49 protein-coding genes (2 of these 49 running past the window's edge) are annotated in these 57,171 nt (G+C 62.7%); 32 read left to right on the forward strand and 17 right to left on the reverse strand.

Annotation, left to right across the window (positions count from 1 at the left end; translation table 11 throughout):
• Nucleotides 1-901, reverse strand: the 5' portion of a protein-coding gene (locus BMY68_RS00830) for a LysR family transcriptional regulator (RefSeq protein WP_085530172.1). Its footprint begins 17 nt before the window's first position; only the first 901 of its 918 coding nucleotides appear in the window; the start codon lies at nt 899-901; its stop codon lies beyond the left edge, outside the window.
• A 112-nt stretch (nt 902-1,013) separates the two neighbouring features.
• Between BMY68_RS00830 and BMY68_RS00835 the strand changes: the two genes are divergently transcribed.
• The 3 genes from BMY68_RS00835 to BMY68_RS00845 all read left to right on the forward strand — a co-directional run bounded on the left by BMY68_RS00835 (nt 1,014) and on the right by BMY68_RS00845 (nt 4,529).
• Entirely contained in the window at nt 1,014-1,826 is an 813-nt protein-coding gene (locus BMY68_RS00835) for a phytanoyl-CoA dioxygenase family protein (protein ID WP_085530173.1), read from the forward strand.
• Nucleotides 1,827-1,910: 84 nt separating this feature from the next.
• Nucleotides 1,911-3,098, forward strand: a complete 1,188-nt coding sequence (locus tag BMY68_RS00840) for a M20 aminoacylase family protein (protein ID WP_085530174.1) — start codon at nt 1,911-1,913, stop codon at nt 3,096-3,098.
• Nucleotides 3,099-3,185: 87 nt separating this feature from the next.
• Nucleotides 3,186-4,529 (forward strand): MFS transporter, encoded by a 1,344-nt coding sequence (locus BMY68_RS00845; protein WP_085530175.1) that lies wholly within the window; start codon nt 3,186-3,188, stop codon nt 4,527-4,529.
• A gap of 8 nt (nt 4,530-4,537) precedes the next feature.
• Here the strand turns inward: BMY68_RS00845 and BMY68_RS00850 are convergent, their stop codons facing one another.
• A complete protein-coding gene (locus BMY68_RS00850; RefSeq protein ID WP_053260140.1) occupies nt 4,538-5,746 on the reverse strand; it encodes an MFS transporter in 1,209 nt (402 codons plus the stop codon).
• 265 nt (nt 5,747-6,011) lie between these two features.
• Here BMY68_RS00850 and BMY68_RS00855 point away from each other — a divergent pair, with 265 nt between their 5' ends.
• Together BMY68_RS00855 and BMY68_RS00860 are read left to right on the forward strand one after the other, a co-directional pair.
• Nucleotides 6,012-6,641 (forward strand): DUF5666 domain-containing protein, encoded by a 630-nt coding sequence (locus BMY68_RS00855; RefSeq protein ID WP_023968338.1) that lies wholly within the window; start codon nt 6,012-6,014, stop codon nt 6,639-6,641.
• A gap of 105 nt (nt 6,642-6,746) precedes the next feature.
• On the forward strand, nt 6,747-7,196 hold the full coding sequence (locus tag BMY68_RS00860; RefSeq protein WP_085530176.1) for a RidA family protein: 450 nt from the start codon (nt 6,747-6,749) through the stop codon (nt 7,194-7,196).
• 128 nt (nt 7,197-7,324) lie between these two features.
• On the opposite strand, the gene BMY68_RS00865 is transcribed toward BMY68_RS00860, so the two are convergent.
• The 8 genes from BMY68_RS00865 to gcl all read right to left on the reverse strand — a co-directional run bounded on the left by BMY68_RS00865 (nt 7,325) and on the right by gcl (nt 16,988).
• A complete protein-coding gene (locus tag BMY68_RS00865) occupies nt 7,325-8,323 on the reverse strand; it encodes a sulfate ABC transporter substrate-binding protein (RefSeq protein ID WP_085530177.1) in 999 nt (332 codons plus the stop codon).
• A 106-nt stretch (nt 8,324-8,429) separates the two neighbouring features.
• Nucleotides 8,430-9,275 carry an ion transporter gene (locus tag BMY68_RS00870; RefSeq protein WP_085530178.1) on the reverse strand — a complete coding sequence of 282 codons (846 nt, stop codon included), beginning with the start codon at nt 9,273-9,275 and terminating at the stop codon, nt 8,430-8,432.
• 21 nt (nt 9,276-9,296) lie between these two features.
• Nucleotides 9,297-10,220: an urea transporter gene (locus BMY68_RS00875; RefSeq protein WP_085530179.1), complete on the reverse strand. Its 924-nt coding sequence runs from the start codon at nt 10,218-10,220 to the stop codon at nt 9,297-9,299.
• 165 nt (nt 10,221-10,385) lie between these two features.
• Entirely contained in the window at nt 10,386-11,801 is a 1,416-nt protein-coding gene (gene pyk, locus BMY68_RS00880) for a pyruvate kinase (protein WP_085530180.1), read from the reverse strand.
• The gene (locus BMY68_RS00885) at nt 11,791-13,071 is read right to left on the reverse strand and encodes a glycerate kinase type-2 family protein (protein WP_085530181.1); all 1,281 of its coding nucleotides are present in this window, start codon (nt 13,069-13,071) and stop codon (nt 11,791-11,793) included. Before BMY68_RS00885 ends, pyk begins: the two co-directional genes overlap by 11 nt.
• Nucleotides 13,072-13,243: 172 nt before the next feature.
• Entirely contained in the window at nt 13,244-14,134 is an 891-nt protein-coding gene (locus BMY68_RS00890) for a 2-hydroxy-3-oxopropionate reductase (protein ID WP_007922096.1), read from the reverse strand.
• Between the two features lie 162 nt (nt 14,135-14,296).
• Nucleotides 14,297-15,079, reverse strand: coding sequence for a hydroxypyruvate isomerase (gene hyi, locus BMY68_RS00895; RefSeq protein ID WP_085530182.1), 783 nt, complete (start codon nt 15,077-15,079; stop codon nt 14,297-14,299).
• Nucleotides 15,080-15,212: 133 nt separating this feature from the next.
• A complete protein-coding gene (gene gcl / locus BMY68_RS00900; RefSeq protein ID WP_085530183.1) occupies nt 15,213-16,988 on the reverse strand; it encodes a glyoxylate carboligase in 1,776 nt (591 codons plus the stop codon).
• Nucleotides 16,989-17,252: 264 nt separating this feature from the next.
• Between gcl and BMY68_RS00905 the strand changes: the two genes are divergently transcribed.
• Nucleotides 17,253-17,693, forward strand: a complete 441-nt coding sequence (locus BMY68_RS00905) for a GlcG/HbpS family heme-binding protein (protein ID WP_085530184.1) — start codon at nt 17,253-17,255, stop codon at nt 17,691-17,693.
• A gap of 120 nt (nt 17,694-17,813) precedes the next feature.
• Here BMY68_RS00905 and BMY68_RS00910 read toward each other — a convergent pair whose 3' ends face one another.
• A complete protein-coding gene (locus BMY68_RS00910; protein ID WP_007931453.1) occupies nt 17,814-18,422 on the reverse strand; it encodes a TetR/AcrR family transcriptional regulator in 609 nt (202 codons plus the stop codon).
• A gap of 135 nt (nt 18,423-18,557) precedes the next feature.
• Here BMY68_RS00910 and BMY68_RS00915 point away from each other — a divergent pair, with 135 nt between their 5' ends.
• Nucleotides 18,558-19,484: a DUF808 domain-containing protein gene (locus tag BMY68_RS00915; RefSeq protein WP_009042777.1), complete on the forward strand. Its 927-nt coding sequence runs from the start codon at nt 18,558-18,560 to the stop codon at nt 19,482-19,484.
• A gap of 48 nt (nt 19,485-19,532) precedes the next feature.
• Here BMY68_RS00915 and BMY68_RS00920 read toward each other — a convergent pair whose 3' ends face one another.
• Nucleotides 19,533-20,948: an aminotransferase-like domain-containing protein gene (locus tag BMY68_RS00920; protein ID WP_009042778.1), complete on the reverse strand. Its 1,416-nt coding sequence runs from the start codon at nt 20,946-20,948 to the stop codon at nt 19,533-19,535.
• Nucleotides 20,949-21,213: 265 nt separating this feature from the next.
• Here BMY68_RS00920 and BMY68_RS00925 point away from each other — a divergent pair, with 265 nt between their 5' ends.
• The 10 genes from BMY68_RS00925 (at nt 21,214) to BMY68_RS00965 (ending at nt 31,784) form a co-directional block, all read left to right on the forward strand.
• Complete coding sequence (locus BMY68_RS00925) at nt 21,214-22,218, forward strand: SGNH/GDSL hydrolase family protein (RefSeq protein ID WP_085530185.1); 1,005 nt, start codon at nt 21,214-21,216, stop codon at nt 22,216-22,218.
• Between the two features lie 185 nt (nt 22,219-22,403).
• The gene (locus BMY68_RS00930) at nt 22,404-24,581 is read left to right on the forward strand and encodes an iron-containing redox enzyme family protein (RefSeq protein ID WP_085530186.1); all 2,178 of its coding nucleotides are present in this window, start codon (nt 22,404-22,406) and stop codon (nt 24,579-24,581) included.
• A 16-nt stretch (nt 24,582-24,597) separates the two neighbouring features.
• Nucleotides 24,598-25,641: an inosamine-phosphate amidinotransferase gene (locus BMY68_RS00935; RefSeq protein ID WP_007931460.1), complete on the forward strand. Its 1,044-nt coding sequence runs from the start codon at nt 24,598-24,600 to the stop codon at nt 25,639-25,641.
• A gap of 14 nt (nt 25,642-25,655) precedes the next feature.
• On the forward strand, nt 25,656-26,282 hold the full coding sequence (locus BMY68_RS00940) for a LysE family translocator (protein WP_007931461.1): 627 nt from the start codon (nt 25,656-25,658) through the stop codon (nt 26,280-26,282).
• 65 nt (nt 26,283-26,347) lie between these two features.
• Complete coding sequence (locus BMY68_RS00945) at nt 26,348-28,189, forward strand: carbamoyltransferase family protein (RefSeq protein ID WP_085530187.1); 1,842 nt, start codon at nt 26,348-26,350, stop codon at nt 28,187-28,189.
• Nucleotides 28,190-28,223: 34 nt separating this feature from the next.
• Entirely contained in the window at nt 28,224-28,367 is a 144-nt protein-coding gene (locus tag BMY68_RS29785; RefSeq protein WP_007931463.1) for a hypothetical protein, read from the forward strand.
• A gap of 27 nt (nt 28,368-28,394) precedes the next feature.
• Complete coding sequence (locus BMY68_RS00950; protein ID WP_085530188.1) at nt 28,395-29,717, forward strand: aspartate aminotransferase family protein; 1,323 nt, start codon at nt 28,395-28,397, stop codon at nt 29,715-29,717.
• Between the two features lie 59 nt (nt 29,718-29,776).
• A complete protein-coding gene (locus BMY68_RS00955; RefSeq protein WP_007931465.1) occupies nt 29,777-30,379 on the forward strand; it encodes a formyltransferase family protein in 603 nt (200 codons plus the stop codon).
• Between the two features lie 80 nt (nt 30,380-30,459).
• A complete protein-coding gene (locus tag BMY68_RS00960) occupies nt 30,460-31,089 on the forward strand; it encodes a LysE family translocator (RefSeq protein WP_007931466.1) in 630 nt (209 codons plus the stop codon).
• Nucleotides 31,090-31,178: 89 nt separating this feature from the next.
• Nucleotides 31,179-31,784 carry a LysE family translocator gene (locus BMY68_RS00965; protein ID WP_009042782.1) on the forward strand — a complete coding sequence of 202 codons (606 nt, stop codon included), beginning with the start codon at nt 31,179-31,181 and terminating at the stop codon, nt 31,782-31,784.
• A 66-nt stretch (nt 31,785-31,850) separates the two neighbouring features.
• On the opposite strand, the gene BMY68_RS00970 is transcribed toward BMY68_RS00965, so the two are convergent.
• The 3 genes from BMY68_RS00970 to BMY68_RS00980 all read right to left on the reverse strand — a co-directional run bounded on the left by BMY68_RS00970 (nt 31,851) and on the right by BMY68_RS00980 (nt 36,118).
• Nucleotides 31,851-33,884, reverse strand: coding sequence for an FUSC family protein (locus tag BMY68_RS00970; protein ID WP_085530189.1), 2,034 nt, complete (start codon nt 33,882-33,884; stop codon nt 31,851-31,853).
• 154 nt (nt 33,885-34,038) lie between these two features.
• Entirely contained in the window at nt 34,039-34,827 is a 789-nt protein-coding gene (locus BMY68_RS00975; protein ID WP_085530190.1) for an MlaA family lipoprotein, read from the reverse strand.
• Complete coding sequence (locus BMY68_RS00980; RefSeq protein ID WP_007931472.1) at nt 34,820-36,118, reverse strand: hypothetical protein; 1,299 nt, start codon at nt 36,116-36,118, stop codon at nt 34,820-34,822. Before BMY68_RS00980 ends, BMY68_RS00975 begins: the two co-directional genes overlap by 8 nt.
• Before the next feature lie 241 nt (nt 36,119-36,359).
• On the opposite strand from BMY68_RS00980, the gene BMY68_RS00985 reads away from it, so the two are divergent.
• Nucleotides 36,360-36,731 carry a hypothetical protein gene (locus tag BMY68_RS00985; RefSeq protein ID WP_009042785.1) on the forward strand — a complete coding sequence of 124 codons (372 nt, stop codon included), beginning with the start codon at nt 36,360-36,362 and terminating at the stop codon, nt 36,729-36,731.
• Between the two features lie 52 nt (nt 36,732-36,783).
• Here the strand turns inward: BMY68_RS00985 and BMY68_RS00990 are convergent, their stop codons facing one another.
• Nucleotides 36,784-38,337: a glycoside hydrolase family 17 protein gene (locus BMY68_RS00990; RefSeq protein ID WP_085530504.1), complete on the reverse strand. Its 1,554-nt coding sequence runs from the start codon at nt 38,335-38,337 to the stop codon at nt 36,784-36,786.
• Nucleotides 38,338-38,678: 341 nt separating this feature from the next.
• Here BMY68_RS00990 and BMY68_RS00995 point away from each other — a divergent pair, with 341 nt between their 5' ends.
• The 3 genes from BMY68_RS00995 to BMY68_RS01005 all read left to right on the forward strand — a co-directional run bounded on the left by BMY68_RS00995 (nt 38,679) and on the right by BMY68_RS01005 (nt 41,688).
• Entirely contained in the window at nt 38,679-39,530 is an 852-nt protein-coding gene (locus tag BMY68_RS00995; protein WP_007931479.1) for a glycine betaine ABC transporter substrate-binding protein, read from the forward strand.
• 191 nt (nt 39,531-39,721) lie between these two features.
• Nucleotides 39,722-40,033, forward strand: coding sequence for a DUF485 domain-containing protein (locus tag BMY68_RS01000; protein WP_009042787.1), 312 nt, complete (start codon nt 39,722-39,724; stop codon nt 40,031-40,033).
• Nucleotides 40,030-41,688 carry a cation acetate symporter gene (locus BMY68_RS01005; protein ID WP_007931491.1) on the forward strand — a complete coding sequence of 553 codons (1,659 nt, stop codon included), beginning with the start codon at nt 40,030-40,032 and terminating at the stop codon, nt 41,686-41,688. The genes BMY68_RS01000 and BMY68_RS01005 overlap by 4 nt, the downstream gene beginning before the upstream one ends.
• Nucleotides 41,689-41,975: 287 nt before the next feature.
• Here the strand turns inward: BMY68_RS01005 and gltA are convergent, their stop codons facing one another.
• Nucleotides 41,976-43,265 carry a citrate synthase gene (gene gltA / locus BMY68_RS01010; protein WP_007931493.1) on the reverse strand — a complete coding sequence of 430 codons (1,290 nt, stop codon included), beginning with the start codon at nt 43,263-43,265 and terminating at the stop codon, nt 41,976-41,978.
• Between the two features lie 351 nt (nt 43,266-43,616).
• On the opposite strand from gltA, the gene sdhC reads away from it, so the two are divergent.
• From sdhC to BMY68_RS01065, 11 genes are all read left to right on the forward strand, one after another.
• The gene (gene sdhC, locus BMY68_RS01015) at nt 43,617-44,003 is read left to right on the forward strand and encodes a succinate dehydrogenase, cytochrome b556 subunit (RefSeq protein WP_169915034.1); all 387 of its coding nucleotides are present in this window, start codon (nt 43,617-43,619) and stop codon (nt 44,001-44,003) included.
• Nucleotides 43,997-44,365 carry a succinate dehydrogenase, hydrophobic membrane anchor protein gene (gene sdhD, locus BMY68_RS01020; protein WP_007931497.1) on the forward strand — a complete coding sequence of 123 codons (369 nt, stop codon included), beginning with the start codon at nt 43,997-43,999 and terminating at the stop codon, nt 44,363-44,365. Before sdhC ends, sdhD begins: the two co-directional genes overlap by 7 nt.
• A gap of 3 nt (nt 44,366-44,368) precedes the next feature.
• On the forward strand, nt 44,369-46,141 hold the full coding sequence (gene sdhA, locus BMY68_RS01025) for a succinate dehydrogenase flavoprotein subunit (protein ID WP_007931499.1): 1,773 nt from the start codon (nt 44,369-44,371) through the stop codon (nt 46,139-46,141).
• Nucleotides 46,142-46,153: 12 nt separating this feature from the next.
• Complete coding sequence (locus tag BMY68_RS01030; protein ID WP_007931501.1) at nt 46,154-46,858, forward strand: succinate dehydrogenase iron-sulfur subunit; 705 nt, start codon at nt 46,154-46,156, stop codon at nt 46,856-46,858.
• A 276-nt stretch (nt 46,859-47,134) separates the two neighbouring features.
• A complete protein-coding gene (locus BMY68_RS01035; RefSeq protein WP_007931503.1) occupies nt 47,135-49,966 on the forward strand; it encodes a 2-oxoglutarate dehydrogenase E1 component in 2,832 nt (943 codons plus the stop codon).
• Nucleotides 49,967-50,008: 42 nt separating this feature from the next.
• Nucleotides 50,009-51,229: a 2-oxoglutarate dehydrogenase complex dihydrolipoyllysine-residue succinyltransferase gene (gene odhB, locus BMY68_RS01040; RefSeq protein ID WP_009042789.1), complete on the forward strand. Its 1,221-nt coding sequence runs from the start codon at nt 50,009-50,011 to the stop codon at nt 51,227-51,229.
• 112 nt (nt 51,230-51,341) lie between these two features.
• A complete protein-coding gene (gene lpdA / locus BMY68_RS01045; protein ID WP_085530191.1) occupies nt 51,342-52,778 on the forward strand; it encodes a dihydrolipoyl dehydrogenase in 1,437 nt (478 codons plus the stop codon).
• Nucleotides 52,779-53,002: 224 nt separating this feature from the next.
• On the forward strand, nt 53,003-54,169 hold the full coding sequence (gene sucC, locus BMY68_RS01050) for an ADP-forming succinate--CoA ligase subunit beta (protein WP_007931510.1): 1,167 nt from the start codon (nt 53,003-53,005) through the stop codon (nt 54,167-54,169).
• Complete coding sequence (gene sucD / locus BMY68_RS01055; protein WP_007931513.1) at nt 54,169-55,050, forward strand: succinate--CoA ligase subunit alpha; 882 nt, start codon at nt 54,169-54,171, stop codon at nt 55,048-55,050. The genes sucC and sucD overlap by 1 nt, the downstream gene beginning before the upstream one ends.
• 324 nt (nt 55,051-55,374) lie before the next feature.
• Nucleotides 55,375-56,688: a branched-chain amino acid transport system II carrier protein gene (gene brnQ, locus BMY68_RS01060; protein WP_085530192.1), complete on the forward strand. Its 1,314-nt coding sequence runs from the start codon at nt 55,375-55,377 to the stop codon at nt 56,686-56,688.
• A 174-nt stretch (nt 56,689-56,862) separates the two neighbouring features.
• Nucleotides 56,863-57,171 carry the start of a DUF599 domain-containing protein gene (locus BMY68_RS01065; protein WP_007931525.1) on the forward strand. 429 nt of this gene lie beyond the right edge of the window, so only the first 309 of its 738 coding nucleotides appear in the window; it begins with the start codon at nt 56,863-56,865; its stop codon lies beyond the right edge, outside the window.

A 57,171-nucleotide genomic window follows, 5' to 3' on the forward strand; every position in this document is an offset into this window, starting at 1 on the left:
ACCCCGGGCTTTCGCCGAACCATTGCAGGGCCTGTTCCCGCAGGGCGTTGACCAGCGGCGAGTGGCTGCGGGCCCGGGACTGGGCGAGCACGATGCGTTGCAGCGGCAGCGGTTCGGCAATCGGCCGGATCGCCAGCGGCCGCCCGTCATAGCTGTGGTCACCGAAGGGCCGGGTATAGGCCACGGCCACGCCAAAGCCGTTGGCCACCAGCCCGCGCTGCAGTTCGAAAGAATAGGTCTTGCTGAAGTTTTTCGGCTGCAAGCCATGGAAGCGGAACAGGTCGAGGAAATGCTGCCAGCTGTAGGCCTGTTCGGTCAGCACCAGGGGGTAATCGCAGAGCTGGCGCAGGCTGACCTCGCGGTGACCGGCCAGGGGATGCTCGGCCGGCAATAGCGCATGGGCCGACAGTTCGCACAGCACCGTGCTCTGTACCCCATCCGGCAAGCCCAGGTCATAGCTGAGGGCGGCGTCCAGGCTGCCGTTGCTCAGTTGCTTGCCGATCTGGTCGAAGCCGTATTCGCGAATCGTCACCTCGATCGCCGGGTGGCGTTCCTTGAGGCCGCGCAACAGCTGCGGCAGGCAATAGGGTGCCAGGTCCTCGAAGCAGGCCAGCATCAGTTCGCCGGACAAGGTGTCGTCGTGGTCCGCCAGGCGCTCCAGCTCATGCACGCCGGCCACTATCTGCTGGGCCTTGTCCATCGCCAGGCGGCCGAACGACGTCAGCGTCACTCCCTGTCCGCGCTGGCGAATGAACAGCACTTGCCCCAGGTGTCCTTCCAGTTCGCTGAGGGCGGCGGAGACCGCCGGCTGCGATACGTTCAGGTGCTCGGCGGCCTGAGTGATATTGCCGTGGCGAGTGACCGCCAGGGCGCAGCGCAGGTGGCGCAGACTGATCTTCATAAGAAACTCCGAGGAGCCAGATCGGATCATATTATTTTATTTTTGGATGAGCCTGGGGCAATAGTCTGGCCGTGGTCGCCGCGATTATGGCGGCCGTCACGCAGGAGCCCCTATGAACAGGTCAGTCAGCCCTTTGGTATCAGCGGCGGATATCGCAGCTTTTCAACGCGATGGCGCCATTTGTCTACGTGGTGTGTTCAAGGACTGGGTCGGGTCGATCGCCGCAGGTATCGAGCGTAACCAGCGCGAGCCGGGCCCCTATGCCACCAACGTGGTGGCGGCCGGCGAGCCGGGTGGGTTTTTCGACGATTACTGCAACTGGGAGCGCATTCCCGAATTCGTCGCCATGGTCCGTGAGTCGCCCGCGGCGGGGATTGCAGCAGCGGTGATGCAGTCGCCCAGTGCGCAGTTCTTTCACGATCATGTACTGGTCAAGGAGCCGGGCACCCAGAAGCCGACGCCCTGGCATCAGGACATTCCCTATTACTTTCTCGATGGCGAGCAGACCGTCAGCCTGTGGATCCCGGTGGACCCGGTGCGCGAGGCGACCTTGCGCCTGATCGCCGGCTCCCACCTCTGGCCGCAGTGGGTGCTGCCGCTGCGCTGGAAGGACGACAGCAGCTTTTACGAGGATGTCAGCCGCTATCGGCCGGTGCCGGACCCGGATGTCGAACCCGGCATGCAGGTGCTGGAGTGGCAGATGGAGCCGGGGGACGCGGTGCTGTTCGACTTCCGCACCGTGCACAGCGCACGCGGCAATCTCAGTCAGGCCCGCCGACGCGTGCTGTCGCTGCGCTGGCTGGGCGAGGACGTGCGTTATGCCGAGCGCCCTGGCAGGACCTCGCCGCCGTACCCTGACCACGGCATGCAAGCAGGCCAGCGCCTGCGCCAGGACTGGTTCCCAAAGATCTGGCCGCCAGCCTGACGGCGATCTACCTAAAAAACCTACAAGAGCCTGACAGCGTCTCAGCCGGCGATCAGGCCATCTATCACTGCTGAGGAGAAACCCATGCCGAGCCCAACGATCCTGCCTGAGATACGCGAGCTGACGACGCCCATGGTTGCGCTGCGCCAGCATCTGCACGCCCATCCTGAACTGAGCTACGAGGAGTTCGAAACCAGCCGCCTGGTCGCCGACAAGCTGCGCGGCTGGGGTTACGAGGTTCACCACGGGCTGGCCGGCACCGGCGTCGTGGCGTCGTTGCGCAAGGGCCGGGGCAACCGGGTCATCGGCCTGCGCGCGGACATGGACGCCTTGCCGATCCTGGAAACCAGCGGCTTGCCCTATGCCAGCCGGCATGACGGCAAGATGCATGCCTGTGGCCATGACGGGCATACCGCGATGCTGCTGGCCGCCGGCCAGTGCCTGGCCCAAAGCATCGACTTCGATGGCACCGTACGCCTGATCTTCCAGCCCGCCGAGGAAGGGCACGTGGGCGCGCGAAAGATGATCGAGGATGGGCTGTTTCAGCTGTTTCCCTGCGATGCGGTCTTTGCCATGCACAATTGGCCGGGGTTGCCGGTGGGCACGTTCGGTTTTCTCCCCGGGCCATTCATGGCCTCGGCCGACACCGTGACGATTGGCATCAACGGCCGTGGCGGTCACGGCGCCATGCCCCAGGACACGGTCGACCCGATAGTCGCCGCGGCCTCGCTGGTCATGGCGTTGCAGACCGTGGTGGCGCGCAACCTGCCGCCCCTGGAAATGGGCGTGGTCGGGGTCGGGGCGATTCACGGCGGCAGCAGTTCGTCGGTGGTTCCCACCCGTGTCGAGCTGGCGGTGACGGTCAGGGCGTTGAAAGAAACGAGCCGTGAACTGTTGCTACAGCGCATCGAGGCGCTGGCCCACGCCCAGGCCCAGGCATTCGGCGCGACTGCCGAAGTCACGGTCAGCGCCAACGCGTTCCCGGTGCTCTACAACCACCCGCGGGAAACCGCCCTGGCGCGGGCGGTGGCCCTGGAGTGGCTGGGCGAGGAGGGGCTGGTCGCCGATATGCAGCCGATGACCTGCAGCGAGGATTTCTCTTTCATGCTGCAAGCCTGTCCCGGCAGCTACCTGATCATGGGCAACGGCGAAGGGACGGCGGGCGGCTGCCTGCTGCATAACCCGGCCTATGACTTCAATGACGCCGGCCTGCCTTACGGCGCCAGCTACTGGGTGAAGCTGGTGAGCGCCTTTCTCGATCCAGTCGACTGATTCGCAGCCTCTGGTGGTCGCTCCGGCCGGGCCTGTTCGGGCCCGGCCGGTCGTGGGTGCGTAGCCCTTGTCTGCAAGGAGAATGTCATGGCCGTTGTTTCCGAATCCTTCGCGCCGGTTGCAGCGACGAATCTGTGTGTTTCCCGTCGGCGGGTGATTGTCGGTACCACTATCGGTAACGCCCTGGAGTTTTTCGACTTCACGGTGTTCAGCTTTCTGATGCTGTTTATCGGGCCGCTGTTTTTCCCTGCGGCGTCCGGTTACGGGCAGTTGCTGCTGACCACCGCGACCTTTGGCGTGGGTTTCCTGATGCGCCCGGTCGGCGCGCTGCTGATCGGTTCCTACTCCGACCGCTTTGGCCGTCGCTCGGCGATGACCCTGACCCTGTTCCTGATGGGCCTGGGTTGCGGCCTGATGGCCTTGACCCCGACCTATGGCCAGATCGGCATGGCCGCGCCCCTGATCATGGCGCTGGCGCGGCTGATCCAGGGCTTTGCCGCCGGGGGCGAAGTGGGGGCGGCGACCACCCTGCTGGTGGAACACGCCCCCGCATCGCAACGGGGTTTTTATGCCAGTTGGCAGTTCGGCAGCCAGTCGCTGGGGGTCTTCCTCGGTTCGATCATGGTCGCGGCGCTGGTGGCGGGGCTGGATCAACAGGCGATGAGCGAGTGGGGTTGGCGGGTGCCGTTTTTCATCGGCATGCTCACCGCCCCGGTGGGCTGGTACATCCGTCGCCACCTGGAAGACACCCTGGTGGTCGGGCTGTCGACGGCCCACAGCCAGCAGGCCAGGGAACATGCGGCCCGCAGCAGTCCGTTGCGTGAGCTGTTCGGCCAGCACAAGTGGGCATTGGGCAAAAGCGTGCTGCTGATGCTCGGGGCCATGGTCTCGACCCAAATCATCGCCTTTTATATGCCGGCCTATGCCGCCAGGGTGCTGGGCCTGCCGACCACCTCCAGCCTGCTGGCCAGCGTGGTGGTGGGGGCTGTCTGTTTTGTGTTGTCGCCGCTGGTGGGCTGGCTGGCCGATCGCTGTGGGCGCAAGCGGGTGATTTTCTGCTCGCGCCTGCTGACCCTAGTGGTGATAGTGCCGTGTTTCCAGTGGCTGATCGCTGCCCCCAGCCTGTTCAACCTGCTGCTGATCATCAGCCTGCTCTCGGTGTTGCTGGCCCTGCAGACGGTGCCGGGCATCACCATGTTGCCGGAGATGTTTCCCAAGTCGGTGCGCACCACCGGCATGGCGGCGGCCTACGGTATCGGGGTCTCGGTGTTTGGCGGCTTCGCCCAGTTTTTTGTCACCTGGCTGATGCGGGTGACCGAGCAGGCGCTGGCGCCGGCCTGGTACATGATGGCGACGGTCGCCTTGTCCACCCTGGTGTTGCTGTGGATTCGCGACCGCACCGGTGAGGACATCGATCAGGCTGCGGCTTGAGCCCGGGCTCAGGCCGTAACAGGCAGCGCCTTCTGCGAGGTGCCCAGGAAACGCAGCAGGGCCAACAGCGGCAAGGCGCTGCCGACGCCGACTATGCCCAGCCAGCCAGCGTGTTCGTAGACCGCGCTGGCAATCGACGAGCCGACCGCGCCTCCAATGAAAATGCTGGTCATGTACAGCGCGTTCAGGCGGCCGCGGCTATGGGCATCGAGGGCGTAGACCGCGCGCTGGCCGAGGACCATGTTCATCTGCACGCAGAAATCCAGGACCACGCCGGTCACTGCCAGGCCGATGACGCTGTAGGCCGGGTGGACAAAGGCCGGCAGGAAGCTCAAGGCGGCGAACAGCATGGCCAGCAACGAGGCGACGCGGGTGTGGCCGGCATCCGCCAGGCGTCCGCTGATGGGCGCGGCGATGGCGCCGATGGCTCCGACCAGGGCGAACAGGGCGATCTGGCTTTGCGACAGGCCGTGATTGCGCGCCAGCTCCAGCGGCACCGCGGTCCAGAACAGGCTGAAGGTGGCGAACATACAGGCCTGGTAAAACGCTCGCTGGCGCAGCACCGGTTGCTGGCGCAGCAGGGTGCCCAGCGAGCGCAGCAGTTGGCCGTAGGTGGCGCTGTGAGCGGGCTGGCGCTTGGGCACGGTCAGCAGCAGGACCAGGCTGATGGCGGCCATCAGCACGGCGGCGGCGATAAACATCGCGCGCCAGCCGAACAGGTCGGCCACCACGCTGGACACCGGGCGCGCCAGCAGGATGCCCAGCAGCAGGCCGCCCATGATGCCGCCGACCACCCGGCCGCGGGACTCTTCCGGTGTCAGGTGGGCGGCCAGGGGAATCAGGATCTGTACCGACACCGAGCTGAAGCCGATCAGCAGCGAGACCAGCAGAAAGGCGTTGGGCTGCTCGGTGAACCCGGCGCCCAGCAGGCTGGCGATGGCCACCAGGCTGGTGAGGATCATCAGCCGGCGGTTTTCCAGCAGGTCGCCCAGGGGCACCAGGAAGAACAGGCCCAGGGCGTAGCCGATCTGGGTCAGGGATACGATCAGGCTGGCCATGGTGCTGCTCAGGCCGATGTCCGGGGCGATCAGCTCGATGATTGGCTGGGCATAGTAGATGTTGGCGACTATGGCGCCGCAGCAGAAGGCGAACAGCAGCACCATGCCGCGGGTCATGGTCGTGGTGGCGGCGGGCAGCCCCTGGGTCGTGGAAGTCATGGCGATTCTCGTTGCAGCGAAAAGGATGCGGGCGAGGCTAAGGGGCTGGCCCGTGACGCGGTAGAAGCTGACGAGCGATAGCATTCATGCCCGGGAGGAATAAATGCCTGGCGGGGCCGGCCGAGAGCGGCAGACGACGACCGGGATCGCGTTGCGATGATACATTTACTTACATTCAGTTCCATAGCTCGCTCATTGTTCCGCGGACACTGGAGTGCTTTCGTTTAGACCTCTGTGCCACCTTTCATCACAGGAAGCCCGTCCCATGAATCTGTGTCTTCGCCGCCTGCTCGGCGGCGCCCAAGCGATCACCCTCGGTGCACTGCTGCTGGCCGGCCCGGCCCAGGCCCAGGACGCGCCGGGCATGCGCATCGGCGTGCGCGGGGAAATCACCAGCATCGCCGGCGACGCGGTGCGGGTGCACGTCAACAGCGGCGAGAACGTCACCATCAACCTCACGCCACAGACCCAGGTCCGCGCCGTGACCCTGGCCAATATCGAGGACATCAAGCCCGGCAGCTACATAGGTTCGGCCGCCGTGCCGCAGGCCGATGGCAGCCTCAAGGCGCTGGAGGTCCATGTGTTTCCACCGCAGATGGCCGGCACCGGCGACGGCCATCGGCCTTTCGATCTGGTCAAGGGCAGCAGCATGACCAATGGCCGCGTCGGCGACCTGGTGGTGAGCAACGGCCGGACCCTGACCGTCAACTACAAGGGCGGCCAGCAGACAATCCTGGTGCCGGACGACGTGCCCATCGTCAACCTGGTGCCGGGCGACCGCAGCCTGCTCAAGGCCGGGGTCAAGGTGGTGATGTTCGTCTCGCAGAGCGCGGACGGCACGCTCACCGCGCAATCGATCTCCGCCGGCAAGGATGGGGTGACGCCGCCGATGTAGCTGGCTGGCGGTTACGTTGCCAGGTGTTTCAACGACCTGGTTTCGGATGGCCTTGTGCAGGGGCTTGGTTTAGGGTTTGCGGTCGTCTATCGCAGCGGAGGTCCCATGCACGCATCAGTCTTCAATCCGCCCAGTGTCTTCAATTCCCTGCAGTACGGTTTCAGCCAGGCCGTGGAGGTGCGCGGTGGGCGGCGCCTGCTGCTGTCCGGCCAGGTGGGTGTCGATGAGCGCGAGGTCTGCGTCGGCCCGGGGCTGCGCGAGCAGACCGAGCAGAGCTTCGACAATATCGCCCGGGTCCTGGCGGCGGCGGGCGGCGACCTGAGCCACGTGGTCATGCTGCGGATCTACATCGCCGAAGCAGCCCGCGACCAGCAGGAACAGATCAGCCAGGTGCTGTTGCAGCGTTTCCCCCAGCAGCCGCCGGCGTCCTCGTGGATCATCGTCAGCGGCCTGTCCTTGCCCGAGTGGCTGATCGAGATCGAGGCCGAGGCGATGTTGCCTGAGCTGCATCAGGCGGGGAAGGCGGTGCTGTTCGAGGTTGCCGCCGGGCTTTAGATTCCTGCCCCGCAAAATACTGTAGCCGCTGCCGAAGGCTGCGATCGCACACAGCGTGTGCGCAAGATCTGACGATCGCTGAAGGCCTTCGGCCTTATCGCAGCCTGCGGCAGCGGCTACAGGTGTTGTTACTTACCGCCGTAGATCTGGTCGAAGACCCCGCCATCGTTGAAGTGGGTCTTCTGCACGGTACGCCAGTCGCCGAAGGTTTTTTCCACCGACAGGAAGTCGACTTTCGGGAAACGGTCGGTGTACTTGGCCAGGACTTTCGGGTCCCGTGGGCGCAGGTAGTTGTTGGCGGCGATTTCCTGGCCTTCCGGCGACCACAGGTACTTCAGGTATTCCTCGGCCGCGGCGCGCGAGCCTTTCTTGTCGACCACCTTGTCCACCACCGACACCGGCGGCTCGGCTTCGGCGGAGACGCTCGGGTAGATGACTTCGAACTGATCGCGGCCGAATTCGCGGGCGATCATTTCCGCTTCGTTCTCGAAGGTCACCAGCACGTCGCCGATCTGGTTGGTCATGAAGGTGGTGGTGGCGGCGCGACCGCCGGTGTCGAGCACCGGTGCCTGCTTGAACAGCTTGCCGACGAAGTCCTTGGCCTTGTTCTCGTCGCCGCCGTTCTTCAGCACATAACCCCAGGCCGACAGGTAGGTGTAGCGGCCGTTACCCGAGGTCTTCGGGTTCGGCACTATCACCTGTACGCCATCCTTGAGCAGGTCCGGCCAGTCTTTCAGGGCCTTGGGGTTGCCCTTGCGCACGATGAACACGGTGGCCGAGGTGAAGGGAGCGCTGTTGTTCGGCAGGCGGGTCACCCAGTTGTCCGGCACCAGCTTGCCGTTGTCCGCCAGGGCGTTGATGTCGGTGGCCATGTTCATGGTGATGACGTCGGCCGGCAGGCCGTCGATCACCGAGCGCGCCTGTTTGCTGGAGCCGCCGAAGGACATCTGCAGGGTGATGTTCTCGTTGTGCTCGGCCTGCCAGTGCTTCTGGAAGGCGGTGTTGTAGTCCTTGTAGAAGTCTCGCATCACGTCATAGGAAACGTTGAGCAGGGTCGGGGCGGCCTGGGCGACGCTGCCCAGTGCCAGGCCGGCGGCCAGGAGAGAGGCGCTAACGAGTTTTTTCACTGCACATTCCTTTTTGTTGAGAGTGAATTCGAGAGTGAAGGCATTTTGCCGCCGACTATAGCCGGGGCGGTATATCTCTTTAAAGATTAAAAAGTGCTTTGCTTATTCAGTTTTCCTGAACCACTTTCGGGAACAGCGCATTGCCACATCGCGAGCAGAACGCGGCGCCGTGCTCATGGTCGTGCTTCCTGCACACCGGGCAGTCGTGCTTGAGCTGTTCGCCGCGCATGGCATTGGCCAGTTCCGCGGTGAAGATCCCGGTGGGCACGGCGATGATCGAGTAACCGGTAATCATCACCATCGATGAAATCACCTGGCCCAGCGGCGTCTTCGGCACGATGTCGCCAAAACCCACGGTGGTCAGGGTGACGATGGCCCAGTAGATGCCCTTGGGAATACTGGTGAACCCATGCTCGGGCCCCTCGACCACATACATCAGGGTGCCGAACACCGTGACCAGGGTCGATACGCTGAGCAGGAACACGATGATTTTCTGCTTGCTGCCGCGCAGCGCCGACATCAGGTAGTTGGCCTGCTTGAGATACGGGCTGAGCTTGAGCACGCGGAAGATGCGCAGCATGCGGATCACCCGGATGATCAGCAGGTACTGGGCGTCGCTGTAATACAGGGCGAGGATCCCCGGCACGATGGCCAGCAGGTCCACCAGCCCGTAGAAACTGAAGGCGTAGCGCAACGGCTTGGGCGAGCAATACAGGCGCAGGCCGTATTCGATGGCGAAGATCAGGGTAAAACCCCATTCGATATAGGCCAGCACATTGGCGTAGTTCTGATGCACCTCGTCGATGCTGTCGAGGATCACGATCACCAGGCTGGCGAGGATGATCAGCAACAGGGTGCTGTCGAAGCGTCGACCGGCCACGGTGTCGGTCTGGAAAATCATGACGTAGAGACGCTCGCGCCAATGCCGGTTGTTGTCCGTGTTGCTGTCCATGTTGTTCGCCTGAATCGAAGGTCAGCGAAGCCTAGGGGGATTGGCCCCGGTAGCGCAAGGCGTGCTGTCCATGGCGGCCTGGCGCAGCACCCGCAGCGCGGCGCGGACCAGCCAGCAGGCGAGGATAAAGGGCGCGGTGAGAACGGGCAGGCCCAGCGCGGCGAAGCCTGGGGCGAGCAGCAACGCCAGGAGCATGCCCGGCAGGGCCAACCAGGATCGGCGGCGGTCCTGGCTCAGGGCCAGGGCGACCAGGGCACAGTTGTAGCCGCCAAGGCCCGACAGGGCATCGGCATGGTCCTGTTGCAGCAGGGCGAAGCCCAGGCCCGCCGCCGAACCGAACAGCGCCCAGGCGGCCGCCCGGCGATCAGCCAGCAGCAACCCCAGGGCGATCAATACCCCGGCCAGCGGATGCTCGAGGAACATCACCTGGCCGAGCCCCTGGATCAGTGCCTGCAGCAGCGCCAGCGCATCGGGCTCGACCCAGGGCGCGGCGGCACCCGCAGGCAGTGGCGCGGCCAGGCCCAGCAGCAACCAGCCGAGGCCGACGAAGGGCGCGGTGTAGGCCGGCAGGCAGTATGGGTCGCGGGCGCGTTTGAGCCATTGCCGGGTGAGGATCGCACTGAGGCCGCCGCAGGCGATGATCAGCGGTGGCAGCAGCACCGACCAGTCGAAGCGCAGGCTCAGGAGCAGGCCGAGCAAGACCCCGTTGTAGCTGAACAGCCCGGCTTGCCGGTCGGCCTTGGCATAGCCCCGGCGCTGCGCGGTGAGCAGCCCGGCCACGCCGCCCAGCAGCGCGCCACCGAGCACCGCGGGAGCGCTCAGGAGGATGGCCAGCATGCACAGCAGGCCGCACAGCGGATGGCGCTGGAGGAAGATCTGGCTGAAGCCGTTGAGCAGGGCGGTGGCCCAGTCGGGGCAGTGCGCGTTGAAGTGTTCTGAAGGCATGAAGATGGGCTCTTGTAGCCGCTGCCGAGCACAGCGAGGCTGCGATCGGGCGCGTAGCGGCCATCAATCAGGCAATGCCGTGTTCCACAGGCAAGTCCAGTGCTCGGGCCTGGCGAAGACTGCGTTTTCGAGCGCAGCCTCGCAGGGTCGGCAGCGGCTACAGGCTCAGATCAGGGTTTCGATGCGCAGCGAGTTGGTCGAGCCCGGCTGGCCGAACGGCACGCCGGCGGTGATCAATAGCGTGTCGCCACGTTTGGCCATGCCTTGCGCCTGGGCGATCTCCAGGGCGGTGGAGCAGACCTCGTCGACCTGGCGCAGGCGGTCGTTGACCACCGAGTGCACGCCCCAGGCCACTGTCAGGCGGCGCGCGGTGGACAGGTTCGGCGTCAGGTTGAGGATCGGCACCGCCGGCCGCTCCCGGGCCGCGCGCAGGCTGGAGCTGCCGGACTCGCTGTAGTTCACCAGCACCGCCACCGGCAGGATGCTGCTGATACGGCGGATCGCGCAGCTGATGGCATCGGACACCGTGGCTTCGGCCTGGGGTCGGCTGACGTCGAGCTGGGCCTGGTAGTCGGGGCCGCTTTCCACCTGGCGGATGATCTTGCTCATCATCTGCACCGCTTCCAGCGGGTATTCGCCGGAGGCGGTTTCCGCCGAGAGCATCACCGCGTCGGCGCCTTCGGCCACCGCGTTGGCCACGTCCGTGACCTCGGCCCGGGTCGGGGCAGGGGAGAAGCGCATGGATTCGAGCATCTGCGTGGCCACCACCACCGGTTTACCCAGCTGGCGGCAGGTGCCGATGATGTTCTTCTGGATCTGCGGCACGCTTTCGGCCGGCACTTCGACGCCCAGGTCGCCACGGGCCACCATGATCGCGTCGCTCAGTTCGGCGATCTCGCGCAGTTGGGTGACCGCCGAGGGTTTCTCGATCTTGGCCATCAGGAACGCCTTGTCGCCGATCAGCGCGCGGGCTTCGCGAATGTCCTCGGGGCGCTGCACGAACGACAGGGCGACCCAGTCCACCCCCAGCTCCAGGCCGAACTCCAGGTCGCGGCGATCCTTGGCGGTCAGCGGGCTGAGGTCGAGCACCGCCTGCGGGACGTTGACGCCTTTGCGGTCCGACAGCTCGCCGCCGTTGAGCACCGTGGTGTCGATGGCGTCGGCGTGTTTGGCGATGACCCGCAGGCGCAGCTTGCCATCGTCCAGCAGCAGGTCCATGCCCGGCTCCAGGGCTTTGAGGATTTCCGGGTGGGGCAGGTTGACCCGGCGCTGGTCGCCCGGGGTGCTGTCCAGGTCCAGGCGCAGGGCCTGGCCACGGTGCAGCTGGACCTTGCCTTCGGCGAACGTGCCGACCCGCAGTTTCGGGCCTTGCAGGTCCATGAGGATGCCCAGCGGGTAGTTCAGCTGCTTTTCGACTTCGCGGATCCACTGGTAACGCTGGGCGTGATCGGCGTGGTCACCGTGGCTGAAATTGAGGCGAAAGATATTCACCCCGGCCTGCACCAGCTCGCGGATATCGTCGATGCCGTCGATGGCCGGGCCGAGGGTGGCGAGGATTTTGACCTTTTTGTCAGGCGTCATGTTGGGGGCTCTCGAGGATCAGGATGGCGCGGAAGTCGTTGACGTTGGTGCGGGTTGGTTCGGTGACGATCAACCCGTCCAGGGCCGCGAAGTAGCCATAGCCGTTGTTGTTGTCCAGCTCGTCGCTGGCACTCAGGCCCAGGGCGGCGGCGCGGGCATGGCTGTCCGGGGCCATGATGGCGCCGGCGTTGTCTTCGGAGCCGTCGATGCCGTCGGTGTCGCCGGCCAGGGCGTAGACGCCGGGCAGGCCCTTGAGGCTGTCGGTGAGGCTCAGGAGGAACTCGGCATTGCGCCCGCCGCGGCCATTGCCGCGCACGGTGACCGTGGTTTCACCGCCGGAGAGGATCACGCAAGGCGCCGCCAGCGGCTGGCCATGCAGCACCACCTGGCGGGCGATGCCGGCGTGGACCTTGGCCACCTCGCGGGCCTCGCCTTCCAGGTCGCCGAGGATCAGCGGGCTGAAACCGGCCTGGCGGGCTTTCACCGCGGCGGCCTCCAGCGACTGCTGCGGCCGGGCGATCAGCTGGAAGTGACTGCGGGCCAGGTTCGGGTCGCCGGGCTTGACGGTTTCCGACTCCGGGCTTTGCAGCCAGGTGCGCACCGCCGCCGGTACTTCGATGGCATAGCGCTTGAGGATCGCCAGGGCCTCGGCCGAGGTGCTGGGGTCGGCTACGGTGGGGCCGGAAGCGATGACCGTGGCCAGGTCGCCCGGTACATCGGAAATCGCGTAGGTGTAGACGGTGGCCGGCCAGCAGGCCTTGGCCAGGCGGCCGCCCTTGATCGCCGAGAGGTGTTTGCGCACGCAGTTCATCTCGCCGATGGTGGCGCCGGACTTGAGCAGGGCCTTGTTGATCGACTGCTTGTCCGCCAGGCTGATGCCCGCGGCAGGCAGGGCCAGCAGCGCGGAACCGCCGCCGGACAGGAGGAAGATCACCCGGTCCTGTTCCGACAGGTCGCTGACCAGCTCCAGCACGCGCTTGGCCACGGCCAGGCCGGCGGCATCGGGTACCGGATGGGCGGCTTCGACCACTTCGATTTTTTCGCAGGGGGCGCCGTGGCCGTAGCGGGTGACGACCAGCCCGCTGACTTCACCCAACCAGCAGCGTTCGACCACCTGGGCCATGGCTGCGGCGGCCTTGCCGGCACCGATGACGATCACCCGGCCGCTGCGGTCGCTGGGCAAATGGGCTGCGAGGACGTGCTGCGGGTGGGCGGCGTCGATGGCTGTGGCGAACAGCTCACGGAGGAATTGTTGCGGATCGACCGACATGGCGGGCTCCCGGATTTCTTGTTATTCGAGGTGTGGCTGTAACGCAACCTGTAGCCGCTGCCGCAGGCTGCGATAAGGTTCGAAGAACCTTCCTGCGATGTGCAAGTGCACGCCTGCTGCGCAGGCGAGCGCAGCCTTCGGCAGCGGCTACAGGGGATTTCCTGGCGTTCTCTTACTGGTCGCGGATCGAGAAGTTGGCCATGTGTTCCAGGCCCTTGATCAGCGCCGAGTGGTCCCAGTTGCTGCCGCCGATGGCCGCGCAGGTGCTGAACACTTGCTGGGCGTTGGCGGTGTTGGGCAGGTTGATGTTCAGCTCCTTGGCGCCTTGCAGGGCCAGGTTCAGGTCCTTCTGGTGCAGGCTGATACGGAAGCCCGGGTCGAAGGTGCCCTTGATCATGCGCTCGCCGTGCACCTCGAGGATCTTCGAGGAAGCGAAGCCGCCCATCAGCGCCTCGCGCACCTTGGCCGGATCGGCGCCGTTTTTCGCGGCGAACAGCAGGGCCTCGGCCACCGCCTGGATATTTAGGGCGACGATGATCTGGTTCGCCACCTTGGCGGTCTGGCCGTCGCCGTTGCCGCCGACCAGGGTGATGTTCTTGCCCATGGCCTGGAACAGCGGCAGGGCGCGCTCGAAGGCCTGGCTGTCGCCGCCGACCATGATGCTCAGGGTCGCCGCCTTGGCGCCGACTTCACCGCCGGACACCGGGGCGTCCAGGTATTGCGCGCCTTTCTCGTTGATCCTGGCGGCGAAGGCCTTGGTCGCGGTCGGCGAGATCGAACTCATGTCGATCACCACCTTGCCCGGGCCGACGCCCGCCGCTACGCCGTCGGCGCGGAACAGCACGTCGTCGACCTGCGGGGTATCCGGGACCATGACGATGATGAATTCGGCTTCCTGGGCTACCTCCCTGGGGCTGGCCAGGGCGACCGCGCCGGCGGCGACCAGGTCGGCCGGGGCCGCGTCGTGGTGCTGAGACAGGAACAGACTGTGGCCGGCTTTCTGCAGGTTGGAGGCCATTGGGTGGCCCATGATGCCGGTGCCGATGAATCCGATTTTAGCCATGAGAAAATCCTCTTTTTGTTAGGTAGCACGCCCTCTGTAGGAGCGAGCTTGCTCGCGAAAAACGGCTAGGGCGCCGTGTTCATTCAGGATGCCTGCGTCATCGTTGACGATCTTCGCGAGCAAGCTCGCTCCTACAGCGATAAACGATGACGCGTTGCCCGATCAGATTGCGTTGTGGCTCTTGAGCCAGCCCAGGCCGGCCTCGGTGGTGGTCAGCGGCTTGTATTCGCAGCCGACCCAGCCCTGGTAGCCGATCTTGTCCAGGTGCCCGAACAGGAAGTGGTAGTTGATCTCGCCGGTCCCCGGTTCGTGACGCCCCGGGTTGTCCGCCAGCTGGACATGGTTGATCGCGTCCAGGTGCCCGGACAGGGTGCGGGCCAGATCGCCCTCCATGATTTGCATGTGGTAGATGTCGTATTGCAGGTACAGGTTGCTGCTGCCGACCTGTTCGCGAATCGACAGGGCCTGGGCCGTGTTGTTCAGGTAGAAGCCCGGGATGTCGCGGGTGTTGATCGCTTCCATCACCAGCTTGATGCCCGCGGCCTGGAGTTTTTCGGCGGCGTACTTGAGGTTGGCGACGAAGGTCTTTTCCACCGTGGCATCGTCGAAACCTTGCGGGCGAATGCCGGCCAGGCAGTTGATCTGGGTATTACCCAGCACCTGGGCGTAGGCGATGGCCAGGTCGACCCCGGCGCGGAACTCTTCGATCCGGTCCGGCAGGCAGGCGATACCGCGCTCGCCTTTCACCCAATCGCCCGCGGGAAGGTTGAACAGCACTTGGGTCAGGCCGTGGGCGTCGAGTTGCGCCTTGATCTCGGCGGAGCTGAATTCGTAGGGGAACAGGTATTCGACACCACTGAAGCCAGCCTCGGCGGCGGCCTTGAAGCGGGCGAGGAAGTCCTGTTCGGTGAACAGCATGGACAGGTTGGCGGCAAAACGCGGCATGGTGGTCTCCTGTGAAAAGGGGGCTCTGTAGCCGCTGCCGCAGGCTGCGATAAGGCGAAGGCCTTCGACGATCCTGAGATCTTGCGCATCTTGCGGATGCGATCGCAGCCTTCGGCAGCGGCTACATAGGGGGTCAGTCGAGCAGGGAAATCGCGGTCGGGGCGTCGTTGCCGACCAGCGCCAGGTCTTCGAATTCGTTGACCGCGTTGATCTCGGTGCCCATGGAGATGTTGGTGACACGCTCCAGGATGATCTCGACGATCACCGGCACCTTGAACTGCTGGAGCATTTCCTGGGCCTGGCGCAGGGCCGGCTGGATGCCCGACGGCTCGAATACCCGCAGCGCCTTGCAGCCCAGGCCTTCGGCGACCGCGACGTGGTCCACGCCGTAGCCGTTGAGTTCCGGGGCGTTGAGGTTGTCGAAGGACAGTTGCACGCAGTAGTCCATGTCGAAACCGCGCTGTGCCTGGCGGATCAGGCCCAGGTAGGAGTTGTTCACCACCACGTGGATGTACGGCAGCTTGAACTGCGCGCCCACGGCCAGCTCTTCGATCATGAACTGGAAGTCGTAGTCGCCGGACAGCGCCACCACCTTGCGGCTCGGGTCGGCCTTGACCACCCCCAGCGCCGCCGGAATGGTCCAGCCCAGCGGGCCGGCCTGGCCGCAGTTGATCCAGTGGCGTGGCTTGTACACGTGCAGGAACTGCGCGCCGGCAATCTGCGACAGGCCGATGGTGCTGACGTAGCAGGTGTCCTTGCCGAACACCTGGTTCATCTCTTCATACACGCGCTGCGGCTTGACCGGCACGTTGTCGAAGTGGGTCTTGCGTTGCAGGCTCGACTTGCGTTGCTGGCAATCCTGCAGCCAGGCATTGCGGTTCTTCAGCTTGCCGGCGGCCTGCCATTCGCGAGCGACTTCGATGAACACGGTCAGCGCCGAACTGGCGTCGGAGACGATACCCAGGTCCGGGGTGAACACCCGGCCGATCTGGGTCGGCTCGATGTCCACGTGGATGAATTTGCGACCCTCGGTGTAGACGTCCACCGAACCGGTGTGGCGGTTGGCCCAGCGGTTGCCGATACCCAGGACCAGGTCCGACTTGAGCAGGGTGGCGTTGCCGTAGCGGTGGGAGGTCTGCAGGCCGACCATGCCGACCATCTGTGGGTGATCGTCGGGAATGCTGCCCCAGCCCATCAGGGTCGGGATGACCGGGATGCCGGTCAGCTCGGCGAACTCCACCAGCAGTTCGCTGGCATCGGCATTGATGATGCCGCCGCCGGCGACCAGCAACGGACGCTCGGCCTGATCCAGCAGGGCCAGGGCCTTTTCGACCTGGACCCGGGTCGCCGACGGCAAGGCCAGTGGCAATGGCTGGTAGGCGTCGATGTCGAATTCGATCTCGGCCATCTGCACGTCGAACGGCAGGTCGATCAGCACCGGGCCGGGGCGACCTGAGCGCATTTCATAAAAGGCTTTCTGGAAGGCGTAGGGCACCTGGCCCGGTTCCAGGACGGTGGTCGCCCACTTGGTCACCGGCTTGACGATGCTGGTGATGTCGACGGCCTGGAAGTCTTCCTTGTGCAGGCGGGCACGCGGGGCCTGGCCGGTGATGCAGAGAATCGGGATCGAGTCGGCCGAGGCGCTGTACAGGCCGGTGACCATGTCGGTGCCGGCAGGGCCGGAAGTACCGATGCACACGCCGATATTGCCGGCCTTGGTGCGGGTGTAACCCTCGGCCATGTGCGAGGCGCCTTCGACGTGGCGAGCGAGGACGTGATCGATGCCGCCGACCTTTTGCAGGGCGGAATACAGCGGGTTGATGGCGGCACCCGGGATGCCAAAAGCGGTATCGACCCCTTCACGGCGCATCACCAGAACGGCGGCTTCGATTGCTCTCATTTTGCTCATGGTTTTGTGCCTCTTACGTTTTGTAATTGTATACAAGTGGCTTTGCGCAGAGTGTATTCACGGCGAGCGTCGCAGGTCAATCCATTTTCTCTAGCGCTGGGGTGCGTTCGTCCGGTGCCGGTAAACAGGCGGCTTTTCGTCGGAAGCAGGGATTTACGAAGATTATTGTATACAAAAACAAAATTTGTTGTGTTCTATTTGTTGTATCGATCTTTTTATCGGAACACCCAGATTTTTCCCAATAACAAAATAAGGACGGCACCCATGAGCGCTTTAACCTTGAACGTTGCAGTCAGCCTGGCCGGCAAGGCCCTGGCCTTCGGCCGCGAGATCAGCGCGGCACCCTTGACCATCGCGGTACTCGACGCCGGCGGGCATCTGGTGACCTTGCAGCGCGAAGACGGGGCTAGCCTGCTGCGGCCACAGATCGCTATCGGCAAGGCCTGGGGCGCGATCGCCCTGGGCAAGGGCTCGCGCCTGCTGGCGCTGGATGCGCAGCAGCGGCCGGCGTTCATTGCCGCGCTCAACAGCCTGGGGCAGGGCAGCGTGGTGCCGGCACCGGGTGGGGTGTTGATTCGTGATCAGCAGGGGGTGGTGGTGGGGGCGATCGGCATCAGCGGCGACACCTCGGACATTGACGAGCAATGCGCGATCAGCGCCATCGAGGCGCAGGGCTTGCAGGCGGATGCGGGCGTGAGCGCCTGATCTGTAGCCGTGTAGCCGCTGCCGCAGGCTGCGATCGCACACAACGTGTGCGCAAGATCTGAAGATCGCTGAAGGCCTTCGGCCTTATCGCAGCCTGCGGCAGCGGCTACAGGGGCTGGCTTACTTGTCCGTTTCGCAGCCCTTGAGCACCAGGCGGATGATGGTCTGGGCGGCGGCTTCGTAATCGGACTCGTCCAGCTTGGCCTTACCGGTCACCACCGAGATCTGCCAATCGAAGTCGGCGTAGGTCTGGGTCGCGGCCCAGATGCTGAACATCAGATGGTGCGGGTCGATGGGGGCGATCTGGCCACGATCAATCCAGGTCTGGATGCAATCGATATTGTGCTTGGCCTGGGCGTTGAGCTGCTCGACCTGGTCCGGGCTCAGGTGCGGAGCGCCGTGCATGATCTCGCTGGCGAATACCTTGGAGGCGAAGGGCAGGTCGCGGGAGATGCGGATCTTCGAGCGGATGTAGCCGCTCAGCACTTCACTGGGCACGCCGTCGGCGTTGAACGGGGTCGAAGCCTGGAGGATCGGCTCGATGATGCTTTCCAGGACCTCGCGGTAGAGGTTTTCCTTGGATTTGAAGTAGTAGTAGACGTTGGGTTTGGGCAATCCTGCCTTGGCCGCGATATCGCTGGTTTTGGTCGCAGCGAAGCCTTTGTCGGCAAACTCTTCACTGGCGGCACGCAGGATCAGTTCTTTGTTGCGCTCGCGGATGGTGCTCATAAACCAGGTGATTCCTTGCCTGTTCGGGCGGTTGCGCATGGTAGCACCGGCCTTGCGCGAGGCTCAAGAATGCCCCGCGGGCCCTCGTTGCGCGTTATGCTTCGCAACATTTATCACCTCAAGGAACCCTGATCCATGGCCGGAAGCAGTTTGCTGGTGCTGATCGACGATATTGCCGCGGTACTCGACGACGTGGCGCTGATGACCAAGATGGCGGCGAAGAAGACCGCCGGGGTGCTGGGGGACGACCTCGCGCTCAATGCCCAGCAGGTCTCCGGGGTGCGCGCCGAGCGCGAATTGCCGGTGGTCTGGGCGGTGGCCAAGGGCTCGTTTCTGAACAAGCTGATCCTGGTACCCGCGGCACTGGCCATCAGTGCCTTCGCGCCCTGGCTGGTGACGCCGTTGCTGATGCTCGGCGGCGCCTACCTGTGCTTCGAGGGCTTTGAAAAGCTCGCCCACAAGTTTCTCCACAGCAAGGCCGAGGATCAGGCCGAGCACCAGCAACTGATCGAGGCCGTGGCGGACCCGGCCACCGATCTGGTGGCCTTCGAGAAGACCAAGATCAAGGGCGCGATCCGCACCGACTTCATTCTCTCGGCCGAGATCATCGCCATTACCCTGGGCACCGTCGCTGACGCGCCGTTGATGCAGCAGGTGGTGGTGCTTTCGGGTATCGCCATCGTCATGACCGTCGGTGTGTATGGCCTGGTGGGCGGCATCGTCAAGCTCGACGACCTTGGCCTGTGGTTGACGCAGAAGCCGGGCCAGGTGGCGAAAAGCATCGGTGGCGCGATCCTGCGCGCGGCGCCCTACATGATGAAAAGCCTTTCGGTGATCGGCACCGCGGCCATGTTCATGGTCGGCGGCGGCATCCTGACCCATGGCGTGCCGGCGGCGCATCACTGGATCGAGACTGTCACCGCACACACGGCCGAGGCGGTTGGCGGGTTTTCGCTGATCATGCCGACGCTGCTCAATGCCGTGGCCGGCATCATCGCCGGTGCCGCGGTACTGGTCGTGGTGTCGCTGGGCGGCAAGCTGTGGCGCGCGGCCAGGGCCTGATTCGCTGATGCCCCTCGCCACGGCGGCGAGGGGCAGGCGCGAGGGCTGTCAGGCGGGGAGCAGTTGCGCGACCGCTAGGCCGATCTTGATGATCGCCTGTTCGATCTTGCGGTTGGGCACGCCGGCAAAGTTCAGCCTGAGGCAATTGCGGTACTTGCCGGCCGCGGAAAAGATATTGCCGTTGGCGATCTGGATGTCCTCGGCTTCCAGCAGCCGGTTCAGGGTGTAGGTGTCGAACTCGTCCGGCAGCTCCACCCACAAGGTGAACCCGCCCTGGGGTTTGCTGACCCGGGTGCCTTCCGGCAGATAGCGGCTGACCCACTCGGTCATCAGGTCGCGATGGCGCTGGTACTGTTTGCGCATCCGCCGCAGGTGCGGCAGGTAGTGACCCTTGGCAATGAATTCGGCCACCGCCAGCTGCGGCTGGGTCGCGGTGGTGCCGGAGCCGACGTATTTCATGTGCAGCACTTGCGGCAGGTAACGCCCCGGGGCGATCCAGCCGATCCTCAGTCCTGGCGCCAGAGTTTTCGAGAACGAACTGCACAGCAGCACGCGCCCGTCGTCATCGAATGACTTCAGGGTGCGCGGCCGCGGGTAGCGGAACGCCAGGTCGCCATAGATATCGTCTTCGATGATCGGCACGTCATAGCGCTGGGCCAGGCGGATCATCGCGCGCTTGCGGTCGTCCGGCATGATGTAGCCCAGCGGGTTGTTGCAATTGGGCGTGAGCTGGATGGCCTTGATCGGCCATTGTTCCAGGGCCATTTCCATGGCCTCCAGGCTGATGCCGGTGACCGGGTCGGTGGGAATCTCCAGGGCCTTGAGGCCGGCGGCCTTGAGCAGCTGGATGATGCCGTGGAAGCAGGGGGAGGCGATGGCCACGATGTCGCCGGGTTCGCACAGGGCGCGGATGGCGATGGACAGGGCTTCCTGGCAGCCGCTGGTGACGACGATTTCCGCGGGCGTCAGGCGGCAACCGGAGTCGACGCCGAGGCGGGCAATCTGCTCGCGCAGGCTCAGCACACCTTGCAGGTGGTTGTATTGCAGGCTAGGGCTGTCGCTGCGCCGGCTGATCCGCGCCAGGGCGGTCAGCAGCGGCTTGAGGGTTGGCGCCGTGGTGTCGGGCATGCCGCAACCCAGTTGGATGGCATTGGCGTTCTGCTCCTGGCGCATCAGCTCCTGCACCAGGTCCCACTGGGAAATATCCACAGGCCGCAACGACGGCCGTCCCATCTTCGGCAGCTCCGGCAAGCGCCGACCGGCCGGGACGAAATAGCCCGACTTGGGCTTGGGGATAGCCAGTCCCGAGCTTTCCAGAACCCGATAGGCCTGTTGCACGGTGGTGAGGCTGACGCCGTGCTCGAGGCTCAGGGCCCGCACCGAAGGCAGACGCTCCCCCGGCCCGTATAACCCCTGCTCAATGCGGCTGCTGATGTATTCGGCGAGATTCAGGTATCGAGTCATGCGGGGGACTGTAGCGACTCATCTGTCGTATAAAAAGTTACAGATTTCACTTTTTTTGAAAATTTTTCAGGGCGAAAAGGCAATCTGTACTGAGAAAAATCATCCGTCGTGTACCTATAAGACAGTGGTTGCCTTTGGGAAGATGGCCCGCATCGCACTGTACTGGTTGTTCTTAAATACAGTTGCGGCGCAATTCAGAGTCCCCCCGAACGGGCTTCCCCCTCAGGCTACTTTAGACGATGACTTCTCAAGGAAGAGCAGGGTAATGACGGCAAGGATCAAACTGACTCCGCAGATGGCTGAGTACGAGCAGAAATTCACCGACGGTGGTGAGGTTCGCTGGCTGCCTTATTTGATGTACTTCCATCCTACCGACCACCGTTCGGAGGTGGTCAATACAGATGCCTCGGGCTTCCGCTATTCGGAGTTGCTGGGCATACAGTATTCGGTGGCCAACAGCCGTCACGCCAAGAGCGTGCGGGTGCTGGCCGGCAGCTCGACCGTGTTTGGCATCGGTGCCAGCTCGGATGCCTGGACACTGCCTTCGCGCCTGGCCGAGAACGATCCGGACAGCAAACCCTGGATCAACTTCGGCGGACGCAGCTTCAACTCGACCCAGGAACTGACGCTCTTCACCCTTTATCGTCATTTGCTGCCCAAGGTCGACGAGATCGTGCTGTTTTCCGGGTTCAACAACCTGGGGCTGGCCCGCCAGCCACACAGCAGCCGTGGCGAACACGGTGCTTTCTTCAACTGCAATCAGTTCTTCGACGCCATGCGTCCGGAGACTCAGGCCCCCAAGCGCGGCATGTTCCGCGCCTTGCTCGGCAAGGAACAGGAAGAGCCGACGCCCGAGCCGCCACCGACCATGGAAGAGCAGATCGACTACGCCGCCGACCTGACCCTGCGTCACCTGGATACCTGGCGCGCACTGGCGGCCGACATGGGCGCCAAGCTGACCTTCATTCTGCAGCCGCTGGCCGGCTGGGTCCGGGAAAAGGGCTGCGACGAGGAAGAACAGCTGTTCGCCGAGCTGGATCGCGCCGGCAGTTTCAGCGAGGTCTATGGCGACATCCTGCAGCCCAGCGTCTGCGAGGCCTATGCCGCCCGCCTGCGCGAGGGCGCCCAGAAGATGGGCGTGCGCTTCGTGAACATTACACCGCTGCTGTCCGAGGCCCTGCGGCCTGAACAGTGGTTGTTCGTCGACCGTATTCACTTCACCGACCAGGGGAATGATTTCGTCTCGAAAATCATCCTCGATGTTCTTTAAAGGAGTCTGCCATGAGTTACATCAAGAGCTTGTTCCAACGTCTGTTCGGCAAGAAGAAAAAGAAGAAGCCGGACTCGTCGATCTACCCGATGTTTTGATCTCGACACCCGACGTCATTGCTTGCCGATGACTGAGGGCCGGCAATGGATTGCCTTGGTCTCCAACCTGGAAGGGAAGTAAACAGTATGTGGCGCCAGTTTTATCGATCAGTCAGCAATCCCGAGAGCTTTCTGGGGGATGTCAGTATTCGGCGCCTGATGGGCCTGGCCGCACCGGGGGAAACCGGTGCGGAAGGTCTGTCCGGGGTGCGGGTGCAGATCGAGCTCTGGCGTGACGAGCAGGCCCGGGTTTACCGCGAACTGGCCAGCCAGGCCGCGGAACTGGGCAACCAACGGGAATTCGCCGAGGCCCTGCTGGCGCACTCGGCGCCATTGGCCTCGGTGCTGGGCTGCTGGTTGCAAGGCATGAGCGCCCCCGGGGTCTTCGAGGACAGCGCGCAGCTCAAGCTCATGGAGTTGCTGGCCCACGACGTGGGCGTCGGGCGGCCCCTGGCATCGCGCGCCGATCACTTCAAATCGCTGTTGGTACAGTCGGGGCTGACCGCCTATGCGGTTTCGCCGTTCGAACTTTCCACGCTTCCCGACCTGCCTGACGAACTGTTCGAATTACCCGCATTGCTGCAAGCGGTCAGCCGCCGCAGCGATGCCTTTGGCGACACCCTGTGCGGCATCGATTATGCCTGGCGAGCCCTGGGCCTGAGCCCATGGTGGTCCGTGCTGGATGCGCAGCAACTGGACGTCCGCCGGCTCGACCTGAACCAGCTGGATGAAACCGCGGGCGACAGTTCGGCGCTGGAAATCTCCCAGTGGGTCTGCGAGCAGGTCGCCAGCCAGGGCAGCCTTCGCCGCCTGCAACTGGAGGCGGGCGCCCAATGGTTGTTCGCGGCCCTGAAAACCTTCAACGAACGATTGCTGGCGCACTGTCGGGCCGCGGTATCGCCCGAGCGCCTGATGGGCAAGATGATCCAGCGCATGGCCCGGGCCGGCGCGGTCTATCACCAGGATTACAAGATGGAAGGCCGCAGCCTGGCGCAGTGGCTGCGTGAGGCCCAGGTCGACCCCGTGCCGCTGCTGGAAATGCTTTCGCGCAGCCGCCTGATCGTGCCGGGCAATGCCGAGAAGAGCCTGCTGGTCAATACCCTGGTCGCGCCGAACGGGCGCATGTTCCGGATTTTCAGCGAGGCTGACCTGAGCGTCATCCGCAAGTGGATCGATGGCCTGTCCGGTCCGATCCAGCGCGCGGAAGCTGCCGAAGCACCGGCGCCAACCCCTTGCAATGCAGTGGTTCGGCAGGTGCTGGGCGAGGATATTCAAGAGCAGGGCCAGTGGCCCAAGAGCTTGCGCGAGGCCTATTTCGTCTTGCAGGGCAGGGCGCTGGCGCCGCGCACCCAGGCTTTTGCCCAGGCTTATGTGACCCGTTGGCTGGAACAGTCGCGGCGCTCGCTGCAAAGCTCCGAACGCACTTTGCCTGAAGCCTGGAATGTCGGCGTCTTGCGCGAATGGTTGCTGGACAAGCACGACCGCCACGGCCAGGAGTTCGAAGAAAGCGACCCGGCGGCCATGCCGTCGCGCGAAGAAATCGTCGACTCCACCCTGCAACTGGCACCGCTGACCCTGATCGACGGCGCCTGGCTCCAGGGTTTCACCGACCTGACGCTGGCCTCGTCCCATGTCGGTTACGCGCTGTTCCAGACCTATTGGGATGAGCTGGGTAACGGCTCCTATGCGTTGAACCATCCGAAAATCTACCGCGACGGCCTGCGCCAGATGGGCCTGGAGCTGGCGCCCACCGGTGCCCGCGAGTTCGCCGAGGATGAGCGGCTGCGCGAGGCGTCGTTCCGCTTGCCGGTCTACTGGCTGTGCCTGGGCAAGTTGCCGGTGACCTTCATGCCGGAAATCCTCGGCATGAACCTGGCGATGGAGCTGTCAGGGGTGGGCGGCAGCTATCGCTCGGCCCGGCGCTTCCTCAGGCACTACGGCTTCAGCACCGCCTTCGTCGACCTGCACAACACCATCGATAACGTCTCCACCGGGCATTCGGCCTGGGCGGTGGACGCCATCGATGCCTACATGCGCCAGGTCGCCGCCTCGAAGCCGGCGGAACTGGCAGAGCACTGGCAGCGGGTCCGCGTCGGCTACGAGTCCCTGGCACCGCAGCCGGACCGCCTGACGTCCTGGTTGCAACGCCTGGGCATCGGCTCTGCGGGCGCGGTGCTGCCCCGGAGCAAGACGCGGGGCGAGGATCAGGCGCTGCTCCATCACGAACCTATTGTCCCTGCCGCGCCGGTGGGCGTAACGGCCTGAACATCAAGGAGTGTCCATGTCTCTGGTCAATGTGCACAACGAGTGGGATCCGCTGGAAGAGATGATCGTCGGCGTCGCCCAGGGCGCACAGGTGCCGCGACCTGATCGCGGGCTGTTCGCCCTGGATTACAGCGAGCAGCACGATTACATCGAGGAGATTCCATCCGGCCCCTATCCGCAGCAGGTCATCGAGGAGGCCAGCGAGGACCTGGACGCCTTTGCCGCCTTTCTGCGTTCCCACGGGGTCATTGTGCGGCGGCCGGACGTCACTGATCATCGCGCGGTATTCGGCACCCCAGCCTGGAAAACCGACGGCGAATACAACTATTGCCCGCGGGATGTGCTGCTGCCCATCGGCCAGACCATCATCGAGGCGCCGATGGCGCTGCGCAGCCGTTACCTGGAACCGTTCGCCTATCGTCGCCACCTGGCCGAATACTTTGCCAGCGGCTCCAACTGGATCTCCGCGCCCAAGCCGCAGCTGCTGGACAGCACCTACCGGATCAACCCCAAGGACGGCTCGATCATTGCCAATGACGAGCCGATCTTCGACGCCGCCAACGTGATCCGCATCGGCGAGGACATCCTCTATCTGGTTTCCCGCAGCGGCAACGAACTGGGCTGCCAGTGGTTGCAGCGGGTGCTGGGCGAGCGTTACCGGGTGCACCCGGTGAGCGGCGTGTACGACGGTACGCACCTGGATACCACCATCACCGTGGTCCGCCCGGGGTTGGTGGTGCTGTGTCCGGAGCGGATCCGCAAGGACCAGGTGCCGGCGCTGTTCAAGAACTGGGACATCATCTGGGCGCCGGAAATGGTCGACACCGGCTATTGCTGGTCCTACCCGCGCGCATCGATCTGGCAGGGCATGAACTTCATCATGGTCAACCCGGCGCTGGCGGTGATCAACGACCAGCAGGTGCCGCTGATTCGCGCCCTGGAGAAACACGGTATCGATGTGGCGCCGCTGAAAATGCGCCATGCCCGCAGCCTCAGTGGCGGCTTCCATTGCGTGTCGGTCGACATTCGTCGCCGCGGCACCCTTGAAGACTATCGTTGAGCGGAGCCTGGGGCATGCAGAATCTGGACTACTACGCCGTCATCCTGTTCGCGATTTCCACCTGCGTAACGCCGGGGCCGAACAACGTGATGCTGATGTCCTCCGGGGTCAACTTCGGCATCAGCCGCACCCTGCGCCACGTCGCGGGCATCAACATCGGCTTTCCACTGATGCTGATCGCGGTGGGGCTCGGCGCCGGCGCGGTATTCCATCGTTATCCCAGCCTGCACGACATCCTGCAGGTGGTCGGTGCCCTGTACATGCTGTACCTGGCCTATCGGATCGCCACCGCGCCCACGGTCGATCTCGACGACCAGGGCGGGCGCCCGCTGGGCTTCACCGGCGCCGCGCTGTTCCAGTGGGTCAACCCCAAGGCCTGGATCATGGCGGTGGGCGCGGTCCTGGCCTACACCACGCCGGTTGGTTCCTACAGTGCGCAGATCCTGCTGATCGCCTTGATCTTCTTTCTCTTCGGCTCGCCCTGTTCGATGGTCTGGGTGTTGTTCGGACGTTATTTGCGGCGCTTTCTCAGCGAGCCGAACCGGCTGCGGCTGTTCAATATTTCAATGAGTGTGTTGTTGGTGGTGTCGTTGATTCCGGCATTAAAAAGCCTGCCGGTCTCAAGTTGGTTGCACGGATGACGGACTGTGCACAGACACAGGGAATTTCCATGGATTGGCATGAAGCTATGAGGATGAGCGTTTAAATGGCTACTTACGTATTAGGGATTTCGGCGTTCTATCACGACAGCGCAGCAGCGCTGGTGAAGGACGGGGTGCCGGTGGCGGCGGCCCAGGAAGAGCGCTTCACGCGGGTGCGGCACGACGCGGCGTTTCCGGCCAATGCCATCAAGTACTGCCTGGACGCCGAGGGTATCGGCCTCGATGAGCTGACCGCGGTGGTCTACTACGAAGACCCGCAGGAAAAGTTCTCGCGGATGATTTCCTCCTTCGCCAGTGGCGGCATCAGCGGCGCGCGCACCTTCATCAGCACCATGCCGGAATGGATCCGCTGGAAGCTCAATGTGCTCAAGTTCATCGACGAGAAGCTCGAGGAACTGGGACGTGGTACCGGCCCGCTCACCATCGCCTCGCAGCACCACCGTTCCCATGCCGCGGCGGCGTTTTTCCCGTCGCCGTTCGAGCAGGCGGCGGTGCTGTGCATCGACGGCATCGGCGAATGGCATTCGACCACGATCTGGAAGGGCGACGGTTCCAAGCTCGACCTGATGAACTCGATTTCCTATCCGCACTCGGTCGGCCTGTTCTACTCGGCGTTCACCTATTACTGCGGCTTCAAGGTCGACTCCGGCGAGTACAAGCTCATGGGCCTGGCACCCTACGGCCGGCCGATCTATGCCGACAAGATCCGCAAGGAACTGATCAACATCCGCGCCGACGGCTCCTTCACCCTGAACATGAAGTACTTCGAGTACCTGCGTGGCGAGCGCATGGTCGGCGAGGCGTTCGAGGAGCTGTTCGGCGGTCCGGTGCGCAAGCCGGAGAGCCCGATCACCCAGCGCGAATGCGACCTGGCGGCCTCGGTACAGCAGGTGACCGAGGAAGTGGTACTGGGGCTGGCCACCGCGGCCGTGCGGCAGACTGGCTACCGCAACCTGTGCCTGGCCGGTGGCGTGGCGCTCAACTGCGTGGCCAACGGGGTGCTCAGCCGTTCCGGACGTTTCGACGCGATCTGGATCCAGCCCGCGGCCGGCGACGCCGGTTGTGCCCTGGGGGCGGCCATGGACTATTCGGTCAAGCGCACCGGGCGTCCGCACCTGGGCAGCAAGAAGCTCGACGCCATGAGCGGCAGCCTGTTGGGGCCGGGCTTTGGCGATGAAGAGATCCAGGCGTTTCTCGACGCCAACCAGTATCCATACCGGCGCTTCGAGGGTGCCGAGCTGTATGACGAAACCGCGCGGCACCTGGCCGATGGCGCCGTGGTCGGCTGGTTCCAGGGACGCATGGAGTTCGGCCCGCGAGCCCTGGGCGCGCGCTCGATCCTCGGCGATCCACGCAATCCCGAGATGCAGCGCACCATGAACCTGAAGATCAAGTACCGCGAATCCTTCCGGCCCTTTGCCCCGGCGGTGCTGGACGAGGACGCCCAGGTCTACTTCGACATCTGCGAGAAGAGCCCGTACATGTTGATGGTTTCGCAGGTCACCGACTCGATCAAGACCGAGGAATCGCGCAAGCCGGGCGGCCCCGAGCGTGGCCTGGGCAGCATCAATTCGATCCGCTCGCAGTTGCCGGCGGTGACCCACGTCGACCTGTCGGCACGGGTGCAGACGGTGACCGAAGAAAACAACGCGCCGTTCACCCATCTGCTGCGCAGTTTCAAGAAGCGCACCGGCTGCTCGGTGCTGGTCAACACCTCGTTCAACGTGCGCGGCGAGCCGATCGTGTGCAAGCCGGAAGAAGCCTACGCCTGCTTCATGCGCACCGAGATGGATGTGCTGGTACTGGGCAACTTCATTCTCGACCGCACGACCCAGCCGGAGTTCGTCGAAGAGGTCGACTGGCGCAACGAGATCCCGCTGGACTGATCGCTCACTCACTTTTTATTCAGGAGACAAGGCCATGCTCAGGTTGCTTTCGTTGTTGATGTTCGCTGTGGTGTTGCTACCGATCGGCTGGGCGCGCCGGATATTCAATTCCTCGCGCTTCAGCCAGCGTTTCCATCAAGGCTCGACGGCGTGGGACCACCCGGAAAACACCCGTTAGGCCGCATAACTGCAAGGGCTCGGATCCATGTCAACGGTCATCTACAAGAACTTGAATGCCTCACCGATTCTCGCCGTCAATGGCGCTGGGGTCTGGCTTGAGGATGCCTCGGGCAAACGCTACCTCGACACGTGTGGCGGGGTGGCCGTTTCCAGCCTGGGACATGGACACCCACGGATCGCCGCGGCCATCGAGCAGCAGGCGAAAAAGCTCAGTTGGGCCCATGCCGGCAGCTTCACCACAGCCGCTGCCGAGGAATTGGCGGACCTGCTGGTGGGGGCCTCCGGCGGGTTGGCCAAGGCGCAGTTTCTCTCCGGCGGCTCCGAGGTCATGGAGCTGGCGATGAAAATTGCCTACCAGTATCAGTGCGAGCGCGGGCTGCCGGGCAAGTCGATCTTTATCTCGCGGCAGCAGAGCTACCACGGCAGCACCCTGGGGACCCTGTCGATTTCCGGCAACCTGCAGCGTCGCGGAGTATTCGAGCCGTTGCTGGGGGCCGCCGAATTCGTCTCACCCTGTTATGCCTATCGCCATCAGGGCGCCGATGAAAGTGACGAGCAGTACGGGACGCGGCTGGCGCTGGAACTGGACGAAAAAATCCGGGCACTGGGCAGCGACAGGGTCGCGGCGTTTTTCGCCGAGACCGTGGTCGGCTCCACCAACGGCGCGGTGCCGCCGGTGCCGGGTTACTTCCGCAAGATCAAGGCGGTGTGCGAGCGCCACGACGTGCTGCTGATCCTCGACGAGGTGATGGCCGGCATGGGCCGTACCGGCAGGTTCTTCGCCTACGAAGACGACGGCATCGTGCCGGACATGGTCGCGGTCGGCAAAGGCCTGGCGGCCGGTTACCAGCCGATCTCGGCGTTGCTGGTCAGCAGCCAGGTGCATGAGGCCATGGCGGGCAACTCCGGGGTGCTGGGCAACGGCCAGACTCACGTCAACCATCCGCTGGCCTGCGCCGTTGCGCTGGAGGTGCAGCGGGTCATCGAGGACGAGAACCTGCTGCAGGCCGTGCGCCTGCGCGGCGAGCAACTGCGCCACGGCCTGCGCGAGTGCCTGGCGCGCTTCGAGCATGTCGGCGATGTGCGCGGGCGCGGGCTGTTCGTCGGCGTGGAGTTCGTTCAGGACCGCGACACCCGTGAGCCCTATCGCGGTGGTGGCCGTTACGCCGCGAGTCTCAAGACGCAGGCGCTGGAACAGGGGCTGCTGATTTATCCGGGCAGCGGAACCGCCGACGGTGTTCACGGTAACCACGTGCTGTTCGCGCCGCCGTTCATCTCCAGCGAAGCGGAAATCGCCGAAATGGTCGAGCGCTTCACGGCGGTGGTCGAGGCCTGCCAGCAGGGTTAGCGGGAGGGCGGACCGGGGGTGTTTTCGAAATGTACCAACAGCCAATAGTGGAAAAGACTATGCAGACCATCGAACCATGCAAGGACAAAGTTCTATTGTCGGTGTGCACCATGGACTGGTGCGATCACGGCGTTGAATTCGCCAAGACGGTTTTTTCCAACCTGGAAGTGTTCTGTTGGGACCCGGGCGACCCCTATCCGTATCACCTGGAAGATTGGGAAGGCGACTGGATCATTTCCTATCGTGGCGACTTCATCTTTCCGCCGAGCATCTATCAGCGGGCCCGCAAGGGCGCGATCAACCTGCACCCGGCGCCGCCCAAGTACCGCGGCCTGGGCAGCCAGCACTACGCGATCTACTACCAGGACGAAACCTACGGTTCGACCTGCCATCACCTGGCGCCCTCGGTGGACAGCGGCGACATCATCCATGTCGCGCGTTTCAACATCGCCCCGGCGGAAACCGCGTCTTCGCTGCGCCTGCATGTCGGCGCCTATTGCCTGCAGCAGTTCATCCACCTGTTGACCGACTACATCCTGCAAGGCCGTCCGCTGCCGGTGTCGCCCGAGCGCTGGGGCGAGCGGCTGTACAAACAATCTGAACTCAAACCCTGGATGGAAAAGATCCGGGCCGAAGAACCCGATCATCGCTGCTTCAAGTAGCGAGGAGGGATGCCGGCCCGCGCGGGGCGGCATCCCGGTTGGTAAACCCTGCTCCCGCGACTTCTACGAGAGACCGTCAAATGTTTGATTTATCGAGCTTTGGTGCTGCTATGGCCGTTTATGTCATCGGAACCGCCAGCCCTGGCCCGGGTAACCTGGCGATTGCCAACACCTCGCTCAGCTACGGGCGTACCCCGGGGCTGGCGTTGGCGGCCGGGGTCATTTCCGGTTCGTTGTGCTGGGGCGCGATGACGGCCGCGGGCGTCTCGGCCTTGCTGATGTCCAACACCCAGGTCCTGGTCTGGCTGAAGATCCTCGGCGCCTGCTATCTGTTGTGGCTGGCCTACAAATCCATCCGCGGGGCCCTGAGCTCGAGCGCGGTCAACCTCAACCGCGCCCGGGCCAAACAGAGCCGCACGCTGGGGTTCTACCTGCAAGGGCTGGGCATCCACTTGACCAATCCCAAGGCGGCCCTGACCTGGTTCACCGTGACCACCGTCGGCCTCAGCGCCACGGCGCCATCCTGGGCCAGCTTCGTGCTGGTGGGCAGCTGTGCGGTCGCCGGTTTCGTGATTTTCTGCGCCTATGCCCTGGCCTTTTCCGCGCGTTCGGCGGAGCCGTTTTTCGTCCGCACGCGCAAAGCTTTCGGCCTGGTCTGCGGCGCGTTCTACGCGATGGTCGCCGCGGGCTTCATCGGGTCCTTGCTGTAAGCGTGGATAAGCCTCGCCCGTGGGTATCGCCGGGGCGAAAACAATGACTCAGGGCTCTGTTCGGAGCATGTACTTCTCAGGATGACTGTATGCCGTTGTCGATCGACTTGTTGTTGGCTTTCGCCTTGTTTGCCTTTGTCACCTCGGTAACCCCCGGACCGAACAACACCATGCTGCTGGCCTCGGGCGTGAATTTCGGATTCCGCCGCACGGTGCCGCATATCCTCGGGATCAGTTCGGGGTTCCTGGTGCTGGTGCTGGCCGTCGGCCTGGGCCTGGGCGCGGTGTTCGAGGCCTACCCGGTGCTGTACAAGGTGCTGCGCTACGTCGGTGCGGCCTATCTGCTGTACCTGGCCTGGAACATCGCCCGTTCCGGGCCGGTGTCCCAGGAAGTCGACGGCAAGGGCCGGCCGCTGGGGTTCTGGGGCGCCGCAGCGTTCCAGTGGGTCAACCCCAAGGCCTGGGTCATGGCGCTGGGGGCCATCAGCACCTACACGCCGTTGCAGGGTTACTTTTTCAACGTGGTAGTGATCGCCAGCCTGTTTGCCTTGATCAACGCGCCGAGCGTCGGGGTCTGGGCCGGGTTCGGCAGCGTGCTGCGCAATGTCCTGCGCGACCCGCGCTGGCTGCGCCTGTTCAACTACGGCATGGCGTTGCTGCTGGTGATTTCGCTGTTCCCGCTGCTGCAAGCCTGAGGGGCTTTCGCAGGGCGTTATGCCGCCACCCGCCGCCACCGGCGCGTGGCGGTTTTTTTTGCCTGCTTATTGCCCTGGGGCAACCGCCGCCACGCCGGGTTCGTGGCGAGTCAGGCGGCACCATTTGTGCCAGGTGAATTGCAGTTGCAGCAGCGCCGCCCTGGCCATTTCCAGATCCTGTTCCGGCAGTTGCGGCGCCTGTTCCAGGGCCTTGAGCAGGGCGACGGTCGGGGCGTCCAGTCGATCGCTACGGCGTGGCGTCGGTCCGCCTGACTTGAGCAGCGTGGCGATGCTTTGCAGGTAGTGCCCGCGTTCCACGGCCAGGGCGCCGGTCGCCGCGCCCAGGCTGGCGCGCAGTTGCAGCAGTTCGTCGCCCAGGTCGAGCCCGAGCAGGCCGTTGTCCCAGTGCTGGCGGCGTTCCTGGGGCAGGCTTTCGGAGTAGCGCGCCAGGCGGATCAAGCGGTCGGCCATGCGCCCGCCGAACCAGCTCTCGGCTTGCTCCAGCGGGCGCGAGGTGAGTTGCGCCAGGTCGAACAGCGAGGCGCGGAACATCCGCCGATAGTGATGTTCGCCGGGGTTGAGGCTGACCAGGCGGAACACCAGGACCGCGATGCCGACACCAACCAGGGTGGCCATGGCCTTGTTGAGGAAGTTGGCCAGGTCGTAGGTCATCAGGTTGCTGGGGCCGACGTTGTTGATGAAAAAGATGCAGAACGCCGAGGCGATCGGCGCCATCCGCGGCTTGCTCATGCACAGCGAGGCGCAAAACAGCGGCACCCCCAGGCCCATGCACAGCAACGGGAAACCGTCCCAGCCAGGCAGCAATCCCAGGCCGACGAAGCCGGCGACCGGCACCGACAGGGCGATGCCCTTGAGAAAGTTGAGGCTGGAGGCGGAAGGGTTTTCCCGGCCGGCGAACAGGCTCAGCACCACCCCGCAGATCGATACCGCGCCCAGGCCGGAAGGCCAGGCCGAGATTACCCAGAAGCCGGCCACGGCGAGAAATGCCAGGGCGCTGCGCAGGCCGCCAAGGATGCCTTGCTCGATATCGCGGTGCCAGGACAGGGCGCCAGGCGCGCCATGGGGCACTCGGGCTTGCTCGACGGCCTGCAGGGTTTGCGCGCTGCGTTCGAGCAGCACCGGCACTTGTGCCAGTTGCATCAGGCACAGATGCGTGTCCTGCGACAGGCTGCGGTCCTGCAGCGCCTCTTGAAGGCTTGCCGACAGTTGGGCGATGTCTTGCTCGTGGCTGTGCTCCAGGGCCGTGGCCAGCTGTTCGATCAGGGGAGCCACGCTGGCATTCGCCGTGCTGTCGAGCATCAGCCGCTGACGGGCCACGCCACGGGCCGCACGCAGCAGGCTCAGCAAGTCGCGGCTGAGGACGCGCAGAGCTTGGGAACGTCGACGGCCCTGAGGGCCTTCGAACCAGGCGTGATCGCGCTGGGCATCGACCGCCACCAGCTTGCCGAGGGCTTCCAGCAACCCCTTGCGCTGGTCCTGGCCGATCAGTTCGGAGGCCGCGGCGCGCATGCCGGCTTGCCACGCGAGCTTGCCCTGGGTGGCCAGCGCCTGTTCGACCCGGCGCGGCCAGAGCACGGTGCTGGCGATCGCCGCGCAGATGATCCCCAGGCTGATTTCCGAACAGCGGGCCACGGCCTGGTCGAACACCAGCAGCGGATGTGTGGTGGCGGGCAGGGCGACGATCGCCGCGGTGTAGCCGGCCAGCACGAAGCCGTAGGAGGCGTGATTGCGCAGCAGCGAGGCACCGGTGGTGCAGAAGGCCAGCCACAGCGCCATCGCCAGCAGAAACAGCAGGGGCGCCTGGCCGAACAGGCCGATCAGCACGATCGAGGCCACGGCCCCGCTAAAGGTGCCGAGCAGGCGGAAGGCACCCTTGGCCAGGACCATGCCGCTGCTGGGCTGGCTGACGATGAATACCGTGGTCAGGGCCCATTGCGGCTGCTCAAGGTTGAAGCGAAAGGCCAGGTACAAGGCAATGACGCCGGCGATCATGTTCCTGATGGCGAACAGCAGGTCATTGCGGCTGGGAGCCAGGACGGCCAACCAGAAATCGGGGATTCGCAGGGCGAGGCTTTTCATTGGTAAGGCACATAGATAGCTAGCTAATGATTAGCATCGTATCTACTTGCCTGGGAAATTCCAATGAGGATTTTTCCGGGGCCGGAGAAGGTACAGGTGGTGAGAGGAGGGGCGAAGAAAAGGGCCCTGCGCGGATGGCAGGGCCCTGGAGGAATCACTCGGCGATTTGCAGCTTGCGCGATTCGGTGTAGACGTAGCGGACTTTCTCGTATTCGAACGGCGAGTCCAGCTGGCCATAGCGGAAGCTGGTCTGATAGCGCTTGTCGATAGCGCGCAGGACCCAGAGTTCCGGGTGATTCGAGCTGACCTCGGACACGTTGAGGAAGTTGATCGCCGACTCGGTGGTGTAATCCACGGCCAATCCGGCGGTATCGCGAAGGTTCGAGGGCCCGAGTATCGGCAGGACGAAATAGGCGCCGCCCGGCACGCCGTAGAAGCCCAGGGTCTGGCCGAAGTCTTCGCTCTGGCGTGGCAGGCCCATGCGGGTGGCGGGGTCCCAGAGACCGCCGATACCGAGGGTGGTGTTGACCAGCAGGCGGGCGGTGGTGTTCAGCGAGCGCTGGCCCTTGAACTGCAGCAAGCTGTTGACCAGGTTCGGCACGTCGCCCAGGTTGTTGAAGAAGTTGCTCACACCGGTGCGCAGGAAGTTCGGGGTGATGTAGCGGTAACCGTCGACCACCGGCAGGAACACCCACTGATCGAAGCGGTAGTTGAAGTGGTATACCCGGCGGTTCCACGACTCCAGCGGGTCGTAGACGTTCAGCGCGTTGAGGGTCGAGCGCTCGAACTCGCGCTGGTCCAGGCCCGGGTTGAACTTGAGTTGCTTGAGCGGTTGGGTGAAGCCGTCGCCGTCTGCGACCACGGGTGTCGCGGTCTGGCCGTCGTCGGCATTGGCATAGCCTGCGCAGAACAACGCAGCGATGAGCAGGAGATGTTTAGCCACGGAAGAACTCCAGCATGGCGTCGCTGTTGACGCGGTAGTTGAGGTTGCCGCAATGGCCGCCATGGGGGTAGACCGTCAGCCGGTCGCCAAAGGTCTTGCGCAGGAACCCCAGGTCGCCCGGGCCGAGGATCACGTCGTCGGCGTTGTGCATCACGGCGATTTTCGGGCTGTCCTGCAGGTAATCCTTGAGTGCGTACAGGCTCACCTGGTCGATCAGTTGCAGCACGCTGCCACCGTCGGTGCGGGCGCGCCACATCGGAATCACCTGCTCGGTGAGGTAGCAGTCGAAGTCGCATTGCAGGGCACGCTTGAGGAACGGCGTGAGGTTGGTGCCTTCGCTGATCGGGTACTTGGGCGGGGTGATCAGGCCGCGGCGGTTGATCAGGTCCGAGGTGAACGCGATGTCGGCGGCGGAGAAGCGGAACGAGGTGCCGATCAGCATCGCCATCTGCTCGTTGCTCAGGTGCTGCTTGGACTGCTGGAAGTCGTAGAGCAGGGCATCGTTGAGGTCGATGTAGCCCTTCTGCTGGAAGTAGCGGGTCAGCTTGTTCAGTACCAGCTCGTAGAAGGTGGTGGTGTTATTGATACCCTTGACCTCGGTTTGCACCAGCTTGTCGAGGTTGGTGATGGAGGTATAGAGGTTGACCGGCGGGTTGAGCAGCAGGACTTTCTTGAAGTTGAAGCTGCGTCGGGTTTCGTCCAGCTTGCTGACGAAGGCCGCATCCAGGGCGCCGAGGCTGTAGCCGGTGAGGTAGAAGTCGGTGACCGGCAGTTTCGGGTTCTGCGCGCGCACCGCCTGCATCACGCGGTATAGGTCTTCGGCGTCTTCCTTGGTCACACCGGGGGTGGCGAACCGCGAGGCGGCGCTGATGAAGTCGAAGCTGGTGGGCGAGGACAGCTGCACCACGTGGTAGCCGGCCTGGTAATAGAGCTTCTTCAGGTATTCGTTGAGGCTGCTGTCATAGCGCGCGCCGGTGCCGGCGATGAGGAAGATCAGCGGCGCGGCATGGTCCTGCTCGGCGATGCGGTAGGTGAGCTTCTTCACGGCCCAGAAGTTGTCCGGCAGGATGAACTCGCGCTCGGGGCGCAAGGTCAGGCTGCGGTCCGCCTGATTGATGTCGTCGTCACTCGGCAGCTTCGGACGCAGGTCCGGCGGAGTGGTGGCAATGGTCGCCTCGAACGGATTGGTCAAGGGGTAGCCATAGCTGGCGGCATCGATGTCGACCGCGAGCGCGGACGCACTCGAAATAAGGCCGCCAAACAGGGCAGCGAAGCGCAAGGAACGGAGCATGACTAAATCCCTGTAGAGGAAGGTGCCGGGTGAAGTTCGCAGGCTATGACCACCGGGTTGCTGCCGAAGTGCCATGGCACGGCACAAAAAACGATCAAGGCAGGGCAAAGCCGGATCGGCGGTAATAGTTGCCAGACGATACACTTTGCCGCTGTTTGCTCAACAGTTATCTATGTAACAAGCTTGCTTACCGGCCTCGGGCGATTATGCTGGGCGCCGTTTTCGCTTATCGGAGTGCTTCATGTCCCGCCGTCTTCCCCTGATTCTGCTGCTTGTTGTCCTGCCGTTGTGGCTGGCCGCCAGTTATGGCGTGCGCTATGGCTTCATGGAGGATGCTCGATGGGTCGGCGTCTGTGTCGACGAGGCCAGCCGCTGGGAGTGCCAGGCGCGTTCCAGCCTGGGGTTGCTGATCCACTTCAAGGTCATGGGCTGGGCGGCGCTGGCGGCGTCCCTGATCGCCTTTGTGGTGCCGGGCCGTTCCGGCTGGGGCCTGGCGGTGCTGGCGCTGCTGTTCGGCTTCCCGGCGCTGGCGCTCTACAACACCAGCCTGGCGGTGTTTGCCATCGTGATCGGTGCCTTGCGACTGGTAAGGGCGCCTCGCGCGGTGGCGTGAGGCGAATCGCCGGTAATAAAAAAGGGATGACCATGGTCATCCCTTTTTTCTGTCAGGCTTTGCGAGCCCGCAAGCTGCGCCACAGGGCGGCGACCATCAGCACGCTGACCAGGGCCCAGCCCCAGGCCTGTTGGTTTTCCAGGCCTTCGCGATACAGCTGGGGGGCGATGCCGGCGCCGACGATAAAGGTCAGCAGGGCGATTTCGCGACGCGGCACCCGCACCGGGCGGCACAGGTAGACCAGGGCCGGCAGGAGCAGGGCGGCGCTGGGGAAGCTGCGATAACGCGGCTCGAACACCAGCTCCAGCATCATCACCGCGGCGGCGAAACCGGCGGCGGCGAGCAGCCAGCCGGCACGTTTTTCCAGGCCGTTGAAAGCGTGCTGGCGCCAGCCGGCGCGGGTGCTCAGGCTCAGTGCCGCGTGGGCCAGTACCAGCAGGTTCAGGGCCAGTAGCAGGCTCGCCCAGAACCATTCCCCGGCAAAGCGGCTGGTGACCCGTGCCAGCTCGCCCCAGGCGCCGATGGAGCAGGCGGCCAGGGCGCCGAGCAGTGGCAGGGTAAGCGCCGCGCGGGTACCGCGGACCCGGCCACCGAGGATCAGCGTGGCAACGAAGATCGCCCCGCCCACGCCCAGCCACAATGGCCAGTAAGGCAGGTTCGACACCGGCCCGGCGAGTACGCCCTTGTCCTGGCGATCGGCATCGAACAGCCCCCAGTAACCGCCGACCGCACCTTCGCTGGCGCGCTTCCACGGCTGGTCGAAGGCTTCGATCAGGTTGTAATGCCAGCCATTCTGTTCGGCCATGACCACAAAACCACGGATGAACTTGGCCTCGTTGACCCGGCTCGGCAGGGCGGTTTCACGCTGGCGGCCTTCGCTGGGCCAGCCGGTCTCGCCAATCATCACGTCCTTGGGCGCGAACTTGTTGCCGAACACCTGGCGCACCTGCGCCACATGGTTCAGCGCGGCATCGATGTTGGACGGATCGTCTTCCCAGTAGGGCAGCAGGTGGATGGTCAGGAAGTCCACCGCCGGCGCGATTTCCGGGTGCTTGAGCCAGAACTCCCAGACGTCTGCGTAAGTGACCGGCTGCTTGACGTGAGCCTTGACCTTGTTGATCAGCCTGGCCAGTTGCGGGCCGGTGACTTCCTTGCGCAGCAGGGCTTCGTTGCCGACGATCACCGAGCTCACCACGTCCGGATTGGCATTGGCCGAGGCGATCAGCAGGTCGACCTCTTTTTCGGTGTCCACCGGATTGCTGTTGACCCAGGCGCCGATCATCAGCTTCAGGCCGTGCTTGCGCGCCAGGTCCGGCAGGGCTTCGAGGCCGGTCATGGAGTAGGTGCGGATGCACTCGAAGCGGGTCGCCAGCAGCGCCAGGTCGGCGTCCATGCGCTCCGGACGCAACTTGAACGGCTGGTCGAAGGGCGACTGGTCCTTGTCGAACGGGGTGTAGGACGCGCATTGCAGCTTATGGCTGGCGCTGGCGACATCCGGCAGCACCACCGGCTGGCCGAGGCCGTACCAGAAACCGCAGAGCGCGAAGACTCCCAGCAGGCAGGCGAATAGATAGGGCAGGAGCGGGAAGCGGGCAATCGAGGGCATGGTCAGGCCGTCAGGAAACAAAGCCGGGCATCTTACCCGGATTTGCCGCTGCCCAGGTGGCCTGCATGATTTTGACATGCAAAGTTCGGGCGGGATTGGGCGACTGTTTTGGGCATGCCCTGATTACTGGCGAACTGGTGTCGTTGCTGAATGTCTTGAGGTCGCAGTCAGAGCAGGTCGCCTTTGGCGTCAGGTTGATGATCGACGCGTCAGGGCTCTCATAGGGCAATCGCGCTGATGTTCGAGCAAGTTGGTGGGGCGTGATGAGGGCGCTGTGCACCATAACAACAGGTTGACGCGGCTCGGCATCCGTCGGGCGCAGCACTTTCGGGGAAGTAACGATGAAGATGCGACGACTCTTGGGCGCAGGTGCCGGTCTGGTACTTGCGATCAGCTCTACCCTGGCCAGCGCCGACAGCAAAACCCTGAGCATCGGCTATGTCGACGGTTGGTCGGACAGTGTGGCGACCACCTATGTAGCGTCTGAGGTGATCAAGCAGAAACTCGGTTATGACGTGAAGTTGCAGGCGGTGGCGACCGGGATCATGTGGCAGGGCGTGGCCACCGGCAAGCTGGACGCCATGCTGTCGGCCTGGCTGCCGGTGACCCATGGCGAGTACTGGACCAAGAACAAGGACAAGGTGGTCGACTACGGCCCCAACTTCAAGGACGCGAAAATCGGCCTGATCGTGCCGGAGTACGTCAAGGCCAAGAGCATTGCCGATCTGAAGGGTGACACCACCTTCAAGAACAAGATCGTCGGTATCGATGCCGGCTCGGGCGTGATGCTCAAGACCGACCAGGCCATCAAGGACTACGGTCTGGACTACAAACTGCAAGCCAGCTCGGGCGCGGCAATGATTGCCGAGTTGACCCGCGCCGAAGAGAAGAACGAATCCATCGCGGTCACCGGCTGGGTGCCGCACTGGATGTTCGCCAAGTGGAAGCTGCGCTTCCTGGACGATCCGAAAGGTGTTTACGGTGCCGCTGAAACCGTCAACAGCATCGGCAGCAAAGGCCTGGAGAAGAAAGCGCCGGAGGTTGCGGCCTTCCTGAAGAAGTTCCAGTGGGCTTCCAAGGATGAAATCGGTGAGGTGATGCTGGCAATTCAAGAGGGCGCCAAGCCGGAAGCGGCGGCCAAGGACTGGGTGGCCAAGCACCCTGAGCGCGTTGCCGAATGGACCGCTAACTGACTGGGAAGCGTCTAGGTCGCAGGTCTCGAGGCCGCCGGGTGTTCGCACCCGGCGGCCTTTTGTTTTGCCCGGCGCAAAAGCCTGTGTCAGGGGTACTGTCGTTCTAATACTAAGGTCGTCTGGAACCAGCTCCAGAGCTGCATAGAGTGGACTACGTTCCAACTAAAATCTGTGCTGCGAGGATAAAAACAATGAACGACAGCATTTACCTCTCGATTCAAAACAGCTCGCGTTTCAAGGAGCTGGTCAGCAAGCGCGAACGATTCGCCTGGATACTGTCGGCGATCATGCTCGGGCTTTATTCGGGCTTCATCCTGCTGATTGCCTACGGACCCCATGTGCTGGGGGCAAAACTCAGTCCTGAATCATCCATCACCTGGGGCATTCCCATTGGTGTCGGGTTGATTGTCGCGGCCTTTGTCCTGACCGGTATCTACGTGCGACGCGCCAACGGCGAATTCGACGACCTGAACAATGCGATTCTCAAGGAGGCTCAGCAATGATCCGGCGTCTATTGGCTTTTTTTAGCGTCGCGGCCTTTGCTCCAAGTCTCTGGGCGGCCGATGCCCTGACCGGCGAAGTGCATAAACAACCCCTCAATGTCTCTGCGATCATCATGTTCGTGCTGTTCGTCGGGGCCACCCTGTGCATCACCTACTGGGCCTCCAAGCGCAACAAGTCGGCGGCCGACTACTATGCCGCGGGCGGCAAGATCACCGGTTTCCAGAACGGCCTGGCGATTGCCGGCGACTACATGTCGGCGGCGTCCTTCCTGGGGATTTCCGCCCTGGTGTTCACCTCCGGCTACGATGGCTTGATCTATTCGATCGGCTTCCTGGTGGGCTGGCCGATCATTCTGTTCCTGATCGCCGAGCGCCTGCGCAACCTCGGCAAGTACACCTTCGCCGACGTGGCGTCCTATCGCCTCGGGCAAACCCAGATCCGCTCGCTGTCGGCCTGCGGCTCGCTGGTGGTGGTGGCGTTCTACCTGATCGCGCAAATGGTCGGTGCCGGCAAGCTGATCCAGCTGCTGTTCGGCCTCGATTACCATGTGGCGGTGATCCTGGTGGGTATCCTGATGGTGCTGTACGTGCTGTTCGGCGGCATGCTGGCGACCACCTGGGTACAGATCATCAAGGCGGTCCTGCTGCTGTCCGGTGCCTCGTTCATGGCGTTGATGGTCATGAAGCATGTCAACTTCGACTTCAACATGCTGTTCTCCGAAGCCACCAAGGTTCACCCCAAAGGTGAAGCGATCATGAGCCCGGGCGGGCTGGTGAAGGATCCGATCTCGGCGTTCTCCCTGGGCCTGGCGCTGATGTTCGGTACCGCCGGCCTGCCGCACATCCTGATGCGCTTCTTCACCGTGAGCGACGCCAAGGAAGCGCGCAAGAGCGTGCTGTATGCCACCGGCTTCATCGGCTACTTCTACATCCTGACCTTCATCATCGGTTTTGGCGCGATCCTCCTGGTCAGCACCAACCCGGCGTTCAAGGACGCGGCGGGCGCTCTGCTCGGCGGCAACAACATGGCGGCGGTGCACCTGGCCAATGCCGTGGGCGGCAGCGTGTTCCTCGGCTTCATCTCGGCGGTGGCCTTCGCCACTATCCTGGCGGTGGTGGCTGGCCTGACCCTGGCCGGTGCCTCGGCGGTTTCCCATGACCTGTACGCCAGCGTGATCAAGAAGGGCAAGGCCAACGAGAAGGATGAGATCCGCGTCTCGAAGATCACCACCGTGTGCCTGGGTGTGCTGGCGATTGCCCTGGGCATCCTGTTCGAGAGCCAGAACATCGCGTTCATGGTCGGCCTGGCGTTCTCCATCGCGGCGAGCTGCAACTTCCCGGTACTGCTGCTTTCCATGTACTGGAAGAAGCTCACCACGCGCGGCGCCATGATTGGTGGCTGGCTGGGCCTGGTCAGTGCCGTGGGCCTGATGGTCCTCGGCCCGACCATCTGGGTGCAGATCATGGGGCATGAAAAAGCCATCTTCCCTTACGAGTACCCGGCGCTGTTCTCGATGATCATTGCCTTTATCGGGATCTGGTTCTTCTCCATCACCGACAAGTCCACTGCGGCTGACAATGAGCGGGCGCTGTTCTTCCCGCAGTTCGTACGCTCGCAGACCGGCCTGGGAGCCAGCGGGGCGGTATCGCACTAAGGCTTCTATATATAAGCTGCGTTAAACCCCAATGCCCCTGTCGAAAGACAGGGGCATTTTTATTGGCGTCGCCCTTTGTAGCCGCTGGCGCAGCCTGCGATCGAGTGCGTAGCGCTCGCAAGCTCGTTCAGCGTGAGAGTGATGTGGCGTTGGCATTCCACATCCGCTGTGCGGCCGAATGCAGGCAGCTACAGGGAAATGGCGGGGGAGGGGAGCACAAACAAATACGGCCTCTATAAAGAGGCCGTATCCGCTGCAGTCAAGACGTTAGCGCAAGGCAACAGGTCTTACTTGCGGTCTTCCAGCTTGGTGATGTCGCGCGACTCGTAGCCGGTGTACAGCTGGCGAGGACGGCCGATCTTGTAAGGGCTGGAGAGCATTTCTTTCCAGTGCGAGATCCAGCCGACGGTACGCGCCAGGGCGAAGATCACGGTGAACATGCTGGTCGGAATGCCGATGGCCTTGAGGATGATCCCCGAGTAGAAGTCGACGTTCGGGTACAGCGAGCGCTCGATGAAGTACGGGTCGGTCAGGGCGATCTCTTCCAGGCGCATGGCCAGTTCGAGTTGCGGATCGTTGGTGATGCCCAGTTCCTTCAACACTTCGTCGCAGGTCTGCTTCATCACGGTGGCGCGCGGGTCGCGGTTCTTGTAGACGCGGTGACCGAAGCCCATCAGCTTGAACGGATCGTTCTTGTCCTTGGCCTTGGCGATGAACTTGTCGATGTTCGAGACATCGCCAATTTCGTCGAGCATGGTCAGTACCGCTTCGTTGGCGCCGCCGTGAGCCGGGCCCCAGAGTGCGGCGATACCGGCAGCGATACAGGCGAACGGGTTGGCGCCCGAGGAGCCCGCCAGGCGTACGGTGGAGGTCGATGCGTTCTGCTCGTGGTCGGCATGGAGGATGAAGATCCGGTCCATTGCCTTGGCCAGCACCGGGCTGATCGGTTTGATCTCGCACGGGGTGTTGAACATCATGTGCAGGAAGTTTTCCGCGTACGACAGGTCGTTGCGCGGGTACATCATGGGTTGGCCCATGGAGTACTTGTAAACCATCGCGGCCAGGGTCGGCATCTTGGCAACCAGGCGGATCGCGGAGATTTCGCGATGCTGCGGGTTATTGATGTCCAGGGAGTCGTGGTAGAAGGCAGAGAGGGCGCCGACTACGCCGCACATGACCGCCATCGGGTGGGCGTCGCGACGGAAGCCGTTGAAGAAGGTCTTCAACTGCTCGTGAACCATGGTGTGGTTCTTCACGTTGCCGACGAATTGGGCCTTCTGTTCTGCGGTCGGCAATTCGCCGTTGAGCAGCAGGTAGCAGGTTTCCAGGTAGTCCGACTTTTCAGCCAACTGTTCGATCGGGTAGCCGCGGTGCAACAGAATGCCGTTGTCGCCGTCGATATAGGTGATTTTCGACTCGCAGGAGGCGGTCGACATGAAACCCGGGTCAAAGGTGAAGCGGCCCGTGGCCGTCAAGCCCCGAACATCGATTACATCGGGACCAACGGTGCCGGTTAAAATGGGCAGCTCGACGGGGGCTGCGCCCTCGATGATCAACTGCGCTTTTTTGTCAGCCATGTGGCCTCCTATTTATGCTTGAAATCATCAGACAGACCCCCCACGCAGGGCCCGCACCACTATAGTGAGATAAATCCGAATGTCAATTTGCCTAAAGTCTTGCCCCAGAAGGCTTTAACCGGACTTTTTCCTCGAAATTCCCCGCCATTTACGCCTTTTATCCGCCTAACGCAATGAGCTATTAGGGGAAGGTGATTGCGTTGTCATTAGTAGCCTAACTGTCTATACTCGGCCACCGACCGCCATGGGCTTTCGGGCCCGGTTTGATGGGGGTCGTCACTCCCTGGGTGGTGGGTACCTGACCAGTGCACTCCCCAACAACTTTGCCCTGATTGTTAGGGGCTCTTCAGTGTGAAAAAAGCCGTGAATAGCCAACGACCTGTAAACCTAGACCTAAGGACCATCAAACTCCCAGTCACTGCTTACACGTCCATCCTTCACCGTATTTCCGGTGTCATCCTCTTTGTGAGCCTTGCCATCATGCTTTATGCATTGGACAAGTCGCTCAGCTCTGAGGAAGGCTTCGGCGAGGTGAAAGCGTGTCTGACCAGTCCGCTAGCCAAGCTAGTGATTTGGGGCATCCTGTCCGCCTTGCTGTATCACTTGGTTGCCGGTGTGCGCCATTTGATCATGGACATGGGCATCGGTGAGACGCTGGAAGGCGGCAAGCTGGGCTCTAAAATCGTTATCGCCGTATCCGTGGTGGTAATCGTTCTGGCAGGAGTTTGGATATGGTAACTAACGTCACGAACCTGTCGCGTTCGGGCCTCTATGACTGGATGGCACAACGTGTGTCTGCGGTCGTTCTCGCGGCTTATTTCATCTTCCTGATCGGATACCTCGTTGCGAACCCGGGCCTTGGCTACGAGCAATGGCACGCACTGTTCTCCAACAACTGGATGCGTATCTTCAGCCTGCTGGCCATGGTTGCTCTGGGCGCTCACGCCTGGGTCGGCATGTGGACCATTTCGACCGACTACCTGACGCCGATGGCGCTGGGCAAATCGGCGACTGCAGTACGTTTCCTTTTCCAGGCAGTATGCGGCGTTGCAATGTTCGCCTACTTCGTCTGGGGTGTGCAGATTCTCTGGGGTATCTGATTCATGGCTAACATTCCAACGATTTCTTTCGACGCCATCATCATTGGTGGCGGCGGTGCCGGCATGCGTGCCGCATTGCAGCTGGCCCAGGGCGGCCACAAGACTGCAGTGATCACCAAGGTGTTCCCGACCCGCTCGCACACTGTGTCGGCCCAGGGCGGCATCACCTGCGCCATCGCGTCGGCCGACCCGAACGATGACTGGCGCTGGCACATGTACGATACCGTCAAGGGTTCCGACTATATCGGTGACCAGGACGCTATCGAATACATGTGTCAGGAAGGCCCGGCCGCGGTTTTCGAACTGGACCACATGGGTCTGCCGTTCTCCCGCACCGAAACCGGTCGTATCTACCAGCGTCCTTTCGGCGGCCAGTCCAAGGACTACGGTAAAGGCGGCCAGGCTGCCCGTACCTGCGCGGCTTCTGACCGTACCGGTCACGCGCTGCTGCACACCCTTTATCAGGGCAACCTGAAAGCCGGCACCACCTTCCTGAACGAGTACTACGCTGTTGATCTGGTGAAGAACCAGGACGGCGCGTTCGTCGGTGTGATCGCGATCTGCATCGAAACCGGCGAAACCACCTACATCCGCGCGAAAGCCACCGTGTTGGCGACTGGCGGTGCAGGGCGTATCTACGCATCCACCACCAACGCCCTGATCAACACCGGTGACGGTGTCGGCATGGCGCTGCGTGCCGGCGTGCCGGTACAAGACATCGAAATGTGGCAGTTCCACCCGACCGGCATCGCCGGCGCCGGTGTACTGGTTACCGAAGGTTGCCGTGGTGAAGGCGGTTACCTGATCAACAAGCACGGCGAGCGTTTCATGGAGCGTTATGCTCCGAACGCCAAGGACCTTGCCGGTCGTGACGTTGTTGCCCGTTCGATGGTTAAGGAAATCATCGCTGGCAACGGTTGCGGTCCGAATGGCGACCACGTGATGCTCAAGCTCGACCACCTGGGTGAGGAAGTGCTGCACAGCCGTCTGCCAGGCATCTGCGAACTGTCCAAGACTTTCGCTCACGTTGACCCGGTGGTTGCTCCGGTTCCGGTTGTTCCGACTTGCCACTATATGATGGGCGGCGTTGCCACCAACATTCATGGTCAGGCGATCACCCAGAACGCCGAAGGCAACGACGAAATCATCCCTGGCCTGTTCGCGGTGGGTGAAGTGGCTTGCGTATCGGTTCACGGTGCCAACCGTCTGGGCGGCAACTCGCTGCTCGACCTGGTGGTATTCGGCCGCGCTGCCGGCCTGCACCTGGAAAAAGCGCTGACCGACGGTATCGAATACGACGACGCCACCGACGCCGACATCAATGCGGCCCTGGCACGTCTGTCCGCCCTCAACGAGCGTACCGACGGCGAAGACGTGGCTACCCTGCGTCGCGAGCTGCAAAGCTGCATGCAGAACTACTTCGGCGTATTCCGCACCGGCGAATACATGCAGAAGGGCATCGCCCAGCTGGCCGAGCTGCGTACCCGCATCGCCAACGTCAAGATCAACGACAAGTCGCAGGCGTTCAACACCGCACGTATCGAAGCACTGGAACTGCAGAACCTGCTGGAAGTGGCCGAAGCCACTGCCATCGCTGCCGAAGTGCGTAAAGAGTCCCGCGGCGCCCACGCCCGTGAAGACTTCGAAGACCGCGACGACGAAAACTGGCTGTGCCACACCCTGTACTTCCCGGGTGAGAAGCGCGTTGCCAAGCGTGCCGTTAACTTCTCGCCGAAGACTGTTCCGACTTTTGAACCAAAAGTCCGGACTTACTAAAGGGTGATCGATATGTTGCAAGTCGAAGTTTATCGTTACAACCCTGACACCGACTCCGCGCCGAAAACCCAGGTTTTCCAGGTCGACACCGGTGGCAAGGATCTGATGGTGCTGGACGTACTGGCGCTGATCAAAGAGCAGGACGAAGGTTTCTCCTATCGTCGTTCCTGCCGTGAAGGCGTTTGCGGTTCCGATGGCATGAACATCAACGGCAAGAACGGCCTGGCCTGTATCACGCCGCTGTCTGCCGTGGTGAAGAACAACAAGCTGGTTGTTCGTCCGCTGCCAGGTTTGCCGGTTATCCGTGACCTGGTCGTCGATATGAGCATCTTCTACAAGCAATACGAGAAGGTGAAGCCATTCCTGCAGAACGACACGCCGGCTCCGGCCATCGAGCGTCTGCAGTCCCCTGAAGAGCGCGAAAAGCTCGATGGTCTGTACGAGTGCATCCTGTGCGCTTGCTGCTCGACTTCCTGCCCGTCCTTCTGGTGGAACCCGGACAAGTTCCTGGGTCCAGCTGCCCTGCTGCAAGCCTATCGCTTCCTGGCAGACAGCCGCGACACCAAGACGTCCGAGCGCCTGGCTTCGCTGGATGATCCGTTCAGCGTATTCCGCTGCCGCGGCATCATGAACTGCGTCAACGTTTGTCCGAAAGGCCTGAACCCGACTAAGGCCATCGGTCACATACGTAACATGCTGCTCTCGAGCGGCGTGTGATTCAGCTGCTGTAACCCAGTTGTTGTAAAGGCAGGACCGCTGTACCCGTAGAGGCTACGGCGCAGGCTTCAACCGGCGCCGTAGTTTTAAGCTGAGCAGCAGCTCACAAAGTTGCCGCTCGTATTTTGAAGAAATGAGACAAGCAGGGGCATCCGGGCTGGTACCCGGACTATCAGCGTGATCCTAAGTGGCTTGTTTTGGTCGCTGCACTCGGACTTTTGCAAGTTTGCTCGGTGTCTTCGCCGGTGGTGTTCCCCTAACCGAGGGTGACCAAGCATGCAAGAAAGCGTGATGCAGCGCATGTGGAACAGCGCCTACCTATCCGGTAGTAACGCTGCCTATGTGGAAGAGCTCTACGAGCTCTACCTGCACGACCCTAACGCTGTGCCAGAAGAGTGGCGCACTTACTTCCAGAAGTTGCCTACCGACGGCAGCACTGCCATCGATGTTTCGCACTCGACAATCCGCGATCATTTCGTGTTGCTGGCAAAGAACCAGCGCCGCGCCCAGCCGGTATCCGCCGGTAGCGTGAGCAGCGAGCACGAGAAGAAGCAAGTTGAAGTGCTGCGATTGATCCAGGCCTACCGTATGCGTGGCCACCAGGCAGCCCAGCTGGACCCGCTGGGGCTGTGGCAGCGTCCTGCACCTGCAGACCTGTCAATCAATCATTACGGCTTGACCAATGCCGATCTTGATACGACCTTCCGTGCCGGCGACCTGTTCATCGGCAAAGAGGAAGCGAGCCTACGCGAAATTCACGAAGCGTTGCAGCAGACATATTGCCGCACCATCGGCGCTGAATTTACGCATATCACCGATTCCGAGCAGCGCCAGTGGTTCCAGCAGCGTCTGGAAAGCGTACGCGGCCGTCCGACCTACTCCACGGATATCAAGGGTCACCTGCTCGAGCGCGTCACAGCAGCTGAAGGCCTCGAAAAATACCTGGGCACCAAGTACCCGGGCACCAAGCGTTTCGGCCTGGAAGGCGGCGAAAGCCTGATCCCGATGCTCGACGAGCTGATCCAGCGTTCCGGTTCCTACGGCACCAAGGAAGTCGTGATCGGCATGGCCCACCGTGGTCGCCTCAACGTCCTGGTCAACACCTTCGGCAAGAACCCGCGCGAGCTGTTCGACGAGTTCGAAGGCAAGAAGAAGGTCGAGCTGGGCTCCGGTGACGTGAAATACCACCAGGGCTTCTCGTCCAACGTGATGACCACCGGCGGTGAAGTTCACCTGGCCATGGCCTTCAACCCGTCCCATCTGGAAATCGTTTCGCCAGTGGTCGAGGGTTCGGTGCGCGCCCGTCAGGATCGCCGCAACGACCAGACCGGTGACAAGGTTCTGCCAATCTCCATCCACGGTGATGCTGCTTTCGCAGGTCAGGGCGTGGTGATGGAAACCTTCCAGATGTCGCAGACCCGCGGTTTCAAGACCGGCGGCACCGTGCACATCGTGATCAACAACCAGGTCGGTTTCACCATCAGCAACCCGCTGGACTCGCGTTCCACCGAGTACGCCACCGACGTCGCGAAAATGATCCAGGCGCCGATCCTCCATGTGAATGGTGATGATCCGGAAGCCGTACTGTTCGTGACCCAGCTGGCCATCGACTACCGCATGCAGTACAAGCGCGATGTGGTGATCGACCTGGTCTGCTACCGTCGTCGCGGTCACAACGAAGCGGACGAGCCAAGCGGCACCCAGCCTCTGATGTACCAGCAGATCGCCAAGCAGCGCACCACCCGTGAGCTGTATGCCGATCGTCTGGTCCAGGCAAGCGTGCTCGACGCCGAGCGTGTTCAGGCGAAAGTTGACGAATACCGCAACGCGCTGGACAACGGCCTGCACGTCGTGAAGAGCCTGGTCAAAGAGCCGAACAAAGAGCTGTTCGTGGACTGGCGTCCATATCTGGGCCACGCCTGGACTGCACGTCACGACACCACTTTCGATCTGAAGACCCTGCAGGAACTGTCCGCCAAGCTGCTGGAGCTGCCGGAAGGCTTCGTGGTCCAGCGCCAGGTCGCGAAGATCTACGAAGACCGTCAGAAGATGCAAGCCGGCGGCCTGCCGATCAACTGGGGTTATGCCGAAACCATGGCATACGCGACCCTGGCGTTCGAAGGTCACCCGATCCGCATGACCGGCCAGGACATCGGTCGCGGTACGTTCTCGCACCGTCATGCGGTCCTGCACAACCAGAAAGACGCCAGCACCTACATTCCGCTGCAGCACCTGTACGACGGCCAGCCACGTTTCGATCTGTACGATTCGTTCCTGTCCGAAGAAGCCGTACTGGCGTTCGAATACGGTTACTCGACCACCACGCCAAACGCGCTGGTGATCTGGGAAGCCCAGTTCGGCGACTTCGCCAACGGTGCCCAGGTGGTGATCGACCAGTTCATCACCAGTGGCGAGCACAAGTGGGGCCGTCTCTGCGGCCTGACCATGCTGCTGCCGCACGGTTATGAAGGTCAGGGTCCGGAGCACTCTTCGGCTCGTCTGGAGCGTTACCTGCAGCTGTGCGCCGAGCACAACATCCAGGTCTGCATGCCGACCACCCCGGCCCAGATCTACCACCTGCTGCGTCGTCAGGTGATTCGCCCGCTGCGCAAGCCGCTGGTGGTCCTGACTCCGAAGTCGCTGCTGCGTCACAAACTGGCCATCTCGACCCTGGAAGATCTGGCGGAAGGTTCGTTCCAGACCGTTATTCCGGAAATCGATGCCCAGGATCCAAAAGACGTGAATCGTCTGATTCTGTGCAGCGGCAAGGTCTACTACGACCTGCTGGAAAAACGCCGTGCCGAAGGCCGCGACGACATCGCCGTCGTGCGTATCGAGCAACTGTACCCATTCCCTGAGGACGACTTGAACGAAGTCCTGGCTCCGTACACCAACCTCAAGCATGTGGTTTGGTGTCAGGAAGAGCCGATGAACCAGGGTGCCTGGTACTGCAGCCAGCACCACATGCGCCGCATCGTTGGCAATCACGACAAGTCGCTCGTACTCGAGTACGCGGGCCGTGAAGCCTCTGCTGCACCAGCATGCGGTTACGCGTCGATGCACGCCGAGCAGCAGGAAAAACTGCTGCAAGATGCTTTCACCGTTTAACGCCTTCGCGCACCTGAAACCGAATTTAAGGAACCACAGATAATGGCTATCGAGATCAAAGCCCCCACTTTCCCGGAATCGGTTGCCGATGGCACCGTTGCCACCTGGCACAAAAAACCGGGCGACGCCGTCAAGCGCGACGAACTGATCGTCGACATCGAAACCGACAAGGTCGTGCTGGAAGTTCTGGCCACCGCTGACGGCGTGCTGGGCGCTATCGTCAAGAACGAAGGCGACACCGTTCTGTCCGACGAAGTCCTGGGCTCCATCGCCGAAGGCGCTGCCGCCGCTGCTGCTCCAGCCGCTGCCGCACCGGCTGCCGCCCAGGCCGCAGCTCCTGCCGCCGAAGGCGAAGACGATCCAATCGCTGCTCCAGCCGCGCGCAAGCTGGCTGAAGAGAACGGCATCAACATCGCTTCCGTTGCCGGTACCGGCAAAGGCGGCCGCGTGACCAAGGAAGACGTGGTTGCCGCCGTTGCTGCCAAGAAAGCCGCTCCGGCTGCCGCGCCTGCCAAGGCCGCTGCTCCTGCCGCCGCTGCTCCGGTGTTCGCTGCTGGCGACCGCGTCGAGAAGCGCGTTCCGATGACCCGCCTGCGTGCCAAGGTTGCCGAGCGTCTGGTCGAAGCCCAGTCGAACATGGCGATGCTGACCACTTTCAACGAAGTCGACATGACCGAAGTCATGGCCCTGCGTTCGAAGTACAAGGATCTGTTCGAGAAGTCCCACAACGGCGTACGCCTGGGCTTCATGTCGTTCTTCGTCAAGGCTGCTACCGAAGCGCTGAAGCGTTTCCCCGCGGTCAACGCCTCGATCGACGGCTCCGACATCGTTTACCACGGCTACGCCGACATCGGTGTTGCCGTGTCCAGCGACCGCGGCCTGGTGGTTCCGGTTCTGCGTAACGCCGAACTGATGAGCCTGGCTGAAATCGAAGGCGGCATCGCCACCTTCGGCAAGAAAGCCCGTGACGGCAAACTGTCGATGGAAGAGATGACCGGCGGTACTTTCACCATCACCAACGGTGGTACTTTCGGTTCGATGATGTCGACTCCGATCGTCAACCCGCCACAAGCGGCGATCCTGGGCATGCACAACATTCTGCAGCGTCCTATGGCGATCAACGGTCAGGTGGTTATCCGTCCGATGATGTACCTGGCTCTGTCCTACGATCACCGTTTGATCGACGGCAAAGAAGCAGTGACCTTCCTGGTTACCATCAAGAACCTGCTGGAAGACCCGGCTCGTCTGCTGCTGGATATCTGATTTCGTAGCATGGGCCGATCAGCGATGATCGGCCTTTCGCCGAAACGAACAGCTTCGTCCCACGACGGCCTCCACAAGAGGCCGTCCGGTTTGATTCGAGAAGGAATGACACATGACTCAGAAATTCGACGTGGTAGTGATTGGCGCAGGCCCTGGCGGCTATGTAGCTGCCATTAAAGCTGCGCAACTCGGCCTCACGACTGCCTGCATCGAGAAATATACCGACCAGGAGGGCAAGCTGGCCCTCGGCGGTACTTGCCTGAACGTCGGCTGCATCCCTTCCAAGGCGCTGCTGGACAGCTCCTGGAAATTCCACGAAGCCCAAGACGGTTTCGCGATCCACGGTATCAGCCACGCTGGCGTGTCCATGGACGTGCCTGCGATGGTCGGCCGCAAGGCCAACATCGTGAAAAACCTGACCAGCGGTGTTGCCACCCTGTTCAAGGCCAACGGCGTGACCTCCATCCAGGGCCACGGCAAACTGCTGGCCGGCAAGAAAGTCGAAGTCACCAAGCCAGACGGCTCGGTGGAAGTGATCGAAGCCGAGAACGTCATCCTGGCGCCAGGCTCCCGTCCAATCGACATTCCACCGGCTCCGGTCGATCAGAAGGTGATCGTCGACTCCACCGGCGCCCTGGAATTCCAATCCGTACCAAAACGCCTGGGCGTGATCGGCGCTGGCGTGATCGGTCTGGAACTGGGTTCGGTATGGTCCCGTCTGGGCGCTGAAGTGACTGTCCTCGAGGCCCTGGACACCTTCCTGATGGCTGCCGACACCGCCGTCTCCAAGGAAGCGCTGAAAACCCTGACCAAACAGGGTCTGGACATCAAGCTGGGCGCTCGCGTCACCGGCTCCAAGGTCAACGGCGAAGAAGTGGTCGTGACCTACACCGATGCCAACGGCGAACAGAACATCACTTTCGACAAGCTGATCGTAGCCGTTGGTCGCCGTCCAGTGACCACTGATCTGCTGGCTGCCGATTGCGGCGTGACCCTCGACGAGCGCGGTTTCGTGCACGTCGACGATCACTGCGCCACCACCGTACCGGGCGTTTACGCGATCGGCGACGTGGTTCGCGGCATGATGCTGGCTCACAAGGCCTCGGAAGAGGGCGTCATGGTCGTCGAGCGCATCAAGGGCCACAAGGCTCAGATGAACTATGACCTGATCCCTTCGGTTATTTATACTCACCCGGAAATCGCGTGGGTCGGCAAGACCGAGCAGGCCTTGAAAGCTGAAGGCGTTGAAGTTAACGTCGGCACCTTCCCGTTCGCAGCCAGCGGCCGTGCCATGGCAGCCAACGACACCGGCGGTTTCGTAAAAGTCATCGCTGATGCCAAGACTGACCGTGTACTGGGCGTTCACGTGATCGGCCCAAGTGCGGCAGAACTGGTTCAGCAAGGTGCGATCGGCATGGAATTCGGCACCAGCGCCGAAGACCTGGGCATGATGGTTTTCTCCCATCCAACCCTGTCCGAAGCCCTGCATGAAGCAGCACTGGCAGTGAATGGCGGCGCCATCCACATCGCCAACCGCAAAAAGCGTTAAGACAATAAGAAACCACGGCGGATTGCCCGTCGTGAGCCTTGCGAGCAAGACTCACCGCGGAACGTCCGCTGGACTCGACCTCACGGGAATCTTCATGCGCTGTGCCGCAGCCCAGGCTGCGGAGGCGGGGCAGGGGAGTCCGGTGAGGAGCGGTCACAGGTGGCGCGGCACTCATCAAGAGCGCAGCGCCGAATGCGCAGTACCTAACGAAGACGGTAAAAAGCATGAATCTTCACGAGTATCAGGGTAAGCAGCTGTTCGCTGAATACGGCCTGCCAGTATCCAAAGGCTACGCGGTAGACACCCCGGAAGAAGCAGCAGAAGCTTGCGACAAGATCGGCGGCTCCGAGTGGGTTGTTAAAGCCCAGGTTCACGCCGGTGGTCGCGGTAAAGCGGGCGGCGTAAAGCTGGTTCGCAGCAAAGAAGACGCTAAAGCATTCGCTCAACAGTGGTTGGGCAAGCGTCTGGTGACTTACCAGACTGACGCCAATGGCCAGCCAGTCACCAAGATCCTGGTTGAATCGTGCACTGATATCGCTAAAGAGCTGTACCTGGGCGCTGTCGTCGACCGTTCGAGCCGTCGCATCGTGTTCATGGCTTCCACCGAAGGTGGCGTGGACATCGAGAAAATCGCTCACGACACCCCTGAGAAAATCCTCAAGGCTACTATCGATCCGCTGGTTGGCGCTCAGCCATTCCAGGGTCGCGAGCTGGCTTTCCAGCTGGGCCTGGAAGGCAAGCAAGTCACTCAGTTCGCCAAGATCTTCGTCGGCCTGGCCAAGCTGTTCCAGGACCACGATCTGGCACTGCTGGAAGTGAACCCGCTGGTGATCAAGGCTGATGGCGATCTGCACTGCCTGGACGCGAAGATCAACATCGACGCCAACGCCATGTACCGCCAGCCTAAGCTGAAGACTTTCCACGATCCGTCGCAGGACGATCCGCGCGAAGCGCACGCTGCCAAGTTCGAACTGAACTACGTAGCGCTGGAAGGCAACATCGGCTGCATGGTCAACGGTGCCGGCCTGGCCATGGGTACCATGGACATCGTCAACCTGCACGGCGGCAAGCCAGCCAACTTCCTCGACGTAGGTGGTGGTGCTACCAAAGAGCGCGTGACCGAAGCCTTCAAGATCATCCTGTCCGACACCAACGTCGCTGCAGTACTGGTCAACATCTTCGGCGGCATCGTTCGTTGCGACATGATTGCCGAAGGCATCATCGGTGCAGTGAAAGAAGTCGGCGTGAAAATCCCGGTTGTTGTTCGCCTTGAAGGCAACAACGCTGAACTGGGCGCTAAAGTACTGGCAGAAAGCGGCTTGAACATCATCGCTGCTACCAGCCTGACCGACGCTGCTCAACAAGTTGTCAAAGCTGCGGAGGGCAAATAATGAGCGTCCTGATCAATAAAGACACCAAAGTTATCTGCCAGGGTATTACCGGTTCGCAAGGTAGTTTCCACACCCAGCAAGCCATCGAATACGGCACCAAGATGGTTGGCGGCGTAACTCCGGGCAAAGGCGGCACCGAGCACCTGGGCCTGCCTGTCTTCAACACCGTGAAAGACGCTGTAGCTGCCACTGGCGCCACCGCCAGCGTGATCTACGTTCCAGCTCCTTTCTGCAAGGACTCCATCCTGGAAGCGGCTTTCGGCGGCATCAAGCTGATCGTCTGCATCACCGAAGGCATTCCTACCCTGGACATGCTGGACGCTAAAGTTAAGTGCGACGAGCTGGGTGTTACCCTGATCGGCCCTAACTGCCCAGGCGTGATCACTCCAGGCGAATGCAAGATCGGCATCATGCCAGGTCACATTCACTTGCCAGGCAAGGTCGGTATCGTTTCCCGTTCCGGCACCCTGACTTACGAAGCCGTGAAGCAGACCACTGACGCCGGTTTCGGTCAGTCCACCTGCGTCGGCATCGGTGGTGACCCGATCCCAGGCTCCAACTTCATCGACATCCTGAAGCTGTTCCAGGAAGACCCGAAGACCGAAGCGATCGTGATGATCGGTGAGATCGGCGGTTCGGCTGAAGAAGAAGCGGCTGCCTACATCAAGGCTAACGTGACCAAGCCGGTTGTTTCCTACATCGCTGGTGTGACTGCTCCTCCGGGCAAGCGCATGGGCCATGCTGGCGCAATCATCTCTGGCGGCAAAGGCACTGCAGACGAGAAATTCGCTGCTCTGCAAGACGCAGGCGTGAAAACCGTGCGTTCGCTGGCAGACATCGGCAAGGCCCTGGCCGAGCTGACTGGCTGGGCTGTCAAGTAAGCCTCGCGCTTAGCTGACGCTCCACCAACAAAGGCCACCTTCGGGTGGCCTTTGTGCTTTCTGGCTGTCGGGAAGGGGCGTGATCATGGCAAACGGCTATTTATCTACATAAACGCGACACGCAAATGTCGCTGATCGGACAGTTCGCCCTCTAACAGTGCGTTTGTCTTACAAATTCGGTAGTCTAGCCGCCTCTTTTGCGTCTGCGTCCCACAAGGAAGCCGCGCGCTAAACGGGTCAGTCCTATACGGACCGACAGCATTTCCCTCACCCATAAGGGAAATCCCTCTCTAAATTCCGATTCAGTAGTGTGGTATTTCCTTAATGAAAGTGTTGAAAGGCCAGGACATTCTGGCACTGGGTTTTATGACCTTTGCCCTGTTCGTTGGGGCCGGCAATATCATCTTCCCGCCTATCGTTGGCTTGCAGTCCGGACCTAACGTCTGGATCGCGGCGCTGGGTTTTCTGATCACCGCCGTGGGCCTTCCAGTGGTGACCGTCGTTGCGCTGGCCAAGGTCGGCGGGGCGATGGACGCGCTGAGCAGCCCGATCGGCAAGATCGCCGGTGGCCTGCTGGCGGCGGTCTGCTACTTGGCGGTCGGCCCGTTGTTCGCGACGCCGCGTACCGCGACCGTGTCCTTCGAAGTAGGCCTGGCGCCCCTGACCGGCGAAAGCCCGCTGGCGCTGTTCCTCTATAGCTCGGTGTATTTCCTGCTGGTGTTTTTCATCTCCCTTTACCCAGGACGCCTGCTGGACACCGTTGGGCGTTTCCTCGCGCCGCTGAAGATCATCGCCCTGGCCGTACTGGGCATCGCCGCGTTCGCCTTGCCGGCCGGTGATATCGGTACCGCGACGCCCGAATACGTTGCGGCGCCGTTCTCCCAGGGCTTCATCAATGGTTACCTGACCATGGATACCCTGGGCGCGCTGGTGTTCGGCATCGTCATCGTCAACGCCATCCGTTCCCGCGGTGTCGAGTCGCCACGCCTGATCACCCGTTACGCGATCATCGCCGGGCTGATTGCCGGTGTCGGCCTGGCGCTGGTGTATGTCAGCCTGTTCCGCCTGGGTTCGGGCAGTCACGAAGTCGCGGCCGGTGCCACCAATGGCGCGGCGGTGCTGCACGCTTATGTGCAACACACCTTCGGTTCCCTGGGCAGCGGCTTCCTCGCTGTGCTGATTTCCCTGGCCTGCCTGGTGACTGCTGTCGGTTTGACCTGCGCTTGCGCCGAGTACTTCAGCCGCGTACTGCCGCTGTCGTACAAGACCCTGGTGATCATCCTGGCGGCGTTCTCGCTGCTGGTGTCCAACCTGGGCCTGACCAAGCTGATCGCCTTCTCCATCCCGGTGCTGACCGCCATCTACCCGCCGTGCATCGCCCTGGTGGCCCTGAGCTTCTGCAAGGACTTCTGGCATGAGCAAGGCCGCATCGTCGGTCCGGTGATGCTGGTGTCCTTCCTGTTCGGCCTGATCGACGCCCTCAAGGGTGCCGGCCTGGCGGACTGGATGCCAACCCAGTTGATGCACCTGCCACTGAGTGAGCAGGGCCTGGCGTGGCTGGTGCCTTCGGTCATGACCCTGGTGGTCGCGGTAGCCTGCGACCGCCTGCTGGGCAAGCGCAGCGAAGCCCTGGCCTAATCCGCTATCTGCCGGGGCCCGTCACAAGCGGGCACCGAGTAGCCATGAAAATGCCCCGTATCCAGCGATACGGGGCATTTTTTATGGGCGGCCGATGGTGTCTTTTTTCCTCGATCAACGTCGAAGCAGTGCCAGTTGTATCCGCACTCTGCCAACGCCTATCCGGGAACCTGCATGTCGTTCGTCGAAGCCAACCTGATCCATCTCATCGCCGCCCTCTGGTTTGTCATCTGCTGGGGCGGCTACACCCGCTACGCCACATGGAAGGGCCGCGATACCGCGTGCCTGGCCAGCGTGCTGCACCTGTACCGGGAAGACTGGATGCGCCGCATGCTGCTGCGCGATAACCGCATTGCCGACGCCAGCGTGATCGGCAACCTGGAGCGCAACGCCTCGTTCTTTGCCTCCAGCACCCTGATTATCCTCGCCGGTATCCTCACCGTGCTCGGCGCTTCCGAGCGTGCGGTGTCGCTGCTGGCCGAC

Source organism: Pseudomonas sp. NFACC41-3, from assembly GCF_900109505.1.
Classification (GTDB): Bacteria; Pseudomonadota; Gammaproteobacteria; order Pseudomonadales; family Pseudomonadaceae; genus Aquipseudomonas; species Aquipseudomonas chlororaphis.

Excerpts from the sequence above, each read along its gene's own strand:
- BMY68_RS00835 (WP_085530173.1), top strand. The coding sequence starts at position 1,014 with ATGAACAGGTCAGTCAGCCCTTTGGTATCAGCGGCGGATATCGCAGCT.
- BMY68_RS00840 (WP_085530174.1), top strand. The coding sequence starts at position 1,911 with ATGCCGAGCCCAACGATCCTGCCTGAGATACGCGAGCTGACGACGCCC.
- BMY68_RS00845 (WP_085530175.1), top strand. The coding sequence starts at position 3,186 with ATGGCCGTTGTTTCCGAATCCTTCGCGCCGGTTGCAGCGACGAATCTG.
- BMY68_RS00850 (WP_053260140.1), bottom strand. The coding sequence starts at position 5,746 with ATGACTTCCACGACCCAGGGGCTGCCCGCCGCCACCACGACCATGACC.
- BMY68_RS00855 (WP_023968338.1), top strand. The coding sequence starts at position 6,012 with ATGAATCTGTGTCTTCGCCGCCTGCTCGGCGGCGCCCAAGCGATCACC.
- BMY68_RS00860 (WP_085530176.1), top strand. The coding sequence starts at position 6,747 with ATGCACGCATCAGTCTTCAATCCGCCCAGTGTCTTCAATTCCCTGCAG.
- BMY68_RS00870 (WP_085530178.1), bottom strand. The coding sequence starts at position 9,275 with ATGGACAGCAACACGGACAACAACCGGCATTGGCGCGAGCGTCTCTAC.
- BMY68_RS00875 (WP_085530179.1), bottom strand. The coding sequence starts at position 10,220 with ATGCCTTCAGAACACTTCAACGCGCACTGCCCCGACTGGGCCACCGCC.
- pyk (WP_085530180.1), bottom strand. The coding sequence starts at position 11,801 with ATGACGCCTGACAAAAAGGTCAAAATCCTCGCCACCCTCGGCCCGGCC.
- BMY68_RS00885 (WP_085530181.1), bottom strand. The coding sequence starts at position 13,071 with ATGTCGGTCGATCCGCAACAATTCCTCCGTGAGCTGTTCGCCACAGCC.
- BMY68_RS00890 (WP_007922096.1), bottom strand. The coding sequence starts at position 14,134 with ATGGCTAAAATCGGATTCATCGGCACCGGCATCATGGGCCACCCAATG.
- hyi (WP_085530182.1), bottom strand. The coding sequence starts at position 15,079 with ATGCCGCGTTTTGCCGCCAACCTGTCCATGCTGTTCACCGAACAGGAC.
- gcl (WP_085530183.1), bottom strand. The coding sequence starts at position 16,988 with ATGAGCAAAATGAGAGCAATCGAAGCCGCCGTTCTGGTGATGCGCCGT.
- BMY68_RS00905 (WP_085530184.1), top strand. The coding sequence starts at position 17,253 with ATGAGCGCTTTAACCTTGAACGTTGCAGTCAGCCTGGCCGGCAAGGCC.
- BMY68_RS00910 (WP_007931453.1), bottom strand. The coding sequence starts at position 18,422 with ATGAGCACCATCCGCGAGCGCAACAAAGAACTGATCCTGCGTGCCGCC.
- BMY68_RS00915 (WP_009042777.1), top strand. The coding sequence starts at position 18,558 with ATGGCCGGAAGCAGTTTGCTGGTGCTGATCGACGATATTGCCGCGGTA.
- BMY68_RS00920 (WP_009042778.1), bottom strand. The coding sequence starts at position 20,948 with ATGACTCGATACCTGAATCTCGCCGAATACATCAGCAGCCGCATTGAG.
- BMY68_RS00925 (WP_085530185.1), top strand. The coding sequence starts at position 21,214 with ATGACGGCAAGGATCAAACTGACTCCGCAGATGGCTGAGTACGAGCAG.
- BMY68_RS00930 (WP_085530186.1), top strand. The coding sequence starts at position 22,404 with ATGTGGCGCCAGTTTTATCGATCAGTCAGCAATCCCGAGAGCTTTCTG.
- BMY68_RS00935 (WP_007931460.1), top strand. The coding sequence starts at position 24,598 with ATGTCTCTGGTCAATGTGCACAACGAGTGGGATCCGCTGGAAGAGATG.
- BMY68_RS00940 (WP_007931461.1), top strand. The coding sequence starts at position 25,656 with ATGCAGAATCTGGACTACTACGCCGTCATCCTGTTCGCGATTTCCACC.
- BMY68_RS00945 (WP_085530187.1), top strand. The coding sequence starts at position 26,348 with ATGGCTACTTACGTATTAGGGATTTCGGCGTTCTATCACGACAGCGCA.
- BMY68_RS29785 (WP_007931463.1), top strand. The coding sequence starts at position 28,224 with ATGCTCAGGTTGCTTTCGTTGTTGATGTTCGCTGTGGTGTTGCTACCG.
- BMY68_RS00950 (WP_085530188.1), top strand. The coding sequence starts at position 28,395 with ATGTCAACGGTCATCTACAAGAACTTGAATGCCTCACCGATTCTCGCC.
- BMY68_RS00955 (WP_007931465.1), top strand. The coding sequence starts at position 29,777 with ATGCAGACCATCGAACCATGCAAGGACAAAGTTCTATTGTCGGTGTGC.
- BMY68_RS00960 (WP_007931466.1), top strand. The coding sequence starts at position 30,460 with ATGTTTGATTTATCGAGCTTTGGTGCTGCTATGGCCGTTTATGTCATC.
- BMY68_RS00965 (WP_009042782.1), top strand. The coding sequence starts at position 31,179 with ATGCCGTTGTCGATCGACTTGTTGTTGGCTTTCGCCTTGTTTGCCTTT.
- BMY68_RS00970 (WP_085530189.1), bottom strand. The coding sequence starts at position 33,884 with ATGAAAAGCCTCGCCCTGCGAATCCCCGATTTCTGGTTGGCCGTCCTG.
- BMY68_RS00980 (WP_007931472.1), bottom strand. The coding sequence starts at position 36,118 with ATGCTCCGTTCCTTGCGCTTCGCTGCCCTGTTTGGCGGCCTTATTTCG.
- BMY68_RS00985 (WP_009042785.1), top strand. The coding sequence starts at position 36,360 with ATGTCCCGCCGTCTTCCCCTGATTCTGCTGCTTGTTGTCCTGCCGTTG.
- BMY68_RS00990 (WP_085530504.1), bottom strand. The coding sequence starts at position 38,337 with ATGCCCTCGATTGCCCGCTTCCCGCTCCTGCCCTATCTATTCGCCTGC.
- BMY68_RS00995 (WP_007931479.1), top strand. The coding sequence starts at position 38,679 with ATGAAGATGCGACGACTCTTGGGCGCAGGTGCCGGTCTGGTACTTGCG.
- BMY68_RS01000 (WP_009042787.1), top strand. The coding sequence starts at position 39,722 with ATGAACGACAGCATTTACCTCTCGATTCAAAACAGCTCGCGTTTCAAG.
- BMY68_RS01005 (WP_007931491.1), top strand. The coding sequence starts at position 40,030 with ATGATCCGGCGTCTATTGGCTTTTTTTAGCGTCGCGGCCTTTGCTCCA.
- gltA (WP_007931493.1), bottom strand. The coding sequence starts at position 43,265 with ATGGCTGACAAAAAAGCGCAGTTGATCATCGAGGGCGCAGCCCCCGTC.
- sdhD (WP_007931497.1), top strand. The coding sequence starts at position 43,997 with ATGGTAACTAACGTCACGAACCTGTCGCGTTCGGGCCTCTATGACTGG.
- sdhA (WP_007931499.1), top strand. The coding sequence starts at position 44,369 with ATGGCTAACATTCCAACGATTTCTTTCGACGCCATCATCATTGGTGGC.
- BMY68_RS01030 (WP_007931501.1), top strand. The coding sequence starts at position 46,154 with ATGTTGCAAGTCGAAGTTTATCGTTACAACCCTGACACCGACTCCGCG.
- BMY68_RS01035 (WP_007931503.1), top strand. The coding sequence starts at position 47,135 with ATGCAAGAAAGCGTGATGCAGCGCATGTGGAACAGCGCCTACCTATCC.
- odhB (WP_009042789.1), top strand. The coding sequence starts at position 50,009 with ATGGCTATCGAGATCAAAGCCCCCACTTTCCCGGAATCGGTTGCCGAT.
- lpdA (WP_085530191.1), top strand. The coding sequence starts at position 51,342 with ATGACTCAGAAATTCGACGTGGTAGTGATTGGCGCAGGCCCTGGCGGC.
- sucC (WP_007931510.1), top strand. The coding sequence starts at position 53,003 with ATGAATCTTCACGAGTATCAGGGTAAGCAGCTGTTCGCTGAATACGGC.
- sucD (WP_007931513.1), top strand. The coding sequence starts at position 54,169 with ATGAGCGTCCTGATCAATAAAGACACCAAAGTTATCTGCCAGGGTATT.
- brnQ (WP_085530192.1), top strand. The coding sequence starts at position 55,375 with ATGAAAGTGTTGAAAGGCCAGGACATTCTGGCACTGGGTTTTATGACC.